At 71.8% G+C, this 55963-nt stretch carries 50 protein-coding genes and 1 tRNA gene (1 of these 51 cut by a window edge); 24 read left to right on the top strand and 27 right to left on the bottom strand.

The window, feature by feature from the left end; translation table 11 throughout:
• The 5 genes from ACLBXO_RS13110 to rpsF form a co-directional block, all read right to left on the bottom strand.
• Window positions 1–363, bottom strand: partial view of a replicative DNA helicase gene (locus tag ACLBXO_RS13110; protein ID WP_020090635.1) — the start only. The gene continues 1125 nt to the left of window position 1, outside the view; only the first 363 of its 1488 coding nucleotides appear in the window; the start codon lies at window positions 361–363; its stop codon lies off the left edge, out of view.
• 312 nt (window positions 364–675) lie between these two features.
• On the bottom strand, window positions 676–1248 hold the full coding sequence (gene rplI, locus ACLBXO_RS13105; RefSeq protein ID WP_012322309.1) for a 50S ribosomal protein L9: 573 nt from the start codon (window positions 1246–1248) through the stop codon (window positions 676–678).
• 41 nt (window positions 1249–1289) lie between these two features.
• Window positions 1290–2324 carry a hypothetical protein gene (locus ACLBXO_RS13100; protein WP_331312839.1) on the bottom strand — a complete coding sequence of 345 codons (1035 nt, stop codon included), beginning with the start codon at window positions 2322–2324 and terminating at the stop codon, window positions 1290–1292.
• A 129-nt stretch (window positions 2325–2453) separates the two neighbouring features.
• Window positions 2454–2705, bottom strand: a complete 252-nt coding sequence (gene rpsR, locus ACLBXO_RS13095) for a 30S ribosomal protein S18 (RefSeq protein WP_007561044.1) — start codon at window positions 2703–2705, stop codon at window positions 2454–2456.
• A gap of 3 nt (window positions 2706–2708) precedes the next feature.
• A complete protein-coding gene (gene rpsF, locus ACLBXO_RS13090; RefSeq protein ID WP_020090632.1) occupies window positions 2709–3170 on the bottom strand; it encodes a 30S ribosomal protein S6 in 462 nt (153 codons plus the stop codon).
• A gap of 494 nt (window positions 3171–3664) precedes the next feature.
• On the opposite strand from rpsF, the gene hpnA reads away from it, so the two are divergent.
• The 6 genes from hpnA to ACLBXO_RS13060 all read left to right on the top strand — a co-directional run bounded on the left by hpnA (window position 3665) and on the right by ACLBXO_RS13060 (window position 10707).
• The gene (hpnA, locus tag ACLBXO_RS13085; RefSeq protein ID WP_331312838.1) at window positions 3665–4693 is read left to right on the top strand and encodes a hopanoid-associated sugar epimerase; all 1029 of its coding nucleotides are present in this window, start codon (window positions 3665–3667) and stop codon (window positions 4691–4693) included.
• Window positions 4690–5586 (top strand): squalene synthase HpnC, encoded by an 897-nt coding sequence (gene hpnC, locus ACLBXO_RS13080; RefSeq protein WP_331312837.1) that lies wholly within the window; start codon window positions 4690–4692, stop codon window positions 5584–5586. Before hpnA ends, hpnC begins: the two co-directional genes overlap by 4 nt.
• Entirely contained in the window at window positions 5583–6434 is an 852-nt protein-coding gene (gene hpnD, locus ACLBXO_RS13075) for a presqualene diphosphate synthase HpnD (protein WP_331312836.1), read from the top strand. Before hpnC ends, hpnD begins: the two co-directional genes overlap by 4 nt.
• Complete coding sequence (gene hpnE, locus ACLBXO_RS13070; protein ID WP_447685631.1) at window positions 6434–7735, top strand: hydroxysqualene dehydroxylase HpnE; 1302 nt, start codon at window positions 6434–6436, stop codon at window positions 7733–7735. The genes hpnD and hpnE overlap by 1 nt, the downstream gene beginning before the upstream one ends.
• 42 nt (window positions 7736–7777) lie before the next feature.
• Window positions 7778–9775 (top strand): squalene--hopene cyclase, encoded by a 1998-nt coding sequence (shc, locus tag ACLBXO_RS13065; protein WP_447685630.1) that lies wholly within the window; start codon window positions 7778–7780, stop codon window positions 9773–9775.
• Between the two features lie 233 nt (window positions 9776–10008).
• Window positions 10009–10707, top strand: a complete 699-nt coding sequence (locus ACLBXO_RS13060) for a phosphorylase (protein WP_447685629.1) — start codon at window positions 10009–10011, stop codon at window positions 10705–10707.
• 114 nt (window positions 10708–10821) lie between these two features.
• Here the strand turns inward: ACLBXO_RS13060 and ACLBXO_RS13055 are convergent, their stop codons facing one another.
• Window positions 10822–12348, bottom strand: coding sequence for a Do family serine endopeptidase (locus ACLBXO_RS13055; RefSeq protein ID WP_331312833.1), 1527 nt, complete (start codon window positions 12346–12348; stop codon window positions 10822–10824).
• Window positions 12349–12674: 326 nt separating this feature from the next.
• Between ACLBXO_RS13055 and ACLBXO_RS13050 the strand changes: the two genes are divergently transcribed.
• Entirely contained in the window at window positions 12675–13040 is a 366-nt protein-coding gene (locus ACLBXO_RS13050) for a hypothetical protein (protein ID WP_331312832.1), read from the top strand.
• 78 nt (window positions 13041–13118) lie between these two features.
• On the opposite strand, the gene ACLBXO_RS13045 is transcribed toward ACLBXO_RS13050, so the two are convergent.
• The 4 genes from ACLBXO_RS13045 to ACLBXO_RS13030 form a co-directional block, all read right to left on the bottom strand.
• Window positions 13119–15836, bottom strand: coding sequence for a valine--tRNA ligase (locus ACLBXO_RS13045; protein ID WP_447685628.1), 2718 nt, complete (start codon window positions 15834–15836; stop codon window positions 13119–13121).
• Between the two features lie 114 nt (window positions 15837–15950).
• Entirely contained in the window at window positions 15951–16490 is a 540-nt protein-coding gene (locus ACLBXO_RS13040) for a PopZ family protein (protein ID WP_447685627.1), read from the bottom strand.
• Between the two features lie 197 nt (window positions 16491–16687).
• Window positions 16688–18277, bottom strand: a complete 1590-nt coding sequence (locus ACLBXO_RS13035; protein ID WP_331312829.1) for a TolC family outer membrane protein — start codon at window positions 18275–18277, stop codon at window positions 16688–16690.
• Window positions 18278–18691: 414 nt separating this feature from the next.
• Window positions 18692–19447 carry a collagen-like protein gene (locus ACLBXO_RS13030; RefSeq protein WP_447685626.1) on the bottom strand — a complete coding sequence of 252 codons (756 nt, stop codon included), beginning with the start codon at window positions 19445–19447 and terminating at the stop codon, window positions 18692–18694.
• 282 nt (window positions 19448–19729) lie between these two features.
• Here ACLBXO_RS13030 and ACLBXO_RS13025 point away from each other — a divergent pair, with 282 nt between their 5' ends.
• Window positions 19730–19954 (top strand): hypothetical protein, encoded by a 225-nt coding sequence (locus tag ACLBXO_RS13025; RefSeq protein ID WP_331312827.1) that lies wholly within the window; start codon window positions 19730–19732, stop codon window positions 19952–19954.
• Between the two features lie 35 nt (window positions 19955–19989).
• On the opposite strand, the gene ACLBXO_RS13020 is transcribed toward ACLBXO_RS13025, so the two are convergent.
• Complete coding sequence (locus ACLBXO_RS13020) at window positions 19990–21903, bottom strand: putative bifunctional diguanylate cyclase/phosphodiesterase (protein ID WP_447685625.1); 1914 nt, start codon at window positions 21901–21903, stop codon at window positions 19990–19992.
• Between the two features lie 306 nt (window positions 21904–22209).
• Here ACLBXO_RS13020 and ACLBXO_RS13015 point away from each other — a divergent pair, with 306 nt between their 5' ends.
• Complete coding sequence (locus ACLBXO_RS13015; protein ID WP_447685624.1) at window positions 22210–23277, top strand: spore photoproduct lyase family protein; 1068 nt, start codon at window positions 22210–22212, stop codon at window positions 23275–23277.
• A gap of 63 nt (window positions 23278–23340) precedes the next feature.
• Window positions 23341–23799 (top strand): nucleoside deaminase, encoded by a 459-nt coding sequence (locus ACLBXO_RS13010; protein ID WP_447685623.1) that lies wholly within the window; start codon window positions 23341–23343, stop codon window positions 23797–23799.
• Window positions 23800–23815: 16 nt separating this feature from the next.
• Here ACLBXO_RS13010 and ACLBXO_RS13005 read toward each other — a convergent pair whose 3' ends face one another.
• Both ACLBXO_RS13005 and ACLBXO_RS13000 read right to left on the bottom strand, forming a co-directional pair.
• Window positions 23816–24127, bottom strand: a complete 312-nt coding sequence (locus ACLBXO_RS13005) for an ETC complex I subunit (RefSeq protein ID WP_331293510.1) — start codon at window positions 24125–24127, stop codon at window positions 23816–23818.
• Between the two features lie 25 nt (window positions 24128–24152).
• A tRNA-Pro gene (locus ACLBXO_RS13000) sits at window positions 24153–24229 on the bottom strand.
• Window positions 24230–24568: 339 nt separating this feature from the next.
• Here ACLBXO_RS13000 and ACLBXO_RS12995 point away from each other — a divergent pair.
• The 4 genes from ACLBXO_RS12995 to ACLBXO_RS12980 all read left to right on the top strand — a co-directional run bounded on the left by ACLBXO_RS12995 (window position 24569) and on the right by ACLBXO_RS12980 (window position 27794).
• The gene (locus ACLBXO_RS12995; RefSeq protein WP_447685622.1) at window positions 24569–25507 is read left to right on the top strand and encodes an SMP-30/gluconolactonase/LRE family protein; all 939 of its coding nucleotides are present in this window, start codon (window positions 24569–24571) and stop codon (window positions 25505–25507) included.
• 103 nt (window positions 25508–25610) lie between these two features.
• The gene (locus ACLBXO_RS12990; protein WP_447685621.1) at window positions 25611–26318 is read left to right on the top strand and encodes a glutathione S-transferase N-terminal domain-containing protein; all 708 of its coding nucleotides are present in this window, start codon (window positions 25611–25613) and stop codon (window positions 26316–26318) included.
• Between the two features lie 7 nt (window positions 26319–26325).
• Entirely contained in the window at window positions 26326–26901 is a 576-nt protein-coding gene (locus ACLBXO_RS12985; RefSeq protein ID WP_331312821.1) for an NUDIX hydrolase, read from the top strand.
• Complete coding sequence (locus ACLBXO_RS12980) at window positions 26898–27794, top strand: inositol monophosphatase family protein (protein WP_447685620.1); 897 nt, start codon at window positions 26898–26900, stop codon at window positions 27792–27794. Before ACLBXO_RS12985 ends, ACLBXO_RS12980 begins: the two co-directional genes overlap by 4 nt.
• 63 nt (window positions 27795–27857) lie before the next feature.
• Here ACLBXO_RS12980 and ACLBXO_RS12975 read toward each other — a convergent pair whose 3' ends face one another.
• Window positions 27858–29849, bottom strand: a complete 1992-nt coding sequence (locus tag ACLBXO_RS12975) for a DUF4139 domain-containing protein (protein WP_447685619.1) — start codon at window positions 29847–29849, stop codon at window positions 27858–27860.
• 292 nt (window positions 29850–30141) lie between these two features.
• On the bottom strand, window positions 30142–32766 hold the full coding sequence (gene clpB, locus ACLBXO_RS12970; protein ID WP_447685618.1) for an ATP-dependent chaperone ClpB: 2625 nt from the start codon (window positions 32764–32766) through the stop codon (window positions 30142–30144).
• A 198-nt stretch (window positions 32767–32964) separates the two neighbouring features.
• Between clpB and ACLBXO_RS12965 the strand changes: the two genes are divergently transcribed.
• On the top strand, window positions 32965–33735 hold the full coding sequence (locus tag ACLBXO_RS12965; protein WP_331312817.1) for an MOSC domain-containing protein: 771 nt from the start codon (window positions 32965–32967) through the stop codon (window positions 33733–33735).
• Window positions 33736–33878: 143 nt separating this feature from the next.
• Here the strand turns inward: ACLBXO_RS12965 and ACLBXO_RS12960 are convergent, their stop codons facing one another.
• Window positions 33879–34469: a c-type cytochrome gene (locus ACLBXO_RS12960; RefSeq protein ID WP_331312816.1), complete on the bottom strand. Its 591-nt coding sequence runs from the start codon at window positions 34467–34469 to the stop codon at window positions 33879–33881.
• Entirely contained in the window at window positions 34469–35740 is a 1272-nt protein-coding gene (locus ACLBXO_RS12955) for a PQQ-dependent sugar dehydrogenase (protein WP_331312815.1), read from the bottom strand. Before ACLBXO_RS12955 ends, ACLBXO_RS12960 begins: the two co-directional genes overlap by 1 nt.
• Window positions 35741–36057: 317 nt before the next feature.
• On the opposite strand from ACLBXO_RS12955, the gene ACLBXO_RS12950 reads away from it, so the two are divergent.
• On the top strand, window positions 36058–36711 hold the full coding sequence (locus ACLBXO_RS12950; protein WP_331312814.1) for a protein-L-isoaspartate O-methyltransferase family protein: 654 nt from the start codon (window positions 36058–36060) through the stop codon (window positions 36709–36711).
• 70 nt (window positions 36712–36781) lie between these two features.
• Here the strand turns inward: ACLBXO_RS12950 and ACLBXO_RS12945 are convergent, their stop codons facing one another.
• The 3 genes from ACLBXO_RS12945 to ACLBXO_RS12935 are packed head-to-tail and all read right to left on the bottom strand — an operon-like array spanning window position 36782 to window position 39997.
• Window positions 36782–38248 carry a flavin-containing monooxygenase gene (locus ACLBXO_RS12945; protein WP_447685617.1) on the bottom strand — a complete coding sequence of 489 codons (1467 nt, stop codon included), beginning with the start codon at window positions 38246–38248 and terminating at the stop codon, window positions 36782–36784.
• Complete coding sequence (locus ACLBXO_RS12940) at window positions 38245–39150, bottom strand: alpha/beta hydrolase (protein ID WP_447685616.1); 906 nt, start codon at window positions 39148–39150, stop codon at window positions 38245–38247. Before ACLBXO_RS12940 ends, ACLBXO_RS12945 begins: the two co-directional genes overlap by 4 nt.
• A 1-nt stretch (window position 39151) precedes the next feature.
• A complete protein-coding gene (locus ACLBXO_RS12935) occupies window positions 39152–39997 on the bottom strand; it encodes an SDR family NAD(P)-dependent oxidoreductase (RefSeq protein WP_331312811.1) in 846 nt (281 codons plus the stop codon).
• Between the two features lie 75 nt (window positions 39998–40072).
• Between ACLBXO_RS12935 and ACLBXO_RS12930 the strand changes: the two genes are divergently transcribed.
• Together ACLBXO_RS12930 and ACLBXO_RS12925 are read left to right on the top strand one after the other, a co-directional pair.
• Window positions 40073–40786, top strand: coding sequence for a TetR/AcrR family transcriptional regulator (locus ACLBXO_RS12930; RefSeq protein WP_447685615.1), 714 nt, complete (start codon window positions 40073–40075; stop codon window positions 40784–40786).
• A gap of 57 nt (window positions 40787–40843) precedes the next feature.
• Window positions 40844–42091: a NupC/NupG family nucleoside CNT transporter gene (locus ACLBXO_RS12925; RefSeq protein WP_447685614.1), complete on the top strand. Its 1248-nt coding sequence runs from the start codon at window positions 40844–40846 to the stop codon at window positions 42089–42091.
• Window positions 42092–42095: 4 nt separating this feature from the next.
• On the opposite strand, the gene ACLBXO_RS12920 is transcribed toward ACLBXO_RS12925, so the two are convergent.
• The 3 genes from ACLBXO_RS12920 to pqqA (ACLBXO_RS12910) form a co-directional block, all read right to left on the bottom strand.
• Window positions 42096–43049: a class I SAM-dependent methyltransferase gene (locus tag ACLBXO_RS12920; protein ID WP_447685613.1), complete on the bottom strand. Its 954-nt coding sequence runs from the start codon at window positions 43047–43049 to the stop codon at window positions 42096–42098.
• Between the two features lie 159 nt (window positions 43050–43208).
• The gene (gene pqqA / locus ACLBXO_RS12915) at window positions 43209–43298 is read right to left on the bottom strand and encodes a pyrroloquinoline quinone precursor peptide PqqA (protein WP_020090597.1); all 90 of its coding nucleotides are present in this window, start codon (window positions 43296–43298) and stop codon (window positions 43209–43211) included.
• A gap of 78 nt (window positions 43299–43376) precedes the next feature.
• Window positions 43377–43466 (bottom strand): pyrroloquinoline quinone precursor peptide PqqA, encoded by a 90-nt coding sequence (pqqA, locus tag ACLBXO_RS12910; RefSeq protein ID WP_041372433.1) that lies wholly within the window; start codon window positions 43464–43466, stop codon window positions 43377–43379.
• 457 nt (window positions 43467–43923) lie between these two features.
• Between pqqA (ACLBXO_RS12910) and mgtE the strand changes: the two genes are divergently transcribed.
• Complete coding sequence (mgtE, locus tag ACLBXO_RS12905; protein ID WP_447685612.1) at window positions 43924–45294, top strand: magnesium transporter; 1371 nt, start codon at window positions 43924–43926, stop codon at window positions 45292–45294.
• Between the two features lie 16 nt (window positions 45295–45310).
• On the opposite strand, the gene ACLBXO_RS12900 is transcribed toward mgtE, so the two are convergent.
• The 4 genes from ACLBXO_RS12900 to paoA form a co-directional block, all read right to left on the bottom strand.
• Window positions 45311–46852 carry an acyl-CoA synthetase gene (locus tag ACLBXO_RS12900; RefSeq protein WP_447685611.1) on the bottom strand — a complete coding sequence of 514 codons (1542 nt, stop codon included), beginning with the start codon at window positions 46850–46852 and terminating at the stop codon, window positions 45311–45313.
• A gap of 108 nt (window positions 46853–46960) precedes the next feature.
• Window positions 46961–49183, bottom strand: a complete 2223-nt coding sequence (locus ACLBXO_RS12895; protein WP_447685610.1) for a molybdopterin cofactor-binding domain-containing protein — start codon at window positions 49181–49183, stop codon at window positions 46961–46963.
• 21 nt (window positions 49184–49204) lie between these two features.
• Window positions 49205–50179: an FAD binding domain-containing protein gene (locus ACLBXO_RS12890; protein WP_331312804.1), complete on the bottom strand. Its 975-nt coding sequence runs from the start codon at window positions 50177–50179 to the stop codon at window positions 49205–49207.
• A gap of 10 nt (window positions 50180–50189) precedes the next feature.
• Complete coding sequence (gene paoA / locus ACLBXO_RS12885) at window positions 50190–50846, bottom strand: aldehyde dehydrogenase iron-sulfur subunit PaoA (RefSeq protein ID WP_447685609.1); 657 nt, start codon at window positions 50844–50846, stop codon at window positions 50190–50192.
• Window positions 50847–51164: 318 nt separating this feature from the next.
• Here paoA and ACLBXO_RS12880 point away from each other — a divergent pair, with 318 nt between their 5' ends.
• From ACLBXO_RS12880 to ACLBXO_RS12860, 5 genes are all read left to right on the top strand, one after another.
• The gene (locus tag ACLBXO_RS12880; protein WP_447685608.1) at window positions 51165–51989 is read left to right on the top strand and encodes an aldo/keto reductase; all 825 of its coding nucleotides are present in this window, start codon (window positions 51165–51167) and stop codon (window positions 51987–51989) included.
• A 138-nt stretch (window positions 51990–52127) separates the two neighbouring features.
• Window positions 52128–53144 carry a quinolinate synthase NadA gene (gene nadA / locus ACLBXO_RS12875; protein WP_447685607.1) on the top strand — a complete coding sequence of 339 codons (1017 nt, stop codon included), beginning with the start codon at window positions 52128–52130 and terminating at the stop codon, window positions 53142–53144.
• Complete coding sequence (locus ACLBXO_RS12870; RefSeq protein ID WP_447685606.1) at window positions 53141–54664, top strand: L-aspartate oxidase; 1524 nt, start codon at window positions 53141–53143, stop codon at window positions 54662–54664. The genes nadA and ACLBXO_RS12870 overlap by 4 nt, the downstream gene beginning before the upstream one ends.
• The gene (gene nadC / locus ACLBXO_RS12865) at window positions 54661–55533 is read left to right on the top strand and encodes a carboxylating nicotinate-nucleotide diphosphorylase (protein ID WP_447685605.1); all 873 of its coding nucleotides are present in this window, start codon (window positions 54661–54663) and stop codon (window positions 55531–55533) included. The genes ACLBXO_RS12870 and nadC overlap by 4 nt, the downstream gene beginning before the upstream one ends.
• A 174-nt stretch (window positions 55534–55707) precedes the next feature.
• Window positions 55708–55963: KUP/HAK/KT family potassium transporter (locus tag ACLBXO_RS12860; RefSeq protein WP_447685604.1), on the top strand; the 256-nt coding region annotated here is incomplete at its 3' end.

Genomic DNA, 55963 nt, shown 5'->3' with positions numbered 1-55963 from the left:
GTCGTAGATCGTGCGGCCGTACTCGCCGGCGTTGATCACCGTCGTCGCGTCGGCGGCGAGGCGGGCGAGGTACTGCATCACCGTCTGGCCGCCGAAATCGGCGTCGCCCAGGTAGGTCTTCATGGTGATGGGCGTGGCGAGCTTGCCGGCCTTGATCAGGGAGGCCGCCACCGTGAAGATCTGCTGGTGGGCATCCTCCATGAAGTGCTCGGCCAGCAGGAAATCGGACACCCGGTAATAGGCGTCGTTGTTCACCAGGATCGCGCCCAGCAGCGCCTGCTCCGCGTCGATGTTGTGCGGGGCGACGCGGTACTCGGCCTGGACCGCTTCGAGCTTGGCCGTGAGCGCATTGGGCAGGGCCATCGGCGGACGACTCCGTATCAGGCGCCGCGGCGGGCGCGCCAGGATCACACCGCACGACCTTGGCGCCGGTATGGTTACCGAAGCCTAGCCGACGGCCGGTTCTCCCGGGCCGGGGCGCGGAAAAGCGGACGCCCGCCGACTCTCGCGAGGGGCGGGCGTCCATGCTGGAACAAAACTGGAACGTGTCAAGTCTCGGGGGCGATCATCCCCGATGTTCACCGGTATACACGTCCGGGTGGACCCCGCCGCCCGGCGTTGCCGCCGCGGGCCCGACCGGCCGAACGGCCGACCGGTCGGGCGTGCGAGCGGGGATCAGCCGCGGTCGTCGGCACCCTCGCCGGCATCGGCCAGCGCCTGACCGACCTCGAGGCCGAGGTCGTCGAGGTTGAACGCCTCGCGCTCGGTGACCGACTCGCCGCGGGCCTGACGCTCGGCCTCCTCGGGGCTGCGGGCGACGTTGACGGTGATCTCCACCTCGACCTCGGGGTGCAGAACCACCGGGACCGTGTGCAGGCCCAGCGTCTTGATCGGCTGGTTCAGGGTGAACTGGCCGCGATCGACCGTGAAGCCCTCCTTCGAGACGACCTCGGCGAGGTCGCGGGTCGAGACCGAGCCGTAGAGCACGCCGGTCTCGCCGGACTGGCGGATCAGGATGAAGCTCTGGCCGTTCAGCTTCTCGGCGACGACCTCGGCGTCCTTCTTGCGGTCGAGGTTGCGGGCCTCGAGCTGGGCGCGCTGGGCCTCGAAGTGCTTCTTGTTGGCTTCCGTCGCGCGCAGGGCCTTGCCGCGGGCGAGCAGGAAGTTGCGGGCGAAGCCCGGGCGGACGTTCACGGTCTCGCCCATCTGGCCCAGCTTGGCCACGCGCTCGAGCAGGATCACTTCCATGGTCTTTCTCCTTCAGGTGTTCGGCCGCGCGGGCCGGGGTCTCACGGCGCCGGATCGCCCTTGGGACGTCGGCGGTCGAGGGCTGTGTCGGCGAGGCCGAACAGGGTGAGGGCGACCAGGGCGATGCCCTGGGTCACGAACAGGATCAGGTACATGCCGAACAGCATGAGCCCGCGCCCCGGCCGGCCGCGGGAGCGGTCGTGGAAGGCGGCGAGCCCCTGGAGGGCGAAGGCCGCGCTGAACGCGCCGAGGAGGGCGACCCCGAACACGCCGACATAGCCGGGGGCGAAGCACATCGCGACGGCCGCCGCGACCGCCACGAGCGTGCTGCGCGGCATGGCGGTGGACGGGATGTCGGGCCAGGGCCGCGGCAGGCGGCCGGAGATCTTCACGATCCGGGCCGAGGCCCAGAGGTAGAAGGCCAGGAGCAGGGCGAGGCCGTTCGCCGCGAAGGCCGGCACGACGCGGGCGAGGGCGTCCGCCACCTCGGCCCGCGTGACGTCCGCAGGATCGGCGTCGGCCTGCGGCGCCGGATCGGGTTCGGCCGTTCCGTCCTTTCCGGCCACATCGCTGCCGGTCGAGGGCCCGTCCGCGCGCCGTGTCTCGGCGGGTGGGCGGTTGGCGGGAAGCCGCGTCTGGACCAGAGTCTGGGCGAGCCCGCGCAGCTGCGCGTCGAAGGCGGCGTGGTTCGGTGAGGACAGGACCGCGATGGCGATGAACGCGAGGGCGGCCGTGGCGGCGATCCAGCCGAGCAGGCGGCCGGTCGGGTACCATTCGAGGCCGGCTTGCGTCTCGCGCCCGAGGAGCGCGAGGTAGGCGAGCCACCAGGCGGGCAGGGCGATGTAGGCCGCGAAGGCCAGCCCCAGGAACGGCGCGATCACCAGGACCAGCGCGAGGCTGCCGGCGGCGGCCGCGGCGAGCGCGGCCTTGTGGCTCCAGCCCAGGCCGACGATCAGGATCGGCAGAGGCGCCACGAGGTAGAGCAGGATCGCGAGCGGCGTCGCCTTCAGCAGCACCCCGAACAGGAGTGCGGAGACGAGGCCCGCGCCGATACCGATGCCGATGTGCTGTGCCATGAAGTCCGCTGTCCCGCTGCCGGCGCGGCAGGGTTAGAGGCGGCAACGCGCCCCAACGATCGGGCGGCGCGAGCCGCCCTCTGGGAGGACCGGCCCGGGCAGAGGCCCGGGCCGGCGGGTTCCGATGGCCTACTTGATCACGTAGGGCAGCAGGCCGAGGAAGCGGGCGCGCTTGATCGCCTGGGCGAGCTCGCGCTGCTTCTTGGCCGAGACCGCGGTGATCCGCGACGGCACGATCTTGCCGCGCTCGGACACGTAGCGGGACAGGAGCTTGACGTCCTTGTAGTCGATCTTCGGCGCGTTCGCGCCGGAGAACGGGCAGGTCTTGCGACGACGGAAGAAGGGACGGCGTCCGCCGCCCGCACCAGCACCGAATGCCATGGGTTAGCCCTCCCCGCCGAAGCTGCGCTCGCCGCGGTCACCGCGATCGCCGCGGTCACCCCGGTCGCCGCCGAAGCCGCCACCGCCGAAGCCCTCGTCATCGCGACGACGGCCGCGCTCGCGATCCTTGCGGTCGTCGCGGTCGCGCTTCTGCATCATGGCGGACGGCTCGGAATCGAGCTCCTCGACCCGGATGGTCATGAAGCGCAGCACGTCCTCGGAGATCTGCATCTGGCGCTCCATCTCGGCGATGGCGGCCGGCGGGGCGTCGATGTTGAGGAGCGCGAAATGCGCCTTGCGGTTCTTCTTGATCCGGTAGGCGAGGGACTTCACGCCCCACATCTCGATCTTCTCGAGACGGCCACCGTTCTGCTCGATCACACCCTTGTAGGTGTCGATCATTGTCTCGACCTGCTGGGACGTCACGTCCTGGCGGGCCAAGAGCACATGCTCGTAGAGAGGCATTGTCGGGCCTTTCATCGTCAATAGGAGCCCGGCCGCCGGAGGGCAGCTGATTCGGGCCGGTTCATCTCGCGCTACGCTCGGCGCCAAGCCCTTCGAGCCGATTTTCAGGCCCGAGCGGTTGATCGAAGGCGGAGACACCGGACGACGGGATCTGGGAGAGCCCTGTGCCGCGAGCGGCACCGTCCGTTCAGCCCCCGGCCGGAGCGAACGCGAGGGGCGGCGCATAGTCGGTTTTTCGCGACCTGGCAAGGTCGCGGCTCGGATCGCGGGCCCGGATCCGCGCGCGGCGGCGTGGATCAGGACATGCGCCCCGAGCCGGGCCCTTCCGGCGCGGCCCTGTCTGTGCGTCACACATCCAGCGGGGCGTGCCGCGCCGCGGCGCTGCCCTGTCCGGCACCGCCTAAGCTTGCCGCTCGGGCGGTTCGATGACACAAGCGCGCCGCGGCCCGGGATCCCCGGCCGCGCTGGTTTCTCGGTAATCCTCCAGATCCGCGATGGCAGAGGCCCCATCTTCCGGCCCTTCCGAGGTCGGTCCCGTGCTGATCACCGGCGCGAGCGGCTTCCTCGGTTCAGCCCTGGTCGACGTGTTCCGCCGGGCCGGCTTCCCGGTGCGCATCCTCGTGCGCGCGTCGAGCCCCCGCCGGAACCTCACCTGGACCGACGTCGAGATCGCCGAGGGCGACATGCGCGACCCGGCCGCCGTGGCGGCGGCGATGCGCGGCCAGCGCTACCTGATCCACGCCGCGGCCGATTACCGGCTCTGGGCGCCGGACATGGAGGAGATCGTCCGCACCAACCGCGACGGCACGCGCCTGATGATGCGCGCGGCCCTCGAGGCCGGGGTGGAGCGGGTGGTCTACACGTCGAGCGTCGCGACGATCAAACCGCCGGCCGACGGCGTCACGCCCTCCGACGAGACCATGCCGCTCACGCCCGAGACCGCGATCGGCGCCTACAAGCGCAGCAAGGTCGTGGCCGAGCGGGTGGTCGAGGAGATGGTTGCCCGGGACGGGCTCAAGGCGGTGATCGTCAACCCGTCGACGCCGATCGGCCCCCGCGACGTCAAGCCGACGCCGACCGGCCGGATCATCCAGGAGGCGGCGCTCGGCAAGATGCCGGCCTTCGTCGATACCGGGCTCAACCTCGCCCATGTCGACGACGTGGCCCAGGGCCACCTGCTGGCGCTGCGCAAGGGCCGCATCGGCGAGCGCTACATCCTCGGCGGCGAGGACGTCTTCCTCTCGCAGATGCTCGCCGACATCGCCGGCATGGTCGGGCGCAAGCCGCCGACCGTGAACCTGCCCCGGGCCGCCGTCTACCCGGTGGCGTTCTTCGCGCAGCTCGCAGCGCGGGTCACCGGCAGGCAGCCCTTCGCGACGATCGACGGGATCCGCATGTCGCGCTACCGGATGTTCTTCTCGGACAGGAAGGCGCGCGCCGAACTCGGCTACACGGCCCGGCCGTACCGCGAGGGCCTGTCGGACGCGATCACGTGGTTCCGGGAGGCGGGCTACCTCGCATGAGCACCCTCGATTCCGCCACCGCGACGCGCTCCGGCAAGGGGCACCGCGACGAGAACTTCCCCGTCGCCTCGCACCTGATCCATCCCCGCCACCGGGGCGCGATCCTGGCGTTCTACAACTTCGTCCGCGCCGGCGACGACGTGGCCGATCACGCCGCCCTGTCGCCCGAGCGCAAGATCGAGCTGCTCGATCGCCTCGCCGACGCGCTCACCGGCGCCGGGCCGTCCGATCCCGAGGCCGCGCCGCTGAAGCGCGAGCTCGCGGCCCGCGGCCTGCCGCCCCGGCACGCCCTGGAGCTCCTCGACGCGTTCCGCATGGACGCGCGCAAGAATCGCTACGCGGATTGGGACGAGCTGATCCACTATTGCCGCTACTCGGCCATGCCGGTGGGGCGCTACGTCCTCGACGTGCACGGCGAGGACCCGGCCCGGGTCTACCGCGCCTCCGACGCCATCTGCGCGGCGCTCCAGGTGATCAACCACCTCCAGGATTGCGGCAAGGATTTCGCCGCGCTCGACCGCGTCTACCTCCCGCAGGATTGCCTCGACCGTCACGGCGCCACCGTGGCGATGCTCGGCGAGCCGAAGGCGCCGCCGCAGCTCCGGGCCGCGATCCGCGAGCTGGCGCAGCGCTGCCTCGACCTCCTCGACGAGGGCGCGGTCCTGCCGGACCTGATCGACGACCTGCGCCTGTCGCTGGAGATCGCCGCCATCCACCGGCTCGCCGTCGTGCTGAGCCGGGGCCTGCTGGAGCGCGACCCGCTCTCGGAGAAAGTCCATCACGGCAAGGCCGCCTTCGCGCTGACGGCGCTGGGCGGCGTCGCCGCCACCCTGGCGCGCCGGCCGTTCCGCGGCCGGACCGTCCGGGCCGCGGCTCAGGGAATCCGCTCGTGACCGCCACCGCCACGCCCGCCCAGGACCCGGAGAGCGCCGCCCCGGCGCTGCCCGCCGCCGGCTCGTCCTTCTACACGGCGATGCGCCTGCTGCCGAAGGAGCGGCGGGAGGCGATGTACGCCGTCTACGCCTTCTGCCGCGCCGTCGACGACGTCGCCGACGACGGCGGCACCCGGGCCGTCCGGCAGGTCGAGCTCGACCGCTGGCGGGCCGACATCGACGCGCTCTACGCCGGCCGGCCGGCCGCGCGCGTGCGCGACCTCGTGGAGCCCGTGCGCCGCTTCGGCCTGAAGCGCGAGGATTTCCAGGCGGTCATCGACGGCATGGCGATGGACGCCGTCGCGGACATCGTCGCCCCCGACGCCGAGACCCTCGACCTCTACTGCGACCGGGTCGCGAGCGCGGTCGGCCGGCTGTCGGTGCGGATCTTCGGCATGCCCGAGGCGGACGGCATCCGGCTGGCGTGGCACCAGGGCCGCGCGCTCCAGCTCACCAACATCCTGCGCGACATCGACGAGGACGCCGAGCGCGGCCGCCTCTACCTGCCGCGCGAGAAACTCCGGGCGATCGGCCTCACCGACCCCACGCCGGCAGAGGCGATCGGCCATCCCCGCATCGGTGAGGTCTGCATCTCCCTCGCCCGCGAGGCCGAGGACCATTACCAAGCGACCTGGGAGATCATCCGGCGCAGCCCCCGCAAGGCGACCAAGGCGGCCCGGCTGATGGCCGCCGCCTATCACCTCTACCTGAAGGCGGTCCTCGCGCGCGGCTGGGCGATGCCCCGCGCCCGAGTGAAGCCCGGCAAGCTCGCGCTGCTGGGCGTCGCCGTCCGGCACGGCCTGATCTGATGGGCACGGTCCACGTCGTCGGCGCCGGCCTCGCCGGCCTCTCCGCGGCCGTCGCGCTCGCCGAGACCGGCGCCCGGGTGGTCGTGCACGAGGCCGCCAAACAGGCCGGCGGCCGCTGCCGCTCGTACTACGACCCGGCCCTCGGCCTGACCATCGACAACGGCAACCACCTGCTCCTGTCCGGCAACGCCGATTCCCTCGGGTTCCTCCGGACGATCGGCGCGCCGGCCGACGCCCTGGTCGGCCCGGACGTGGCGGAGTTCGACTTCGCCGACCTGAAGACCGGCGAGCGCTGGCGGCTGCGGCCCAATGCCGGGCGGCTGCCCTGGTGGGTCATGAGCCCGGCCCGCCGCGTCCCCGGCACGCGGGCGCTGGACTACCTCGCGCCCCTCGGGATCCTGCGTGCGGCTTCCGGCAAGGCGGAGGGTGCGGGCGGGACGATCGGCGCGCACATGGCCTGCGAGGGCACGCTCTACCGGCGCCTCTGGCACCCGGTGCTGCTCGCGGCCCTCAACACCGAGCCCCGCGACAGCGATGTCGGCCTGGCGGCGCGGATCCTGCGCGAGACCCTGGGCGCGGGCGGCAAGGCCTGCCGCCCCCTCGTCGCCGTCGAGGGCCTGTCCTACGCCTTCGTCGATCCGGCGATCCGCTACCTGACGGAGCGCGGCTGCGAGATCCGCCTCGGCCGGCGCCTGCGCGGGCTGGAGATCGCGGACGGCCGGGTCGGGCAGCTCGTGTTCTCGGACGGCCCGGAGAGCCTCGGCCCGGAGGACGGCGTCGTGCTGGCGCTGCCGCCGTGGGTGGCCCGGGAGGTGTTGCCCGGTCTCCTCGCCCCGACGGAATTCCGCTCCATCGTGAACGCGCATTTCGCGCTGGTGCCGAAGCCCGGCAGCCCCCTCGTCCTCGGCGTCGTCAACAGCCTGACGGAGTGGCTTTTCGCCTATCCGGACCGGTATTCGGTCACGATCAGCGGTGCCGACCGGCTCCTCGACGTGCCCCGCGAAGACCTCGCGCGGCAGATCTGGGCCGAGATCGCGCAGCTGTGCAACCTTGCACCCGACCTGCCCAGCTGGCAGATCGTAAAGGAGAAGCGTGCGACCTTCGCGGCGACGCCGGCCGAGGCCGCGCGGCGCCCGAAAGCCGAAACCGCCTACGACAATCTCGTCCTGGCAGGCGATTGGACCGCCACCGGCCTGCCGTCGACGATCGAGGGAGCGATCCGCTCGGGCCAGACGGCCGCACGTTCCTTGCGTGCGGGATCTGTCGTGCGCGCTGGAACCCAGGTGCGCGGCGCAGCTTGAGGCATGGCGTCCGCCGCGAGGCGGTCGTTCGAGGCGAGGACTATGAGAGAGGCCGTAAGCAAAGTCGAGGCGCTGCAGCGCTCCAAGACTCAGGGGATCTCGCTCGAGGACGTCGAGCGCGGCGTGGCGCAGGCGACGCGCGCGCTGACCGCCCTGGCGCACGACGACGGGCACATCTGCTTCGAGCTCGAGGCGGATGCCACGATCCCGTCCGAGTACATCCTGTTCCACCATTTCCGCGGCACGCAGGTCCCAGGCGACCTCGAGGCCAAGATCGGCAACTATCTCCGCCGCACCCAGGGGCGGCACGGCGGATGGGCCCTCGTCCACGAGGGTCCGTTCGACATGAGCTGCACGGTCAAGGCGTACTTCGCCCTCAAGATGATCGGCGACGACATCGAGGCGCCGCACATGCGCCGGGCGCGCGAGGGCATCCTGTCCCGCGGCGGCGCGGCCAACGCCAACGTGTTCACCCGCTTCATGCTGGCCCTCTACGGCGAGGTGCCGTGGCGCGCCGTGCCGGTGATGCCCGTGGAGGTGATGTTCCTGCCGAAGTGGTTCCCGTTCCACCTCGACAAGATCAGCTACTGGGCCCGCACCACCGTGGTGCCGCTGTTCGTGCTCCAGGCGACCAAGCCGCGGGCGCGCAACCTGCGCGGCATCAGCGTGCAGGAGCTGTTCGTCACGCCACCGGAGAGCGTCCGCTCCTGGCCGGGCTCGCCCCACGCCACGTGGCCGTGGACGCCGATCTTCGGCTTCATCGACCGGGTTCTGCAGCGGGTCGAGAATCACCTGCCGCGCAAGAGCCGGCAGCGCGCCATGGAGATGGCCCGCGCCTGGGTGAGCGAGCGCCTCAACGGCGAGGACGGCCTCGGCGCCATCTTCCCCGCCATGGTCAACTCGGTGCTGATGTACGAGGTGATGGGCTACCGGCCCGATCACCCGCAGGTCCGCGTGGCCTGCGACGCGATCGAGAAGCTCGTGGTCGAGAAGGCGGACGAGGCCTACGTGCAGCCCTGCGTCTCGCCGGTCTGGGACACGGCGCTCGCGAGCCACGCGCTGCTCGAGGCCGGCGGCCCCGAGGCCGAGGCCCAGGCCCGCGCCGGCCTCGACTGGCTGAAGCCCCGCCAGGTGCTCGACATCGTCGGCGACTGGGCGGCGCGCAAGCCGAAGGTCCGGCCGGGCGGCTGGGCGTTCCAGTACGCCAACGCGCACTATCCCGACCTCGACGACACCGCCGTGGTGGTGATGGCGATGGACCGGGCCATGCACCAGCACGGCCTCGTCGCCGGCATGCCGGACTACAAGGCCTCGATCGCCCGCGCCCGCGAATGGGTCGAGGGGCTGCAGTCCGAGGACGGTGGCTGGGCGGCGTTCGACGCCGACAACAACCACATGTATCTCAACCACATCCCGTTCTCGGATCACGGCGCGCTGCTCGACCCGCCGACCGCGGACGTGACCGCCCGCGTGGTCGGGATGCTGTCCCAGCTCGGCGAGACCCGCGAGACCTCCCGCGCCCTCGACCGCGGCGTGAACTACCTCCTGAACGACCAGGAGGAGGACGGCTCGTGGTACGGCCGCTGGGGCATGAACTTCATCTACGGCACGTGGTCGGTGCTCTGCGCCCTCAACGCCGCCGGGGTGGACCCGGCCGATCCGCGCATCCAGAAGGCCGTGTCCTGGCTGATCCGGATCCAGAATCCGGATGGCGGCTGGGGCGAGGACGCCTCCTCGTACAAGATCGACCCGGCCTTCGAGCCCGGCTCGTCCACCGCCTCGCAGACCGCCTGGGCGCTGCTCGCCCTGATGGCGGCCGGCGCGGTCGACGACCCGGCCGTGACCCGCGGCATCAACTTCCTGACCCGCACGCAGGGCGCGGACGGGTTCTGGAAGGAGGAGCGCTACACCGCCACGGGCTTCCCGCGGGTGTTCTACCTGCGCTACCATGGATACCCGAAGTTCTTCCCGCTCTGGGCGATGGCGCGGTTCCGCAACCTCAAGCGTGGCAACAGCCGGCGCGTCCAGTTCGGCATGTGACGTCCACCGACGTCCTGGGACCGGCCCGACGGGCCGGTCCCGCTCCGCCGGATCGCAGCGCGCTCGACCCTCTCGACAGCCGATCCGCGAGCCCCGGTACCCGACACGTGGCCTCCTCAGACAGCGATCCCGCGGGACCGGACGAGCCGCCCCCCGCGCCGGATCCGGCCCGGACTCCGCCCCGGCGCTCGCGCCTGCTTGCGGACCTCGCCGGACTCGTCCACCAGCGCGCCATGATCGAGCCCACCGCACCCGTCCTGGCCGTCACAGGCCTCGCCCGCGAGCGCCGCATGGCGGCGGGGGAGGGGGTCGAAGCCGTGGGGGCCGGCGGCAACCCGCACCGGCTCCGCCAGCTGCTCGAGGCCCGCGGCCAGCCCGGCTGCCGGGCGGTTGTCAGCTTCGGCATCGCCGGCGGCCTCGACCCGTCGCTCCGGCCCGGCGACGTCGTGGTCGGCACCGGCGTGGTCAGCGAGGAGGGGCGGCGCGCCGCCGATCTCGACCTCTCGGCCACGCTCCTCAACCTCCTGTCCGGCGTCGGAGCGCGGGTGATCCCGGCGGATCTGGCGGGGGTCGACACCGCGGTTCTCGCGGTCGACGGCAAGACCGATCTGCGGACCACCACCGGCGCCGCGGCCGTCGACATGGAATCGCACGTGGCCGCGTCCTTCGCGGGCCGGCACGGCCTGCCCTTCGCGGCCGTGCGGGTGATCTGCGATCCGGCCGATCAGGCCCTGCCGGCCTTCGCGGCCTCGGCGCTCACGCCGGACGGCGAACCCGACATCGCCGCCGTGTTCTTCGCCTTCGCGCGCGGCCGGGCACGCCTGGGAGACCTGATGCGCCTCGCCCGGGACTCGAACGCCGCCTTCGCGGCGCTGGGACGGTGCCGGGCGCGGCTCGGGCCGGGCCTCGGCATCCCGGTCCCGGGGCGCTGAGACGCGCAGACGCGGTGAGGCGGCCACGAAAAAGCGCCGGCCTGCACGGCCGGCGCGAGTCGGAGGTCACCACGAGACGGCGCGGGGCGGACCCCGCGCCGGGACAGACCGGCCTCAACCGGCCTTCTTGTTGAGCGAGACCGCCACGAACCGGGTCTGGCCCTTGCCGCTCTTCACCCGCATCAGCACGGCCTTGCGTCCGCTCGACTCGGCCGCCCGGATCTGCGTCGCCACGTCCGCCGGACGGGACACGCTCTGGCCGCCGACATCGAGGATCACGTCGCCCGCCTCGATACCCTTGGCGGCCGCCGGGCCGTCGGGATCGACCTGGACCACCGCGACGCCCTGATCCGACAGGCCGACATCGCCGGCCGGGGCGAGCTGCAGGCCGAGCCGCGGCTGGCCGTTGCCCGAGTCGTCGTCGCGGCTCGCCATCTTGGTGCCGTCGGTCGGCATCGTGCCCAGCGTCACCGTGGCGGTGTCGGTCTTGCCGCCGCGCAGGTAGCTCAGCTCGACCTTGGCGCCCGGCTTCAGGCCGGCGATCTTGCGCGACAGCTCGCGGGCGCTGTCCACCGTGTCGCCGTTGACCTTCTCGATCACGTCGCCCGCCTTCAGGCCGGCCTTGGCCGCCGGCGTACCGTTCTCGGCGTGGTCGACCAGGGCGCCCTTGGCCTTGTCGAGGCCCAGACCCTCGGCGATGTCCTGCGTCACGGGCTGGATCTGGACGCCCAGGTAGCCGCGGGCGACCTTGCCGTCGGTCCGGAGCTGGTCGACCACCGCCTGAACGGTCTCGGCCGGGATCGCGAAGGCGAGGCCGACGCTGCCGCCCGACGGGGACGCGATGGCGGTGTTCATGCCGACCACCTCGCCGTTGACGTTGAAGGTCGGGCCGCCCGAGTTGCCCTTGTTGATGGGCGCGTCGATCTGCAGGAAGTCGTCGTAGGGACCGGCGCCGATGTCGCGGCCGCGGGCCGAGACGATGCCGGCGGTCACGGTTCCGCCGAGGCCGAACGGGTTACCGATCGCCACCACCCAGTCGCCGACCTGCGGCGCGGCCTTGCCGAACTGGACGTACGGGAAGTTCGAGCCCTCGGTGATCTTCAGCAGAGCGACGTCCGTCTTGGAATCCTTGCCGATGACCTTCGCGTCGAGGGTGCGACCGTCGTCCAGCGTCACCTGCACGGTCTTGGCATGGTCGACCACGTGGTTGTTGGTGACCACGTAGCCGTCGGCCGAGATGATGAAGCCGGAACCGACCGCGCCGCGCGGGCCCTGATGCTGGGGCTGCATGCCGCCGGGACCGTTCTGGCCGAAGCGCTTGAAGAACTCGCGCAGCTGCGGCGGCACGTTCTGGAGGTTGCGGCCCTGGCTCGGGCCATCGTCGTCGTCGCTGCTCGCCGAGTCGTCGAGCTTCACCTTCACCGAGACCACGCCCGGCTTCACCTTGTTGACGATGCCGGCGAACGAACCCGGCGGGTGCTCGGGCGCCTCGATCGGCGACTTGGGCAGGGCCTGCGCGTAGGCCGGGGTCGCGGCCGGCAGATAGCCGCTGCCGATGGCACCGCCGGCGATCAGCGCGGCGGCCGCCACGGAGGCGAGGGCGCGGCGCGAGGTGCGGCCAGTGGGACGGGTCTCGGTCATGGGGGGGCTCAACCTCTCGGGACTGATCGGGACGACGCCGGCGGTCGCGGCCGTCGATGGGATCTGTCTAAGGGGCGGCGCCTGACCCGGGCGTGGCGATCAAATTACCGTTTGGACAGGTGGGCGAGCGGTCGCGGAGCCCCAGCGCGATCGCGGCGAGCGACCGAGATCGGAGAACCGACGCTCCGGCGCGGGCCGGGCCGGATCCAGGCTCGTGCTAACCAGCACCGCAGTTTCCGGGAGCCGATCTAAAATACCGCTGAGTTAGGCAGGCCGGCGTAAACTTGGCGCTGCTAGACCCGAGTGTGTAGGCAGAGGAATTGACGATGAAGGTGCTGTTAGCGGCCGCCATGATTTTCGGCTCGACTGTCGGCGCGCTGGCGGTCGAGTCGTACGCGGATTACCGTGATTACTTCGACGCGAAGCCTGTCGTCAGAAGTCGCGCGCCGTGCAGCGTTTCCGACAGGACGTACGGCGTCGACACGCGCCGCCCCGGCGACGAACGCGCCGCGAAATCGGCGGCCAACTTCCGGCCCGGCTACTGGAACCAGTCGGGCGGTTACGTGCCGCCGGACTATTCCCTGCATCCGCGGGGCGCGTCGCAGGACGGCTTCTGGACCCCGAACGACGCCGCTGCCGCCAGTTGGGGCGGGCCGCGGGCGTTCACCGGCACTCTCGGGACCCGCCGCTGAAGCGCGGCGGTTCCGTCCGGCGCCCGGGCGAGGCCCGGACGCGGCCTTGACGGACCGGGGCGCGCCCCGGACGGGCCCTCAGTCCCCGCTGAGCCGGACCAGAGCTTCCTCGATCTTCGCCAGCCGCGCCGACTCGGTCTCGCGACGCTCGCGGTTCTCCTCGATGATCTCTTCCGGCGCCCGGGCCACGAAGTCGGCGTTGCCGAGCTTCGCGTCGATCTTCTTGATCTCGCCCTGCGCCTTGCCCTGCTCCTTCTTCAGGCGCGCGACCTCGGCCGCGAGGTCGACCACGCCTACCAGCGGCAGCGCGGCGACGCTGCCGCGCACCAGGAGCTGGACCGAGTTCTTCGGTGGCGTCTCCGAGAAGGTGATCTCCGACAGCCGGGCGAGGCGCAGGAGCGTGTCGCGCCACGCCTCCACCCGCGCCCGGACCTCCGGCGCCGCGCCGACCATGACCAGCGGGATCTGCGCGCCGGCCGGGACATTGGTCTCGGACCGCGCCGAGCGGATCTGGCTGACGAGATCGACCACGAACCCGACCTCGGCTTCCGCGGCCGCGTCGGCGAGGCCGCCGAGGTCCGGCCAGGAGGCGAGGGTCAGCAGGCCGCGCTCCGGCAGGTCGGCGCCCTTGATCGCCCACAGCTCCTCCGTGAGGAACGGCATGAACGGGTGCAGCAGCTTGGCCACCTGATCGATCAGGAACGCCACGCTCGCCTGCGTCTCGGCCCGGATCGCGGGATCGACGCCCTCGCCCTGGAGCACCGGCTTGGCGAGCTCGAGATACCAGTCGCAGAAGATGTTCCAGACGAAGCGGTAGGCGGCCGCCGCCGCGTCGTTGAAGCGGAAGGCCTCGAGGGCGCCCGCGACCTCGTCGACCGCGCGGGCCGCCTCGGTGAGCGCCCAGCGGTTGATGGCGCCGGTGGCGGATCGCGGGTCGAAGGCCGGATCCAGGCGGCAGCCGTTCAGCTCGGCGAAGCGGGCGGCGTTCCAGAGCTTGGTCGCGAAGTTGCGGTAGCTCTGGACCCGGTCGGTGGACAGCTTGATGTCGCGGCCCTGGACGGCCAGGGCGCAGAGAGTGAAGCGCAGGACGTCGGCGCCGACCTGATCGATCAGCTCCAGCGGGTCGACGACGTTGCCCTTCGACTTCGACATCTTCGCGCCCGACGCGTCCCGCACCAGGGTGTGCAGGTAGACCGTGTCGAAGGGCGCCCGGTCGGTCAGGTGCAGGCCCATCATCATCATCCGGGCGACCCAGAAGAACAGGATGTCCTTGCCGGTCACCAGGGTGTTGGTCGGGTAGTAGCGGGCGAGTTCCGGGGTCGTGTCGGGCCAGCCCAGCGTCGAGAACGGCCAGAGCGCCGAGGAGAACCACGTGTCGAGGACGTCCTCGTCGCGGGTGAGCGCGACCCGTCGGCCGTGCTGCGCGCCGGCCGCGGCCTGCGCCTCGGCCTCGCTCTCGGCGACGAAGATGCCGCCCTCGTCGTCGTACCAGACCGGGATCTGGTGCCCCCACCAGAGCTGGCGCGAGATGCACCACGGCTCGATGTTGGTGAGCCACTGGAAGAAGATCTTCTCGTAATTCTCCGGCACGAACTTGGTCTGCCCGTCGCGCACCGCCTGCAGGGCGCGCTCCGCGAGCGGCTTGACGTTCACGTACCACTGGTCGGTCAGGTACGGCTCGATGACCACGCCCGAGCGGTCGCCGTGCGGGACCGCGTGGGTGTTCGGCTCGATCGCGCGCAGGCGCCCGCGCGCCTCCATCAGCGCCACCACCTCCTTGCGGGCCTGCGCCCGGTCCAGGCCGTGGAGCGCCAGGGCCTCCGGCTCGGGCGCGACGCCGTCGAGGAAGTCGGCGTTGCCGGCGAGCAGCATCCGGCCCTCGGGGTCGAGGACGTTGATCAGGCCGAGCCCGTGGCGGCGTCCGACGTCGAAGTCGTTGAAGTCGTGGGCGGGCGTGATCTTGACCGCGCCCGTGCCCTTCTCGGGATCCGAGTAGGTGTCGGCCACGATCGGGATCAGCCGCCCGACCAGCGGCAGGCGCACGCGCTGGCCGACGAGCGCGGTGTAGCGCGCGTCCTCGGGGTGGACCGCGATGCCGGTATCGCCCAGCATCGTCTCGGGCCGCGTGGTCGCCACCGTGACGACGGCGCCGGTCTCGTTGCCGGCCTCGTCCACCACCGGGTAGTCGAAGTGCCAGAGGTGGCCCCGGGTCTCGATCTGCTGGACCTCCAGGTCCGAGATCGCGGTCTGGAACTTCGGGTCCCAGTTCACCAGCCGCTTGTCGCGGTAGATCAGGCCCTGCCGGTGGAGGTCGACGAAGGTCTTGAGGACGGCCCGGCTCAGGCCCTCGTCCATGGTGAAGCGCTCGCGCGACCAGTCGCACGAGGCGCCCAGCCGCTTCAGCTGGTTGACGATCGCGCCGCCGGATTCCGCCTTCCAGGCCCAGACCTTCTCGACGAAGGCCGCGCGGCCGATCTCGCGGCGGCCGGGCTCCTGACGCTCCATCATCCGCCGCTCGACCACCATCTGGGTGGCGATACCGGCGTGGTCCGTCCCCGGCTGCCAGAGCACGTCCTTGCCGCGCATGCGCTCGAAGCGGCAGAGGATGTCCTGCAGCGTGTTGTTGAGGGCGTGGCCCATGTGCAGCGAGCCCGTCACGTTCGGCGGCGGGATCACGATGCAGTACGGCGGGGCCCCGGCGCGCTCGGGCCGGCCGGCACGGAAGGCGTCCGCATCGGCCCAGGCGGCGGAGATCCGCGCCTCGACGGAGGTGGGCTCGAAGGTCTTGTCCATCATCGCGGGTACGGGCCGGCGCTTGTCCAAACGGGGGGGTGCCCCGCTTTCGACCGTCACGCCGCTCCCGTCAACACGCGGACAGGCCCCCGCGGCCACCGCACCCCGGCCGCCGGCTCACCGGCCGCGCGAGACCCGCTCGATCTCGGCGCGCACGAGGCGCTCGACCACGGCCGGGAGGTTGTCGTCGAGCCACGACTTCAGCATCGGTCGGAGCATCTCCTTGACGAGATCCTCCAGGGTCCGGGCGTTCTGCGTCAGCACCGTATGGGCCAGCAGGTTGAACGCGCCGCTGACGCTGGCGTCGGTGGCGGGCGAGACCAGGGCCTCGGGCTCCGGCTCGGGCGCGCGGGCCGCCTGGAGCACGGGCTGCGGGGGCGGTGGGGGCGGCGGCTCCGGGACCGGTTCGGGCTCCGGCTCCGGTTCGGGCGCGGCCGTGACCGGGGCCTCGAAATCGATCGCGTCGAAGTCGAGCAGGTCGGGGGCCGGCTCGGGTTCCGGCTCCGGCTCGACGACGCGCGGGCGCGTCACCGGCTCGGCGACCTCCGCGAGGTCGAGCACGTCGTCGGGCTCCGGCGCGGGCGCGGGGACGTCGGCCGGCTTGGCGGCCTGATCGTCGGCGATGATCCTCCGGATCGACGCGAGGATCTCTTCCATCGAAGGCTCGTGCGCCTTATCGGCAGCCTTGTCCTGGAATTTCGAGTCCGGGATCTTGGGGCTTGCTGCACTCATCGGCAGGCGCACTCGGGCATGGGAGACTGGAAAGCGACCCGAACGGATCGATGTTCAATCAGTATTCCATGCCGTTTCATGGCGGCAAGCGCGCCCGCAACACACTCCCCGTGGAAAAGCCGTCAGCGGCCGTCCGGCGTGCGCAGACCGAACCAGAGATCCTTGACCTGATCGTAGTGGACCTTGGCGCTGTAGTATTCGACCGGCAGCGCCGTGAAGCGCGCGGTCAACTGTCCGATCGCCTGGACCACCCCGTAGGAGAAGATCACCCGGTCGCGCTGGGCGACGATGAGGCTCACGCGGGAGTTCAGCAGTTCCTGCTGCGCGTTGAGCACGTCGAGGGTCGTGCGCTGGCCGACGCGCGCTTCCTCGCGCACGCCGTTCAGCGCCACCTCGTTGGCCTGGACCTGGGCCTGGGCGGCGATCACCTGCGCCTTGGCGGCCTCGAGGCGACCCCAGAAATCGACGATCTGGGCGCGGACCTGGTCGCGGATCTGATCGACCTGGATCCGGGCCTGGCCGACCGTCTCCTTGGCCTGCCGGATCTGCGCGTAGGTCTGGCCGCCCTCGTAGATCGGGATCGAGAGCCGGCCGCCGACGAAGCCCACGAAGAAGCTCTGATTCGGGCCGTTCTGGTCGTAGAGCTGGCTGAGCGAGCCCTGCAGGCTGAGCTGCGGCGCGAGCTGACCCTCGAGGATCTTCACCTGGGCTTCGGACACATCGACGTTGTGGATGGCCGAGACAACCTGCGGATGTTCGCGCAGGCCGATGGCGATCGCCGAGTCGAGATTGCGGGGCACGAACCGGTCCAGCGGCCGACCCGGCGCGAGCTGGCGCGGTTCGACGCCGATATTCTGCCGGTAGACGCCGATGCTCGTGCGCAGGGTGGATTCGGCGGCGCTGACCTGAGAGCGCGCGCCGGCCAGCCGGGCCTCGGCCTGCGCGACGTCGGTCCGGGTCACCTCGCCGACGTTGAACCGGTCACGGGTCTGGCGGAGCTGCTCCTCCAGGACCTCGACGTTGTTCCGGTTCAGCTCGAGCGTCGCCGTGTTGCTGAGCACGTTCATGTACGCCTGGACGGCGTTGTAGAGGACGGTCAGCTCGGTGAAGCGCAGGGTCTCGCGCTGGCTGTAGACCTGCGACTCGGCGCGGCGGACCGTGTTGTCGGTCTGGAAGCCGTTGAAGATCGTCTGCGTGACGTTCAGGCTGGCGGAGCTCGGCAGGTACGTCGTGCGCGTTGTCCGGCTCGAGGTGATGACCTGGCTCGCGATGTCGGCCGTCGCGCCCGAGGACAGACCGCCGGCGCCCGTCGCGGCCCCGGTCGCGCTGGTGCCGGTGGTTCCGACGCCCGTGGTCGCGACACCGGTCGTCCCGACACCCGTGGTCGCGACGCCGGTGGTGCCGACGCCCGTCGTCGTTCCGGCGCCGGTACCCGCCGTCCCGAGGGAGGAGGCGGCGCTGGTTCCGGTCGTGCCGGCGGAGGCGACGGTGCTCGAGGAGCGCGTCTGCAGGTACTGGACGCCGATGGAGCCGTTGACGGTCACGGTCGGCCGGTAGCCGGACTGCGCGATCGCCACGCCCTCGTCGATGGCGCGCACCCCCGCGCGGCCGGCATTCAGGGTTGGATTGCCCTGATAGGCCTTCGACAGAGCGCTCTCCAGGGTCTCGGCGGACGCCGGCATGGCAGCCAGCATCGCCAGTCCGGACACCATCCCGGCCAGGCGGAATGTCGAGCAACTCGCTGGTGGACGTCGTGTCACGATGAACAAGCCCTTGCGGTCTCTTTCGGTCCGGATGTCCGAGACGAAAACGGCCAAGGTACGGCGTTTCGCTCGTCTCCGATCAAGCCCGCCCCACCGTCACGCTTAGCGCAAACCGGACGCTTTGGCTCGCCTCGACGCGGGCTCGGCGGCGGAATGTGCGGCGTTGGGGCTTTAAGGTGACACACCCCGCATACTCAGCGCGGCGCGCAGGCGTATTGAGTTGTCTAGTTTCATAATACGCTCCCCACAGAGACTATTGCCGACTTGCCGGGACGTGAGAATTCAGAGCTGGCGGATCGCCTCCGGCAGGGGAGGGCGGACCCGACAGCGACTTCCCGACGCCTCGGCGGCGCCGATCCTAACCTAGTACCGGTCCATCCCGCCGCCGCCGGCGTCGGGCTCCAGATCCAGCGGTCCCTCGGGAGCCGACTCGGGCTCGGGCGCGCGCCGGGCGCGCGCCGGCGGGCGCGGCTTGGGGACCGACCCGGTCATCGCGGCCGAGGGCTTCGGCTTCGATGCCGCGCTCGGGGGAGACGGCCTCTCGCGGGAGCCGGCAGGACCGGGTGGTCCGGCCGGGCCGGCCGGGCCCATGGCGCCCATCAGCCCCGGTGCTCCGGCGATGCCGGGGGGACCGCGCTCGCCCGGCGGACCCGGCGGTCCGGCGACGCCCTGTGCGCCGGCTGGACCCTGCGGGCCGGGCGGCCCCATCGCGCCCCGCTCGCCGGCAGGCCCGGCTTCGCCACGCGGGCCCGTCTCGCCGCGCGGTCCGGCCGGTCCGGCGAGCCCGGGCGCCTGCGGCCCCTGCTGGCCGCACTCGCCGACCACGATGCTGCGGGTCTGCTTCGGTGTCCGGAGCGTCGCGATGCAGGTGGCCGGATGGTAGACGACGCGGAACTCGAAATAGCCGCGGCTGTCGGTCCGGTGCGGGAACTGGCCGTCGAGCGTGATCTCCACCCCCGGATCGTCGGCGTAGCCGATGATCCAGAGATCGCCGCCGGTGATCTTGGCGGCCTCGATGCGCATGTCCCCGGCGTGAGCCGGCACAGCGCAGGCGGCCGAAAGGGCCAGCATCGAACACAGCGCCCAGCGCTCGCGCCCCAGGCGCTTGGCAGATCTCATGGCAGGTCACACAGTCTTTTCGACGGTCAGAATGCCATAGCCCGCAAACTAAGCAATAAATTGCGGAGAAAGTTGGATGTGGAAAAACGCGGCCGGTCGACCGCCGTAATCCGAAATGGGTATTCGAAGGGCGCGCGGCGGGGCCTGTAGCGTGGCCCGGGCGGGACCGGATCGGGCGTGCGTGGACCGGGCCGGCTCGAGGCGTGGTGCGCGTCGATACGCCGGCCGGCGCCTCGCGAGCGCACCGGGTCCGCAGTCGGACACGGGGTGGAGGGTTCAGCCGTGGACGACAACGACCCGCCCTGGGACACGGACCCACTCTGGTACGACCGGACGGAGTCGGTGACGCCGCCGGGGGCCATCCTCGAGGCCCTCGCTTGGCTGTTCCTGCTGGCGATCGCCGGCTGCGCGGCGCTGGTGTGGCTCTACGGGATGCCCGACCGGCTGTGGCGCGCGGCGGCGCGCCGCCTCATGCGCCGCAATCCGGCGGATGCCGAGCGCTTCTGAGCGCGGGCCCGGCCTCTCCGCGTGCCGGCTCCGGTTCAGGCCGCGGCGACGCGCGTGCCGAGAAGGGTGGCTTCCAGAGCCTCAACCGGCATCGGGCGGCCGAGATGGTAGCCCTGCAGGAACGGGCAGCCCATCGCCTGCAGGATGTTGAGGTCCTCGGCCGACTCGACACCCTCCGCCACGACGTCGAGGCCGAGCAGACGGCCGAGGCCGAGGACGGCGAGGACGAGACCGCGCTTGTCGTCGCTCGCACCGAGGCCGGTGACGAAGCTCCGGTCGATCTTGATCCGGTCCGCTTTGAGCTGCCGCAGCGAGGAGAGCGACGAGTAGCCGATCCCGAAATCGTCGAGGGCGACCCGGATGCCGGCGCGGGACAGCGCCTGCAGCTTTCCCTGCACGGCGCCGATGTCGAGGGCCGTCTCCTCGGTGATCTCGATCTCCAGCATGGTGGGCGGCAGGCCGAGGAGGCCCAGGCGCTCGATGACGATCTCGTCGACCGGCACCTGCGCCATCTCCCGGGGTGAGACGTTCATCGCCACGCGCACGCCGCCCAGGCCGCGGCGATGCAGGATCTCCAGCATCGCGCAGACCTGCTCCAGGATGTATCGGAGCAGCGATTCGGTCAGGCCGGCCATCGCGGCGGCGGCGATCAGGTCCGGGGGTGCGATCCAGCCGAGCCGCGGGTGCTGCCAGCGGATCAGGGCTTCCAGACCGACCAGGGTCCGGCCGTCGGCCGCGTAGATCGGCTGGAACCAGACCTTCGGTGCGTTCTCGACCAGGGCCTGGGAGAGGTCGCGCTCCAGGTCCCGCCGCATCTGAAGCCCTTCGCGCAGGCCCGAATCGAACACCCGGTAGCGGTTCCGCCCGGCGGCCTTCGCGGCGTACAGCGCCTCGTCGGCGCAGCTCAGCATCTCGGTCAGACTGGGTTCCGCGCTGGCGTGGACGCCGATGCTGACCCCGAGGCGGCCCGCGTCGAAGCCGTCGAACGGCTGCGACACCGCGGTGATCAGATTCGCCGCCATGACGTCGTCGGGCACGCCCGATGTCACGGGATCGTACAGCACGGCGAACTCGTCGCCGCCCAGCCGGGCCGCGAGCCCGTTCTCCGGTAGCGCGTCCTTCAGCCGGCGCGCCACCTCGACGAGGACCCGATCCCCCGCCTTGTGGCCGTAGACGTCGTTGACGAACTTGAACCCGTCGAGGTCGAGCATCAGCAGGCTGAGATGACCGGTGCGCGGTCGGTTCTCCGTGGCCTGGAGGAAGCCCGCGCGGTTCAGCAGGCCGGTGAGGTCGTCGTGCGTGGCGCGCCACCGCATCTCGTCGACGAGGGCGCTGGCGCTGGCATGGGCCTCGGCGCGGGACCGGGCGAGGGCGTGGGCCTCGTTCTTGAGCCGGCTCGCCTCGCGAAACACCGCCTCGCTCCGGAACGCCGTGTGGGTCAGGGCGAGGAAGTAGAGCAGGACGCAGGCCGCGAGGCAGTTCCGGTCGAAGTCGCCGGCATAGGCGAGGCAGGCGACGACGGACAGCAGCGGCAGGGCGATGAAGGCGAGGGGAATGCGCGCGTACGCGATGCCGTGCGTCACCGCCCCCGCGGTCACGCCGCAGGTGATCGTGAGATAGAACAGGGTCTCGGCGGTGGTGTAACCGTCGCACAGGAGCGGCTGGAAGGCCCAGACCAGTCCGGAGAGGAACGCCGCGACCGTGCAGGTGCGCAGGTGCCGGTCGACGGAGCGCGCGGCGGCCGTGGCCAGGCTCGGCGTCACGTCGGCGGTCAGCGCGAGGCCGAGGCAGGGGATACGGCAGAGCGCGATTCGCAGGAGATTGACGCTGGTCGAGGCCGCGAACCAGACGGCGCCGACGGTGCCGTGTCCACTCCGGTAGGCGACCAGGACGCTCGCGAGGCCGAGCAGCATGTTGACCGGGATCGCCGCCAGCACGCTCCCGCGCATGGCTTCCAGCTGGTCCCGCCGGATCAGCGCGTTCCACCTCGGATCCGCAGGATGGAGAGAATCACCGGAGCCGGGTGAACCCGGCTCGGATCTCTCCTGCTCCCAAACGATCATCGCATGTCCACTCGAAGGTGAGGGACTCATGGCACCGAATCGTAAGATATCGTTGAACGATCAATGCTCGCCGCGCACGATCCCGCGCTTTTCGCGCGCCGCGCGGGCAGGGACGACGGGTCGCAAGGCATTCCGGCCGCGCCCGCGCGCACCATATCGGGGCCCGGGCCGCTGCCGGGCCCCGGATCGTCCATGGCCCTGACCCGCGACCTGCTCGATATCCGGACGATCTATCACGAGCCCGCCGTCGGCGACTTCCCGCTGGGCCGGGACATCCTGGCGCGCTTCCCCGACGCCGCGCGCATCGTCGTGCCGTCGCACTGGAACATCCCGGAACTCCACGGCAATGCGGGCTCGGTGGAGGATTGGGTGCGGATCAAGCGCTCGACGCTGGTCCTCGGCGTGAAGAAGGGCCTCGCCATGCGCCCCAACGGCCGCAGCGCCCACTTCATCGCGCCCTCGACCTCCAACGGCTGCGCGATGGCCTGCGCCTACTGCTACGTGCCGCGCCGCAAGGGCTTCTCCAACCCGATCTCGCTGTTCGTGAACGTCGAGCAGGCCTGCGCGGCGATCGCCCGGCATGCCGGGCGCCAGGGGCGCCTGCCGGAGCCGGATTCGATCGACCCGGAGCACTGGGTCTACGATATCGGCGAGAACGGCGACCTCTCGGTGGACGCCGCGGTGAGCGACGGTGCGCGCGCCCTGGTCGCGCTGTTCCGCACCCTGCACAACGCCAAGGCCTCCTTCGCCACCAAGGCCGTCAACCGCGACCTCCTCGCCTACGATCCGCAGGGCAAGACGCGCATCCGCTTCTCGCTCATGCCGGCGCGGATCGCCCGGATCGTCGACGTGCGCACCGCCCCGATCGCCGAGCGGATCGCCGCCATCGACGAGTTCGTGGCCGCCGGCTACGAGGTCCACGCCAATTTCTCGCCCGTGATCCTCTACGAGGGCTGGGAGGCGGACTGGCGGGCGCTGTTCGCCGAGATCGACGCGACGCTGTCCGACGCCGCCAAGGCGCAGCTCAAGTGCGAGATCATCATGCTGACCCACAACGCGGATCTCCATGCGGTCAATCTCGGCTGGCACCCGAAGGCCGAGGACCTGCTCTGGCGGCCGGACATCCAGGAGGCCAAGGTCTCGGAGGGCGGGGGCGCCAACCTGCGCTACCGGTCCGGCTGGAAGGGCCGGTGGCTCGCCCGGTTCAAGGCCCTGCTCGCCGAGACGATGCCCTACTGCACGGTGCGCTACGCGTTCTGAGCGCGGAGGGCTGAACTTCCGGCCACCCGCGGCGTTGGCGCGCCAGCGCAGGAGAGTTCAGCCATGCCGACGCACGAGGACCATATCCGCGAGGCGGTCGACCTCGCCGCGGCGAATGTCGAGGCGGGCGGCGCCCCATACGGCGCGGTGATCGTGCGGGACGGTGCCGTCCTGGTCCGCGCCGCCAACACCGTGCACGCGACCAACGATCCGAGCGCCCACGCCGAGATGGTGGCGCTGCGCGAGGCCAGCCGGGTGCTCGGCCGCCGCGACCTCGGTGACTGCGTGATGTACGCGAGCGGCCGCCCGTGCCCGATGTGCCACGCAGCGATGCGGCTCGCCGGCTTCCGGGAGGGCTATTTCGCCTACTCGGCCGAGGAGGCCGAGACATACAGCGCCGGCGGCGCGACGATCTACGCCGAGCTCTGCCAGCCCCTCGACGCGCAGCCCATGCGGGTCACGCAGCTCCGGCCCCCGGGCGATTCGCCCTACCCGGCGTGGAAGGCGCGCCGCGAGGCCTGACGCGGCGGCGACGGCCTCAATGGGTCCAGGGGGCGGTGCGGTTGAATTTGAAATTGTCCGAATACGACAGGCCCTTGCGCTGAACGGGCTTGGCCGGCTGCTCGACGCGGAACGCGATCCCCTCGCGCTTCGCGTAGGCCACGGCCTCCTCCTCGGTGTCGAATTCCAGGCGCACCTGCTGGAGCATGTCCGAGGATCCGTTCCACCCCATCAGCGGATCGATCTCGCGCGGGCTGGTCCGGTCGAACTCCAGGATCCACTGCTTGGTCCGGGCGAGGCCCGACTGCGTGGCATCCCGAGACGGACGGAAGATGCGGGCGCTCGGCATCTGACTCGACAAGCTCCTGATCGAATGGTCGGGGCGATAGGATTCGAACCTACGACCCCCTGGTCCCAAACCAGGTGCGCTACCAGACTGCGCCACACCCCGACTGCCACACGGCCTCAATGCCGTAGCGGTTCCGCCGTTTCCCCGCAAGGCGCGGCGCGGGCTGGCCCTGCCGGGAGCCGCTGTCCGCGCGAAGGGCGCGGCCCGCCGAACTTGTCAGACAAATTCCGGGGCGTTAGCGTCCGTGGGGGGCGAGGGCCGGCCCTCCCCGCCGTCGAACCGGCGCCTGCCATCACTGGGGGGTGGAGGATGGTGCGCTCGGATCGCCGTGCCGGGCGGCTCCGGTCCTCGTCGCCGCGGCGCTGGACCGTGCCGGCGCGGCGGGCCTTGCCGGTCCGCGTCGAAACGGTGACGATCGCCGCGAGTGACAGGGATTTGCCCGTGTGGACACCGAGCCCGCGCTACCCCGACCCGGCGGTCGAGATCCTCGACGCCGCCTTCGCCCGCTACCGGGTGTTCAACGCGGCCGTCGAGCGGCTGGCAACCGGCTTCCGCTGGTGCGAGGGGCCGGTCTGGTTCGGCGACGGGCGCTACCTGCTCTGGAGCGACATCCCGAACGACCGCATCCTGCGCTGGGACGAGGAGAGCGGGGCGGTCGGCCTCTACCGGAGGCCGTCGGGCTTCGCCAACGGCAACACCCGCGACCGGCAGGGTCGGCTCGTCACCTGCGAGCACGGGGGCCGTCGGGTCACCCGGACCGAGCATGACGGCGCGATCACCGTCCTGGCGGACACGTTCGAGGGCCGCCGGCTCAACTCCCCCAACGACGTGGTGACCGCCGCCGACGGCGCGGTCTGGTTCACCGATCCCCCCTTCGGCATCGGCGGCTTCTACGAGGGCGTGCGCGCCGAGCCCGAACTGCCGCAGAACGTCTACCGGCTCGACCCGGTCACCGGCGCGCTCGAGGCCGTGGCCACCGACCTCGCAGGCCCCAACGGCCTGTGCTTCTCGCCCGACGGCCGCGTGCTCTATCTCGTGGAATCGCGCGGGCAGCCGACCCGGCGGATCGTCGCCTACGACGTGGTCGCCGGCCGCGCGCTCCGGGACCGGCGGGTCCTGATCGATGCCGGGCCGGGCACGCCGGACGGTCTGCGCTGCGACGTCGACGGCAATCTCTGGTGCGGGTGGGGCATGGGCGACGACGCCCTGGACGGCGTCATGGTGTTCAACCCCGACGGCCGGCCGATCGGCCGCATCCGCCTGCCGGAGCGCTGCGCCAACCTCTGCTTCGGCGGCCGACACCGCAACCGGCTGTTCATGGCGGCGAGCCAGTCGCTCTACGCCGTCCACGTCGACGTCCAGGGCTGCGCGGGCGGATGAGGCCGGGATGCCCGGCGCATGGTGCGCCGCCGGCGTCGTGCTTGACCGGAGCGGCGCGCCGACCCACTTCCCGTCCGCCGGGGGCATTGCGGGACACCAGCCGATGATCGAACTCCACTACTGGCCGACGCCGAACGGCCATAAGGTCACGATGTTTCTCGAAGAAGCGGGCGTTCCCTACCGCATTCATCCTGTCAATATTGGCAAGGGTGAGCAGTTCAACCCGGATTTCCTCAAGATCGCGCCCAACAACCGGATGCCGGCGATCGTGGACGACGAGCCGGCGGGCGGCGGCGCGCCGGTCACGCTGTTCGAGTCGGGGGCGATCCTGCTCTACCTCGCCGAGAAGACGGGGCGCTTCATCCCGAGCGACCCGCGCGGCCGGGCCGAGGTGCTGCAGTGGCTGTTCTGGCAGATGGGCGGCCTCGGCCCGATGCTCGGTCAGAACCACCACTTCTCGCAGTACGCGCCGGAGAAGATCGACTACGCGATCAAGCGCTACGTCAACGAGACCAACCGCCTCTACGGCGTCCTCGACCGGCGGCTGGCCGACCGCGCCTACGTCGCGGGGCCGGACTACTCAATCGCCGACATGGCCTGCTATCCCTGGATCGTGCCGTGGGAGAAGCAGGGGCAGGATCTCGACGAACACCCGCACCTGAAGCGCTGGTTCACGGCGATCGCCGAGCGGCCTGCCACCAAGGTGGCCTATGCCCGCGCCCCGGAGGTCAATCCCGACTACGGCAAGACCATGAGCGAGGACGCCAAGAAGGTGATGTTCGGCCAGACCGCCTCCAATACCAAGCGCTGACCGGACCATGACCGAGAGCCTGCCCGCCCTGCCGCTGGAGGTGATCCACCGCGGCTGGAACACCTTCGGCATCGCCACGCTGACGCTTCAGGATGGCAGCACCGTGCGGCGGGCGCTGGAGGATCACGGGCAGGCGACCTGCGTGCTGCCCTACGATCCCGAGCGGCGCGTGGCGCTGCTCGTCCGGCAGGCCCGGGTCGGGCCCGCCTTCTGGGGCGAGTCCGCCGAGTTCGACGAGGCTCCGGCGGGCGGCCTCGACGGGGACGCGCCCGAGGCGACTGCGATCCGCGAGGCGATGGAGGAGGCCGGCGTCCGGCTCACCCGGCTGGAGCCGGTCGCCCACGCCTACAGCATGCCGAGCGTGTCCTCCGAGCGCCTCTGGCTCTACCTCGCGCCCTACGGTGCGGCCGACCGGGTCGGCCCCGGCGGCGGCCTGCACGCGGAGGGCGAGCAGGTGCTGGTGATGGAGGTGCCGCTGGCCGCTCTGGCGGATCAGGCCCGGGCCGGACGCCTGCCCGACCTCAAGACCCTGGTCCTCGTCCAGGCCCTGATGCTCCGAAGCCCCGAGCTGTTCGCCGCATGACCCTCTCGCCCACCGCACCCGCGCCGGATGTCCTCGCGGCGATGCTCGCCTTCGCCGAGGAGGCGGCCCCGCTGGCCCTCGCCCTGCGGGCGGGCGGCCTCGCGATGAGCAACAAGGGTCCGGATCTCGGCCAGGCCCTGACCGAGGCCGACCTCGCCGTCAGCCGGCTGATGCACGCGCGGCTGGGCCCCGACCTGATCGAGGAGGAGACCGCCGAGGATCTCGGACAGGCGTCGGCCCGGGCGCTGCTCGCCCGCGACGCCTGGACCTTCGTGGGCGACCCGATCGACGGGACCCGGCCTTTCGCGGGCGGCCTGTCGGGCTGGGGCGTGATGGTGGCGGCCTGCCGCGGTGGCTGGCCCCGCGCCTGCGTCATGAGCCTGCCGGCCTGGAACGAAGACCGCTCCGCACCGGCCGGGAGCGTGCCGGCGGAGGCCACGGAGGGTCTGCTGCTGGCGGCGAGCGAGGGCCGCGCCTACTGGGCCCCGACCCGCGGCGGCCGCATGACGGCGGCGCTGCGCCCGCTCGAGCGCCCGGAGCGCCGGACCGGCCATGTCGGCTGGCTGTCGGTCACGGCGCAGCGCTACACCTTGGATTACGGCCGCGGCTGGTTCCCCTGGAGCGAGGGCGGAGCGATCTCGGACGCCGCGCTCCTGGCCACCGGGCGCCTCGACGCGACCCTGAGCAACAACCGATTGTGGGACCTGGGCCCGATCCTCCCGCTGTTCGAGGCGCTGGGCTTCCGCCTGTTCCTCTGGCCCGACCTCGGGGATCCGCCGGCGGCCTTCGTGGACCTGTTCGACGCCGAGCTGTCGGCCCACGACGATCTCTGGCTGGTGTGCCGGGACCGCGCGCAGGCCGCCGATCTGGCGACGGCCATCCGCCGTGCCTAGGACAGCGTGGGGGATGGCCGTCGATCGGGCGGTCCCGGATCGCGGGACGGTCCGGGCCCGGTCTCAGAGCGTCGCGATCAGCGACCGGATCCGTGCCTGCGATGCCTTGAGCCCATCCTCCGCCTGGGCCCTCGCAGCATCCAGCTTCGCCAGCTCGTCCTCCTGCGCACCCATGCGGGTGAGGTAGCGCCGCGCCAGCTCGCTGTCCTTCGGAACGGCGCCGAGATTGCTGCGGATGCGCTCCTGCTCCGCCTGAACCTTCGCCGCGCGCTCGCCGATCTCCTCGACGGTCCGGGTCGCCGCGCCGACCTCGGCGCGGGCCTGGGAGAGGGTCTTGAGCTTGCCGCCCAGCTCCGGGTCGGTCGCCAGGGAGGCCCACCGGACGAGCAGCGCCGCGTCGGCGTCGACGAGGTCGTAGGAGTCGATCCGGACGCGCTCGAGCACGGCCCGGGTCTCGGCCGTCCCGCCGGCCGGAACCGCGACCTTGAGGCGATAGGCCGTGGGGGTCTCGCTGTCGCGGGCGGACGCGGTGAGGGTCCAGCCATCCCGTCGGGGATGCTCGATGATGACCGAGCGGGCGGCGTCCGGCGCGCCCTTGATCGTGTAGGTCGTGACCTCCCGGGCGATCACCGTCGCGCGCGCCACGCCGTCGACCACCGTGATCTTGGTCAGGGCCTCGCTCGGCGCGGTCTCCGCCTGGACGGCGACCTTGCGGTCCAGGGCGAAGCTGGCGAGCCGCTGCTCGCCGACGGGCGTCGCGGGCAGGCGGGCGTCTCCCAGGTAGCCGGCCCTGCGGTCGTAGAGGGTGATGAGGCCCGCCGGAAGGGTCGCGCCGGAGCTGTTGCGGATCCGGAGGGCCGCGATCGGATGGACCCCCTGGCCCGGCTTCCAGAGGGCGACCCGCTCGGCCTCGATCTCGGTGTCGAGGAACGGCACCGACAGCGTGCCGCCGGCGCGCAGATCGACCGGATGCGGCAGCGTGAAGTTCGCCGCGACATCCCCCTCGCTGGCGGCGGCGCCCACGGTGGCGGCCGCGGCGTCGTAGCTCGGTTCCGCGGCCTCCATGCGGCTGTCGTGGGTGTCCATCCGCGCCATCGGTGCCGGAAGCGGCGCGGCGGCGGCGGCCGGGGCGCGCAGGCGCGCGACCGACTTCGGCGCGACCGTGCCCGGGTCGAGGTCCGGCATGCCGACATCCTCGACCATCACCGGCGCCTCCGGCCTCTTGCGCCAGTAGCGCCGGTGCAGGCGCTGGAGGAGCGCCACCGGCGACCCCGACGAGAGCGTGACGTCGACGCCCGTCCAGTCGGTGCCGAGGGCATTCTCGATGATGGCCCAGGCCTGAAGGTTCGCGCGTCCGCCGCCGCCGTCCACGATGCGGTAGCTCGTCTTCCAGACGGGCGCGGCGACGACGTAGGTCAACCGGACCTCGCGCTGGCCACGCCCCGAGACGTCGACCTCGACCCGGTGGGCGTCGCCGGCCTTGGCCCTGCCGGATGCCGCGACCGCCTCGGCGATCTTGGCCGCCACGGCCGGGTCCTGGATCGTCACGGAGGCGCCGTCCTCGATCGGCACGGATTCGAGCGTGCCCGCCCCGGTCAGCACGGTCAGGATCGCGACCTCGCCGGTCTCGGTCCCGGCATTCCGCTCGGACACGCCGAGCACTCGCCCCTCGAGCGCGCGCCCGCCGCTCTGCACCCGGACCGGGACGCCCTGCAGCTTGCCCACGAGGCGTGCCGGCGCGGACAGGTCGTCCGCGGTGAACGGCATCGTCCGCAGGGTCTCGTCCGCCTGATCCACCCCGTCCAGACGCAGGGCGCCGACGGTCCCGACGGGATCGCGCACGACGAGGCTCTTGAGGATGTCGTCGATCTGCTCGGGCCGGACGCTGAGCCCGATCGTCGCGTCGCCGTCCACCGGATGGAGCTGGGTGACCTCGGCGAGGCCGCCGCTCGACAGGGTGACGGCGCGGATACCCCCCGGGGACGCCGCCATCAGGGGCGGCGCGGCCGCGATCATGCACAGCAGAACACCGGCCCACACGACATGAGACGTCACCAAATCGTCTGCCTCCCGTTCGAGCGCCGTTCGCCGCGGCCTGCGCGGACGTAATGGCGGATTCGGGCCGCCGGCCGCGACCCGGCAGCGCGAGCGCCTCGCCTGAGCCGCCCGGGGCGGTGGATCGCCTCGGGCCGCGATGGCGCGACGCCAGGATTCTCCGTCGCGTCGGCCCTGTCCAGTCGACTAGCTCATCGCCCGCTCACACCGCCGGCCCGACCCCGGGCGCGGAAAAAAAGGGGCGGCGCGCCGTCGCGTGGCGCGCCGCCCCGGCCGTGGGCCTCAGGAGCGATCAGTTCAGCGTCGCGTTGACCGGCCTGCGCTCGGCCCCGACCGTCACGTCGCCGATCATCAGGCCCATCGGGCCGAGCCGGACCGGCACCGTCTCGCCGTCGTGGACCTTGCCGGAGAGCACCAGCTCGGCCAGCGGATCCTGGACGTTCTTCTGGATCACCCGCTTGAGCGGCCGCGCCCCGTAGGCCGGGTCGTAGCCCTTGTCGGCGAGCCAGTTCTTGGCCTCCTCGTCGACCTCCAGGGTGATCTTGCGATCGTCCAGGAGCTTCTGCAGGCGCCCGAGCTGGATCTCGACGATCGCGCCCATCTCCGACCGCGCGAGGCGGTGGAACAGGATGATCTCGTCGACTCGGTTCAGGAATTCCGGCCGGAAGTGACCCCGGACCACGCCCATCACCTCCTCGCGGACCGCGTCGGTGTCCTGGCCCGCGGGCTGGTTCACCAAGTACTCGGCCCCGAGGTTCGAGGTCATGATCAGAAGCGTGTTGCGGAAGTCGACCGTCCGCCCCTGGCCGTCGGTGAGCCGCCCGTCGTCGAGAACCTGCAGCAGGACGTTGAACACGTCCGGATGCGCCTTCTCGACCTCGTCGAACAGCACGACCTGATAGGGCCGCCGCCGCACGGCCTCGGTGAGGGCGCCGCCCTCCTCGTAGCCGACATAGCCCGGAGGCGCGCCGATCAGCCGGGCGACCGCGTGCTTCTCCATGTACTCGGACATGTCGATGCGCACGAGCGCCGTGTCGTCGTCGAACAGGAAGCCGGCGAGGGCCTTGGTCAGCTCGGTCTTGCCGACGCCCGTCGGGCCCAGGAACATGAACGAGCCGATCGGCCGGTTCGGATCCTGCAGCCCGGCGCGGGCGCGCCGGACCGCGGTCGAGACCGCCTCCACCGCCTCGCGCTGGCCGACGACGCGCTTGGCGAGCGCGTCCTCCATGGCCAGCAGCTTCTCGCGCTCGCCCTCCAGCATCTTGTCGACCGGCACGCCGGTCCAGCGGGAGACGACGCCCGCGACGTGGGCGGGCGTGACCGCCTCCTCCATCATCGCGTCGCGGCCGTTCTCGGCCTTCGCCTCGATCTCGGCGAGCTGCTTCTCGAGGCCCGGGATCACCCCGTAGGCGAGCTCGCCCGCACGCTGGTACTGGCCCTGGCGCTGCGCCGCGGCGAGGTCGTTGCGGGCCTCGTCGAGCTTCTTCTTGAGGCCGGCGGCCGTCCCGAGCTTGTCCTTCTCGGCCTTCCAGCGGGCGGTGATCGCCGCCGAGCGCTCCTCCAGGTCGCCGAGCTCCTTCTCAAGCCGGACCAGCCGGTCGCGGGAGGCGGAATCGGTCTCCTTCTTGAGCGCCTCGCCCTCGATCTTCAGCCGCACGATCTCGCGGTCGATGTTGTCGAGCTCCTCGGGCTTCGAATCGACCTGCATGCGCAGGCGCGAGCCGGCCTCGTCGACGAGGTCGATCGCCTTGTCGGGCAGGAAGCGGTCGGTGATGTAGCGGTTCGAGAGCATCGCGGCCGCGACCAGGGCGGAATCCTGGATGCGCACGCCGTGGTGCTGCTCGTACTTCTCCTTGAGGCCGCGCAGGATCGAGACCGTGTCCTCCACGGTCGGCTCCGACACGAAGACCGGCTGGAAGCGCCGGGCGAGCGCCGCGTCCTTCTCGACGTGCTTGCGGTACTCGTCGAGCGTGGTCGCGCCGACGCAGTGCAGCTCGCCGCGGGCGAGGGCGGGCTTGAGCAGGTTCGAGGCGTCCATGGCCCCGTCCGCCTTCCCGGCGCCGACGAGCGTGTGCATCTCGTCGATGAACAGGATGATGCCGCCCTCGGCCGCTGTGACCTCGGAGAGCACGCCCTTCAGCCGCTCCTCGAACTCGCCACGGTACTTCGCACCGGCGATCAGCGCGCCCATGTCGAGAGCCAGCAGGCTCTTGTCCCGCAGGGACTCGGGCACGTCGCCGTTGACGATGCGCAGGGCCAGACCCTCGACGATCGCGGTCTTGCCGACGCCGGGCTCGCCGATGAGGACCGGGTTGTTCTTGGTCCGCCGGGACAGGACCTGGATGGTCCGCCGGATCTCCTCGTCGCGGCCGATGACCGGGTCGAGCTTGCCGTCCCGGGCGGCCTCGGTGAGGTCGCGGGCATACTTCTTCAGCGCGTCGTAGGCGTTCTCGGCCGAGGCGTTGTCGGCGGTGCGGCCCTTGCGCAGCGCGTTGATCGCGGCGTTGAGCGAGGCCGGGGTGACACCCGCCGCCTGGAGCGCGCGGCCGGCCTCGGAATCTTTCTCGACGGCGAGGGCAAGGAGCAGCCGCTCCACCGTCACGTAGGAATCGCCCGCCTTCTCGGCGGCCTTCTCGGCGGTGTCGAACAGGCGCATCAGCTCGCGCGTCGCCTGCGGGGCGGACGCGTTGCCGGACACCTTCGGCTGCTTGGCGAGCCACTGCTCGGTCTGAGCGAGCGCCACCCGGGACTGGCCGCCCGCGCGGTCGATCAGGCCGGCGCAGAGGCCCTCCGGATCGTCGAGCAGCACCTTGAGCAGGTGGCCCGGCTGAAGCTGGGGATGTCCCTCGCGCATCGCGAGGTTCTGAGCCGCCTGCACGAAGCCGCGGGCGCGCTCGGTGTACTTTTCGAAGTTCATGCACAACCCTCCCGTACCGGCATCCGCCGCCCGATGAGAGGCGCGGCGCCACCGAAACGTCGCCCTCCGGCTATCCGCCGCGCGAGGGCCCCGGCGCCGTGGTGGCCGCCGGTAGACCCGATGTGGTGTTGCAATTGAGCACCACAAGGGGCGGCGAAGCTCTTGCGTGCCGGATCATTTCAGGGCCACGCTCCGCGCATGACCGCATTGATTCATGTCAGCGCCCTGTACCGCTATCCGGTGAAGGGCCTGAGCCCCGAACCGGTCGACCGGGCGGAGCTCGAGACCAGCGGCTACTTCCCGGGCGACCGGCTCTACGCCATCGAGAACGGGCCCTCGGGCTTCAACGCGGTCGCGCCCCGCCACCAGCCCAAGACCAAGTACCTGATGCTCATGCGCGACGAGGCGCTCGCCCGCCTGCGCACCCGCTACGACGATGCCACGGCGACGCTGACCGTCGAGGGGCACGGCGAACCGCAGGCCTTCCGGCTCGACACCGAGGCGGGCCGCGAGGGGCTCGCGGAGCTGATGCGGCGCTACGTCCCCGAGAGCCTCCGGGGCGAGCCGAAGGTCCTCGCCGCGCCGCCGCAGTACCGATTCACCGACTCCCCGACCGGCTACGTATCGCTGATCAACCGGGCGAGCGTGGCCGCGGTCGAGGATTACCTCGGCGCGCCCGTCGATCCCCTGCGCTTCCGCGGCAACCTGCTGGTCGAGGGGCTCGCCCCCTTCGCCGAGCTGGAGATGGTCGGGCAGGTCGTCGAGGCGCCGAGCGGGCTGCGCCTCAAGATCACCAAGCGGACCGTGCGCTGCGCGGCGACCAACGTCGACCCGGTGAGCGGCATCCGCGACGGCGACATCCCCTGGACCCTCGACGCGCGGCTCGGCCACCGCGACCTCGGCGTCTACGCGGAGGTGATCGCCGGCGGGGCGCTGGCGAGGGGCGACGCGCTGCGCGTGGTGGGGTGACGCGCGACGGGTGTCCCAGCGCTGCCGTCGTTGCGAGCGCAGCGAAGCGATCCAGGCAGCGCTAGGCTGACAAGCCGCGCGCCGCCCCGGGTCACTTCGCTGCGCTCGTGATGACGGGTGGACGCGGTCCAGTGGACGTCGTGTCAGAGCCGCGACACGTAGGCCGCGAGATCCTGGATGTCGGCCTCGCTCAGCCCCTGCGCGACCTCGTTCATGGCGGGGTCGTAGCCGGGCCGGGCGTTCGACTTGTAGCCGGCGAGCGCCTTGGCGAGATACTCCTCCCGCTGCGCCCGGATCCGCGGGATCGCGTCCCGGCCCGCGAGATCCGGCCCGTGGCAGGAGTTGCACTGGTGCTTGGCGACGAGCGCCTGCGCGCGCGCCGTCACGGCCGCATCGGCCGGCGGCCCGGACCGGTCGGGCGGCGGCAGCGTCGCAACCGCGTCGGCGTAGGCGCGCAGGTCGTCGTCGGAGAAGCCCGCCGCGACCTCGTTCATCGGCGGCGCCTCCCGCTGCTTCTCGCGGAACTGGAAGAGCTGCGTCACGACGTAGTCCGGGAGCTGCCCCCCCAGCGAGGGCACGCCCTCCGTCGCCGAGGTACCGGCCCCGTGGCAGCCGATGCAGGGCGCGAGGCGCTCCTGCGTGGCCGCGTCCGGGGCGGCGAGCGCGCCGCCCGCGAGCAGCAGGCCGCCGAGGGCCGTGGCCGGTCCGCGGAGCGCGCGCAGGTGACGGCGCATCACTGGCCGTAGCTGACGCGGTAGATCGCGCCGTTGTAGTCGTCGGAGACGAGCAGCGATCCGTCCTTGGCGACCAGCACGTCGACGGGCCGGCCGACATACTTGTTGTCTTGGAGGAAGCCGGTCAGGAACGGCTCGACCGCGGCGATCTTGCCGTCAGCTCCGGGCTTGGCCACGACCACGTCACCGCCGAGCTTGGTCGTGCGGTTCCACGAGCCGTGCCGGGCGACGAACATCGCGTCGCGGTAGGCCTCCGGGAACTGCGTCCCTGTGTAGAACCGCAGACCGAGGGAGGCCGTGTGCGGGCCGAGGAGCGCCGCTGGCGCGGTGAATTCCGAGCAGGCATGGCCCCAGCCGTATTCCGGATCCGTGAACGTGCCCTGGTGGCAGTACGGATAGCCGAAATGCTGCTTGCCCGGTTCCGTGAGGACGTTCAGCTCGTCGTTCGGGATGTCCTCCGAGACCCAGTCGCGGCCGTTATCGGTGAACCAGAGCTGCTTGGTCTTCGGGTTCCAGTCGAACCCGACGGTGTTGCGCACGCCGCGGGCGATCACCTCGGCGTTCTTGCCGTCGAGGTCCATGCGCCGGATCTGCGCGTGCGTGTCCGGCGGCATCACGATGTTGCCCGGCGCGCCGACCGGGACGTAGAGCTTGTTGTCCGGGCCGATGGCGATGAACTTCCAGCCGTGGGCCTCGTCCTTCGGCAGGTCGTCGTAGACCAGGGTCGGCTTCGCCGCGCCGTCGAGATGGTTGGCGATGTCGTCGTAGCGCCAGATCTTCGAGAGTTCGGCCACGTAGAGCGCGCCGTCGTGGTACGCGACGCCGTTCGGCCGATGCAGCCCCGTCGCGATGGTCTTCACCGCGCGCTTCCCGTCGCCGTCCGCCTTCGGCAGCACCGCGTAGACCTTGCCCACCGTCCGGGTGCCCACGTAGAGCGTGCCGTCCGGTGCCTGGGTCATCTCGCGGGCGTTGGCGAGGCCGCTGGCGTAGACCTCGATCTTGAAGCCCTCCGGCACCTTCAGCTTGTCGAGCGGCAGCTTGGCGGCCGCGGTCGCCAGCGGCGGTCCGGCCACCGGTGCGAGCCTGGCCGCGGCGCCGCCCTCGGGCCGGCCGTAGAGGGCCGAGCCGCGATCGACCTGCACGCTGGGGGGCGGGGCTGCGGTCGCGGGCGTCTCCTGCGCGGCGACCGGGCCCGATCCCATCAGGCCGAGACCGAGTCCGGCGAGGGCGGCGAGGCTGCGGGTCAGGATCGGCTGGCTGATCGGCGTCATGGTGTCTCCCGGTGGGGGCGGCCTCGCGGACCGCCCGCCTGCTCTGCACTCTTTATTCAACGGTCGGCCGGGCAGCGCGACCGGGCAGGATGGCGCAGAGGCGACACTCCGCTGCCACCGTAACGGGGGACGGGACCGGGCGCGGCGCCGCGTCCACCGGGGCCATCGTCGGCTGTCGCGTCGGCTCACCTTGCGTTTTGGGCGACGATCTCCGAAAACGCCCCCCGTCCGGGAAGCTTAGGCTTGGCCGGGGCTGCCGGCCGTCCGCCGGGGCCCGGCCGACGCGGCGTTCCGATCCGGTTCGAGGACACGTATCGATGATCGATTACGCGCAGGCGCGGCGGATGATGGTCGACTGCCAGTTGCGGACCTTCGACGTGAACGACAACACGGTCCTCGACGCGTTCGACACCGTGCCGCGCGAGGCCTTCGTGCCGAAGGGCCGCGAGCCCTTCGCGTATATCGACCAGACCCTGACTCTCGGCGAGGCGGCCGGCGAGACCCGCTGCATGCCGGCCCCGATGGTCGTGGCCCGGATGATCCAGGCCCTGCGGGTCCGACCGGGCGTGGCCGCCCTCGACGTCGCCACCGGCTACGGCTACGCCGCCGCGATCATGGCGCAGCTCGGCGCGCAGGTCACGGCCCTGGAATCGGTGCCCGATCTCGCCGCGGCGGCGCGCACCCGGCTCGGCGCCTCCGCCCAGGTCGTCGAGGGCCCGATCGCCGATGGCGCCCCCAAGCACGGCCCGTTCGACGTCATCCTGATCAACGGGCGCGTCGAGGTCCGGCCGCAGGCGCTGCTGAACCAGCTCAAGGACGACGGCCGTCTGGTCTGCGTGTTCGGCCCGCACCGCAACGCCAAGGTGACGCTCTTCGTGCGCGCCGGCGACGCGTTCGGGGCCCGGCCGCTGTTCGACGCGTCGCTGCCCGGTCTCGAGGCCTTCGCGGCGGAAGCCGGCTTCGCGTTCTGACAGCGCGCCGCCGGATCGCTTCCGCTTCCGTCCGCGCGGGCGGCTCCGCGGCGGCGCGGGCAGGCTCCGATCAGCCCAGCCTGTAATCCCCCAGCCGGGCCCGACGGGCGCTCCGACGATAGGCCATGACCGAGTCGGGCCAGAGGGTGCTGTTGCGCCCGCTCGCGTCGAGGTACCAGCTGCGGCAGCCGCCGGCCTGCCAGATGCTGTCGGCCATGCGGCTGTGGATCCGGTCGACGAACCGGGCCTGGGCCTCCGGCCGGACCTCGACGGTGCTCGACCCGCGGCGCAGGGCCTTCAGGCAGTCGAGGACGTGCTGCACCTGGATCTCGATCATCGAGACGACCGAGTTGTGGCCCAGCCCGGTATTCGGCCCGAGCAGCATGAAGAAGTTGGGAAACCCCGCGACCGTGATGCCCTGGTAGGCACCCACGCCGTCGGCCCAGGCCTCGGTCAGGCTCCGGCCTTCGCGGCCGACGAGGTGCATCCGCGCGAAGGTCGCGGCCACGTCGAAGCCCGTGGCGTAGACGATCACGTCGAGCCCGTGATGCTGCCCGGCGTCGGTGGTCAGGCCGGTCTCGGTGATCCGGGCGATGCCGTCCGTCTCCAGGGTGACGTTCGGGCGCTGGAGCGCGGGGTAGTACTCGTCGGAGATCAGCACCCGCTTGCAGCCGAGCCGGTAGTTCGGCGTCAGCTTCGCCCTCAGGGCCTTGTCGGGGACAGCCTTGGCGAGATGGTGCCGCGCCAGGGATTCGGCCTGGCCGGTGAGCTTCGAGACCTTGGTGAAGCCGAGCAGCGCCCGCACCTCGTGCAGCCAGAACAGCCGCGCCCGCTCGAGCCGCCGGCTGAGCGGCAGGCGCCGGTAGCGCTCCCGGGCCCGTTCCGCGATGGCGTGGTCGTTCTTGGGCATGATCCAGGGCGGGGTCCGCTGGAACAGCGTCAGGTGCGACGCGACGGCCGCGAGTTCCGGCACCACCTGGATCGCGCTCGCACCGGTGCCGATCACCCCGACGCGCTTGCCCGCCAGTGACACGGAATGATCCCAGGCCGCGGTGTGGAAGGCGGGCCCGGCGAACGCGTCGCGGCCCGGGATGTCCGGGTAGGCCGGATGGTGCAGCCCGCCCATGCCCGCGACGATCGCGCGCGCCGTGATCGGGCCCCGGTCGGTCTCAACGTGCCACAGGGCGCGCGCCGCGTCCCAGGTGGCGCCGGTGAAGGTCGTCCCGAGCTGGATGAGGGGCATCAGCCCGTTCCGCTCGGCAGTGTCCTGGAGGTAGGCGAGGATCTCCGGCTGCGGCGCGTACATTCGGCTCCAGTCGGCCTTCGGGGCGAAGGACAGCGAGTAGAGATGCGAGGGGATATCGCAGGCCGCCCCCGGGTAGGTGTTGTCGTGCCACGTGCCGCCGATGCCGTCGGCCTTCTCGATCACCCGCAGCGGGCCGATGCCCGCCTGCCGGCAGCGGATCGCCATCGCGAGCCCCGAGAAGCCGGCGCCGACGATCAGGACGGCCAGGGTCTCGGGCGCGGGCTCGGTCATCGTGGGGGGCTCCCGGACGGGGCGTGGGGCGCGTGCGCCGTCAGGAAGGCCGCGGCCTCGTCGAGGGAGGTCCGCGCCTCCGGCAGCACGCCGGCGGCGAATTGCCAGGCGTGGGAGACGACCGGGAACAGCTTGAGCTCGGTCTCGACGCCGGCCGCGCGGGCGCGCTCCGCCATGCGCACGGAATCGTCGCGCAGGACCTCGCGGGCGCCGACATGGAAGAGCAGCGGCGGGAAGCCGGTCGGGTCCCCGTAGAGCGGCGAGACCCGCGGATCGGCCGGATCGGCGGTGGTGCCCAGATACATCGGCCGGATCGCCGCGAGCGCCTGCGGGTCGAACATGGCGTCGCGCCACGCATTGGTCACCCGCGACCCGTCCTCGGAGACGAAGTCCGTGGCCGGCGAGAACAGGGCGGCCGCCCAGGGCATCGGCAGGCCGCGGGCCCGGGCCTGGCCCATCAGCACGAGGGCGAGGTTGCCGCCGGCCGACTCGCCCGCCACGCAGGCGGCGCCCTCGGCGCTGAACGCCGCCCAGGCGGCCGTGACGTCGTCGACCGCCGCGGGGAACGGGTGCTCGGGGGCGAGGCGGTACTCGGGCGCGAAGATGGTGAAGCCCCGGTTCGCCAGCGCGCCGGTGACGGGACGGTGCGTGCGGGGCGAGCAGGCGATGAAGCCGCCGCCGTGGATGTAGAGCATCCGCCGGCCGGGGCCCGCCTTCGGCCGGACCCACTCGCCCTTCACGCCGCCGACGACGCCCGGCTCGTAGGTGACGCCCTTGGGATCGGGGAAGGTCGGCGCCTCGAAGATGCGGCGGAACGCGGCCGCATCCCGTGCCCGGGACAGGGGGCCGCGGACCCGGCTGCGGACCATGTAGGTGGCGAGATACGCGCGCAGGCTCGCCATCTCAGAGCGTCCCGCCGGACAGGCGCACGATCGTCTTCCAGTAGCCCACCGGCATCAGGCGCTGGATCAGCGCGGCGTTCTTGGCGTCCTTGCCGACGACGATCCGGGGCGCCCGGGCCTCGATGCCGCGGATGATGGCGGCGGCCGCGTCGGCGGGCGCCAGGGTCAGGAGCTTGCCGAAGGCCTCCCGCGCCTTCTCGTCCTCCACGGCCGCGCGCTTCGCCGCCTCCGGGTCGGTCGGCGGCCGCCGGCCGCGGGCGTTGCGGGAGATGGCGGTGGCGACGCCGCCCGGATGGACCACCGTCACCCCGAGGCCGGTGCCGGCGTACTCGTGCCGCAGGGCCTCGGAGAAGCCGCGCACCCCGAACTTGCTGGTGCAGTAGGCGACCTGCCCGGGCGGCGCGATCAGGCCGAACAGGCTCGACAGGTTGACGATCTGCGCCGCCGGCCGGGCGCGCAGCATCGGCAGGAAGGCGTGGCACATCCGCACGACGGCGCGCAGGTTGATGTCGAGCAGCCACTCGAAATCGTCGAGATGCGTCTCGTCGAACCGGCCGCCGAGGGCGACGCCGGCATTGTTGATCAGCAGGTCGAGGCGGCCGGACCGCTCGGCGACCCAGGCGGGCAGCGCGCGGATCCCCTCGGCATCCGTGAGGTCGAGGACGCGCGTCTCAACCGTGACGCCGCGGATCTGGGCGGCGACGGCCGCCAGGCCGGTCACGTCCCGGTCCACGAGGAGGAGGTTGCAGCCCTTCGCGGCGAGGCCCGCGGCCAGCGCCGCGCCGATGCCGCTCGCCGCGCCGGTGATCAGGGCCACCGCACCCGCGAGTTGGAACCGCTGTGCCAAACCGCGCCTCCCCGTGCCGCCGATCTGGATCGGGCGGTTCTCGGGGGATAGGCCCGGCCGGCGGGATTGTCTAGGGTGAACACCCTAGACGGGGACGGGGACATGTCGCGGGGCGAGGGTCGCAGGGGCGGGTGCGAGGCGGAGGTCGGCCCGGAGGTCGGCCCGGAGGTCGGCCCGGAGGCCGGTCCCGCCGCCGCGTCTGCCGACACGCGCACCCGGATCCTCGCCGTCAGCCTCGCGCTGTTCAATGCCCGCGGCCTCGGCCACGTCACGACGGCGGAGATCGCGGCCGCGGCGGGGATCCGCGAGGGCAATCTGCAGTACCATTTCCCGCGCAAGCGCGGGCTCGTCGAGGCTCTGTTCGCCGCCTTCGAGACCGAGGCCGTGGCGGTGGCGAGCCGCATGCCCGCCGACCCCGCGGCGCCGGAGGCGCTGCTCGCCTACCAGAGGTCTTGGTTCGACCTGATGTGGCGCTACCGCTGCGTCTATCGCGACGGCATCGCCATGGTGGAGATCGCGCCGGGCCTGCGCCCCCGGATCCACACGCTCCGGGCCGAGACCCAGGCGCTGGCCCGCGGCGTGTTCGAGGCGGCCGTGCGGGCGGGTCGGCTGCGCGTCGCCCCGGACGCCCTCGGGCGGCTCATCGACAACGCCTGGATCGTGTCGAGCCACTGGATGAGCCACCGCCTCCAGGGCGGCACCGCCCTGACGGAGGCGGACCGGGACTGGGGCTTCGCGCAGGTCCGCGACCTCTTCGCGCCCTATCTCGCGCCCGAGAGCCCCACTTGACGGCCACTGGCCCGATCCTTCCATGCGCTCCGGCCAAGCTCGGACCCGAAGGACGCGATGCTCGACCGCCTGACCCATGCCGGCCTCAGCCTGCTCGTGCTGCTCGCGGTCGCGTTCCTGTTCTCGACGAACCGGCGGGCGATCAGTCCCCGCGTGGTCCTCACGGGGCTGGCTTTGCAGGTCGGCCTCGGCGCGCTGGTCCTGTTCCTGCCCGCCGGGCAGGCCGCGCTGCGGACCGCCGCCGACGGGGTCGTCACCGTGCTGTCCTACGGTGACCGCGGCACGGCCTTCCTGTTCGGCGGGCTCGTCGAGCCCAAGATGTTCGAGCTGTTCGGCGGCTCGGGCTTCATCCTGGCCCTGCGGGTCCTGCCACAGATCCTCTACGTCTCCGCGCTGATCGGCGTGCTCTACCATCTCGGCGTGATGCAGGCGCTCGCCCGCGGGCTCGGCGCGGTGCTCCGGCGGATCCTCGGCACGTCGCCGATCGAGTCGTTCGCGGCGGTGATCACGATCGCCATCGGCCAGAGCGAGATCGCCGTCGCCCTGCGCCCGTTCCTCGCGCTGCTGACCGGTGCCGAACTGTTCGCCGTCATGTCGAGCGGCGCCGCGTCGACGGCGGGCTCGATCCTGGCCGGTTACGCGGCTCTCGGCGTGCCGATGACCTACCTGCTCGCGGCCTCCGTGATGGCGATTCCGGGGGGGCTCGTCTACGCCAAGATCCTCGTGCCCTCCACCGAACCGACCCGGATCGCCACCACCCGGGTGGAGTTCGGCGAGACGCGGGCGGCCAACATCATCGAGGCGGCGGCCGACGGCACCCAGAAGGGGCTCGCGGTGGCCGTGTCGGTGGGGGCCATGCTGATCGCCTTCGTGGGGCTGATCGCCCTGGCGGACGGCCTGTTCGGCTTCCTCGGGAGCTGGCTGGGCTACCCCTCCGCATCGTTCGAGGGCGTTCTCGGTCGGGCGCTCGCCCCGCTGGCTTGGCTCCTGGGCGTCCCCTGGGACCAGGCGACCCTCGTCGGCGGCGCGATCGGCCAGAAGCTCGCCTTCAACGAGTTCCTGGCCTACGCCAACCTGTCGCCGGTGCTGAAGGCCGGCACCCTGGAGCCGCGGGCGCAGGCGATCGCCTGCTTCGCCCTGTGCGGCTTCGCGAATTTCGCGTCGATCGCGATCCAGCTCGCGAGCTTCTCCAGCCTCGTCCCGGAGCGGCGCTCCGAGGTCGCCCGGTACGGCCTGCGGGCGATCCTCGCCGGGACGCTCTCGAACCTCACGAGCGCGGCGATCGCCGGGCTGTTCGTGGCGTGACCGATCAGGTGCCCTTGCGCGCCGCGAGCAGCAGCGCGTTCGGGCGCGTCCGCTTCGGCACCGGCAGGACGCGGTCGAGGACGGCGCCGACCCCGTACGCGAAGGCGAGCGCCGCCGCCCAGGACCACGTCCGCCGGAAGAAGCGGTCGCGGCAGCGCACGGGGCTGATCTTGGCCATCCAGTGGATCAGCGAATCGTGCCGGTCCATGCCGATGGCGTGGACGGCCTCGGGCGTGCAGCCGAGCGTCCCGGCCAGCGCCTCCAGGGCGTTGGGCGTCCACCATGTCAGGTGGTGGGGCGGCGCGTTGATGACGAAGTTCGGGATCGTGGTGTTGGGCGAGGGCCAGAGCGGGGTGCCGATCAGGACCGTGCCGCCCGGCTTGACGCAGGCCGCGAGCGCCCTGGCGAAACCCAGCGGGTCCGCCACGTGCTCGATCACCTGGAACGCGCAGGCGACGTCGTAGACCGGGCCGACGCGCGCCGCGTGCGCCTCCACGGTCTCGTCGAGGATCGCGCCGGTCGGGTCCTCGGCGGAGAAGTTCGGGTCGAGGCCGGTATAGGTGGCGTCCGGCACGTAGGCGCGGAACCCGCCGTGGCCGCAGCCGACATCGAGCACCCGGGCGCCCAACGGCACGTGCGCGGCGGCCTGCCGGAACTCCAGGCGCTCCGTCCCCGGTCCGGCGAGCTTATCGTGCGCCGCGATCCGGCCGTAGAACGCCCGGTAGAAGGCCGCGTCGCCGGCCACCGGCGGGTCGAAGAAGAGCAGCCCGGTCGGGGATTCCCAGAGCCGGAACGTGCCGGCGGGGCGCAGCAGCGGCCTGACATCGACGCGGCCGGAATAGTGCCACAGGAGGGTGAGGAAGGCGGCGTCCAGGCGCTCCACACAGCGCAGGGCGGGAGCGCCGGTGATCGGGCAGGGCGGTATCGCCTGATCGGCCGTGCGCGCGCTCTCCGCCAAACCGGTCCTCGCTCGTTCCGCAGACCCGGATGGTCCGGGATCGCCGCAGCGGCACAGGTTCGGCGCGGTCCGTCAAGCCGAGGCGCGCCTGCTGTCGAGCGCGCACAGAAAAGGCGCCGCTCCGGATGAAGCGGCGCCCGCGAACGTCGGAGCGACGTCTTAGTGGAAGGTGTCGATCTCAGCCGACTCGTAGCTGGTGACTTCCATGCCGACGCAGATCTCGGAGACGACGGGGGCGGACCAAGCCATGATTTCCTCCAGGTAAATTGAAGCGATGGATAGAGGGTCAACGGAGGCCGGAGCGACGCGCGCTCCAGGCCGCGCGACTTAGTGGAACGTGTCGATCTCGGCCGACTCGTAGCTGGTGACTTCCATGCCGACGCAGATCTCGGACACGATCGGGGCGGACCAGGCCATGGCGTTTCTCCTCGCTGTTGGTGAGACCCATATAGGCAATATCTTGGACGCAATACAAGCGAGCACAACACTTATATTTCTCATAGGGAGCCCGGCCGTGTGCCGCCCCGCGGCCGCCCCGTGACTGCGCATCGGCGCCCCGTGGCCGCGCGGCCACCCGCCCGAGCCCTGTTCGGCATCGGCTGCGGATGGGCGCGGTTTCGGCTTGACGGGCCCTGCGCGCGGGCGCACGACGCACCCGCGCGACGGTGTCCCCGACGGTGTCGCGCTCCCATTCCAGCAGCGACCCGCGAAGCGACGTGCCCGACCGATCGTGCCTGCCGTGCCCGGCCCCATGCCGTCGTCCCGCCTGAGCCGCTGAGAGGCCTGGCCGCGGGGCGACCGACGCGGCGGCCGGTCACGGCCCTGAACCCAGGATGACCGGCGCCGCGTCGCCTCGTAACCACGAGGCGAGGCCATGAACGAGATCGCCCCCTTCGACACGCGCGTCGATCCCTCCGTGTTGGCCGCACGCCTGTCGGACGAACGGGCGCCCGACATCGTCGAGGCCCTGAACGACGAGGCTCCCGAGGTCGCCGCCGCCATCCTGCTCGGCCTGCCGACGGAGCGGGCGATCGAGGTGCTGGACCAGCCTGAACTCGACTGCGCCGCCGACATCATCGAGATGCTGCCGCGGGACCGGGTCGCCGGCTACCTGTCGGGCATGTCGGCCGACCGGGTCACGGACGTGTTCCGCGAGATCGAGGAGCCGGGCCGCTCCGACCTGCGCGCCCGCCTCGACGCCGAGACCCGCGGTGCCGTCGACCGGCTCTCGGCGTACGGCGAGGAGACCGTGGGCTCGCTGATGACCACCGAGTTCGTCACCGTGCCGGGCACCTGGACGGTGGGCCAGACGCTGGAGCACATCCGCCACGTCGAGAAGACCCGCGAGACGATCTACGCGATCTTCGTGCTCGACCCGCGCACCCGCGCGCTCACCAAGGCGGTGCCCCTGCGGCGCCTGATCTCGGGGGACCCGAGCGACAACGTGCTCAGCGTCGCGCCGGGGCGCCGGCCGCTCGCGGTCTCACCGACGGCCAGCCGCGAGGAGGCGGCCCGGCTGATCTCCAAGTACGACCTCCTGGCGCTGCCGGTGGTCGACGCGGTCGGCCACGTGATCGGCATCGTCACCGTCGACGACATGATCGACGCGATGATCGAGAAGCAGACGCAGGACGTGCAGCGCTTCGGCGGCATGGAGGCGCTGCCCGAGCCCTACATGGATATCGGCTTCTTCACGATGATCCGGAAGCGCGCCGGCTGGCTGTGCGCGCTGTTCCTGTCGGAGATGCTCACGGCCTCGGCCATGCAGGGCTTCGAGGGCGAGCTGGAGAAGGCGATCGTCCTGACCCTGTTCATCCCGCTGATCATGAGCTCCGGCGGCAATTCCGGCTCGCAGGCGACCTCGCTGCTGATCCGGGCGCTGGCGCTGCACCAGATCCGCCTGCGCGACTGGTGGCGGGTGGCGCTGCGCGAGTTGCCCACCGGCATCGTCCTCGGCGCGATCCTCGGCGTGATCGCGGTGGTCCGGATCGTGGCGTGGCAGAAGCTCGGCCTCTACGATTACGGCACGCACTGGCCGCTGGTCGCCGCCACGGTCGGTGCGGCCCTCGTCGGGATCGTGACCTTCGGCTCCCTCGCGGGCTCGATGCTGCCGTTCCTGCTCCAGCGGATCGGCTTCGATCCGGCCACCGCCTCGGCGCCCTTCGTGGCGACGCTGGTCGATGTCACCGGCCTCGTCATCTACTTCTCGGTGGCGCTGCTGATCCTGCGCGGGACTCTGCTGTAGGGGAGGGGGCCGCGCCTCAGCGCGCCACCGCCTCGGCCAGGCGCTTGCGCTGCACCTTGCCGTTCGCGGTGCGCGGCAGGGCGTCGAGGAAGCGGATCTCCCGCGGGCGCTTGTAGGCGGCGAGCCGCTCGGCGCACCACGCCAGAAGACCCTCCGCGTCGGGCTCGGCGTCCGGCTGGAGCACCACGAAGCCGCAGATGACCGAGACGTCCGCCCGGACCGGCAGCTCGGCGACGCCCACCTCCGCCACGGACGGGTGGGTCGAGAGCACTGCCTCCACTTCATTGGGCGAGACCCGGTAGCCCATCGCCTTCATCAGGTCGTTGTTGCGGCCCTCGAACCAGAGGTAGCCGTCGGCGTCGAGGTGGGCGAGGTCGCCGCCGACGAACCAGTCGCCGCGCATCACCTCAGCCTCCTCCTCGGGGCGGTTCCAGTAGCCGAGCATCAGCGCAGGCTCGGTGCGGTGGACGGCGAGGAGACCGCTCTCGCCGGCCGGGAGCGGCGCCGGCTCGCCCGCCACGGGCAGGATCGCCACAAGCCGGCCGGGCTGCGGCTTGCCGGGCGAGCCGGGGCGCACCGGGACGGTCGGCCCGCTGGAGATGTAGGTCGAGATCTCGCTCATCCCGAGCGCCTCGTAGAGGGGCTTCCCGGTGGCCTGACCCCAGGCCTCCAGCAGCTCTACCGCCAGGGGCTCTCCGGCCGTGCAGCCGTGGCGCAGGCTCGACAGGTCGTGGGCGCCGAGGTCGCCGTACTTCAGGATCTGGCGGTAGAGCGTCGGGACGGCGGCGAACAGGGTCGCGCCGTAGGCGGCGATCAGGCGCGGCCAGACCCCGGGATCGCGCGGGCCGTTGTAGAGCACCGCGGTCGCGCCCACCGACCAAGGATCGCTCAGCCCGACGCCGAGCGTGTAGGTCCAGTTCATGGTGCCGGCGTGGAGCATCACGTCGGTCTCGGTGAGCCCGAGCCAGTGGTCGAGCATCGGGCGGCGTCCGTAGGCGGCGCGGTGGGCGTGCAGCACGCCCTTGGGTCGGCTCGTCGTGCCGGAGGTGTAGATCAGCATCGCCGGGTCGTCGGCGGCGGTGTCGGCGTAGTCGGGCAGGGGCGGGCCGGCCTTCATCCGCGCGACCGCGGCGGCGTCGAGGAGCAGGCGGCCGCCCAAAGCCTCGGGCGCGACGGTGCAGCCGCTGCCGATCACCACGGCGGCGGCGCCGGAATTCTCCATCAGGAACGCCGCCTCGGCCTCGGTCAGCTGCGGCGAGGACGGCAGCGCCACGAGGCCCGCCGCCAGGGCGCCGAAATAGACGAGGACGTAATCGGCCTCGTTGCCCATGCGGATCATCACCCGGTCGCCGGGCCTCAGGCCGAGGCCGAGGAGACCCGCCGCGATGCCGCGCACCGCCCGCTCGACCGCGCCGAAACTGAGGCGCTCGGCGGTGCCGTCGCCGACCATGATCAGGGCGGTCTTGTCCGGTCGCAGGCGCGCGTTCTCGGCCAGGCAGTACCGCGCCGCGTTGAAGCGGGCCGGCGGACGGCGATCATCGTGCTGGCTGTCGGACACCGGACGCTCCCCCCCGCGGGCTTATCGCCGCGTGTCCCGCCTGGGCGCGCCTGCGTCAACTGGGGCGGACGCCCCGCGAGCGCGCGCGGCCTCCGGGGAGGCCGTCGCTCACGTCCGCCGCTGCGCTTGGCCCTCCTGCTCCTCGAAGCCCTTGAGCATCTTGTCGAGGGTCATCGGGTAGTCGCGGACCCGGATCCCGGTGGCGTTGTAGATGGCGTTGGCGAGCGAGGCGCCGGCGCCGCAGATGCCGAGCTCGCCGAGCCCCTTGCTCTTCAACGGGTTCGCCTTGTCGTCGAGTTCCGGGAGGAACACCGCGTCGATCTCCGGGAGGTCGGCGTGGACCGGGACGTGGTACTCGGCCATGTCGTGGTTGACGAAGTAGCTGTAGCGCGGGTCGACCACGGCATCCTCCATCAGAGCGGCGCCGACGCCGAAGGTCATGCCGCCGATCGCCTGGCTGCGCGCGGTCTTAGCGTTCAGGATGCGCCCGCCGGTGAACACCCCGAGCATCCGCCGCAGCCGGATCTCGCCGGTATCGACGTCGACCCCGACCTCGGCGAAGTGGGCGCCGTAGGAGTACTGCGAGAATTTCTGCTTCATCTCGCCGGGCTTGATCTCGCCGGAGGCCTCCAGCCCGGACTTGGCGAGGTCGGTGAGCGACTCCGTGCGGTTGCCGGACGTGACCGCGCCGTCGCGGAAGACGGCGCCGTCCGGGTTCAGGTCGCCGGCCTTGAGCAGGGCCTGTCGGAGGTTGTCGCAGGCGACGTAGAGCGCCGAGCCCGCCGAGCCGGCGCCGAAGGATCCCCCGGAGCCGGCCGCGAACGGGAAGTCGGTGTCGCCCATCTCGACCCGCACGCGCTCGGGCGGGAGCCCCAGCATCTCGCCGGCGATCTGGGTCAGGATCGTGTAGGTGCCGGTGCCGGGATCCGTCATCGCCATCCGCACCACCAGCACGCCGTCCGGCCCGAGCCTGACCTTCGCGGCGGACGGCATCAGCGGGTTGAGGCGCGCGGCGGCCGACATGCCCATGCCGACGAGCCAGCTGCCCTCGCGCCGGGAGCCCGCGGCCTGCCGCTTGTCCCAGCCGAACAGGCGCGCGCCCTCGCGCATGCACGGAACCAGCTTGCGGGTCGAGAACGGGACCTTCTTCTCGGGATCCTCGGCCGGCTCGTTGCGCACCCGGAGCTCGATCGGGTCGATCTTCAACTGCTCGGCGAGCTCGTCCATGGCGCACTCGAAGGCGAGCTGGCCCACGGCCTCGCCGGGCGCGCGCATCGCCGAGGCGATCGGCATGTTGAGGTTCACCAGCCTGTGGCGCGTCACGCGGTTCTGCGCGGCGTACAGGGAGCGGGTGACGTTGGCCGAGGTCTCGAAGAACCCGTCGCCCTCCGCGGTGTCGGACCACGATTCGTGGCTGATGGCCGAGAGCCGGCCGTCCTGGTCGGCGCCGAGGCGGATCCGCTGGATCGTGTCGGTCCGGTGGGTCGCGACGTGGAACTCCTGCTGCCGGGTGAGCGCCACCTTCACGGGGCGCTGGATCACCTTCGAGGCCAGGATCGCGAGCGTCGCCTCCGGCTGGGCCTGCAGCTTCGAGCCGAAGCCGCCGCCGATATACGGGCTGACGATCCGCACCTTCTCGGGGGGCAGCTTGAGCACCGAGCCGAGGGATTTCTGGCCGCGATTCGGCATCTGGTTGGCCGTGTGAAGCACGACGCCGTCGCCTTCCCAGGACGCGATGGTCGCGTGCGGCTCCATCTGCGCGTGGATCTGGTTCGGGGTGACGTACTCCACGTCGAGCTTCACCGGCGCGGCCGCGAAGGCAGCGTCGAAGTCGCCGAGCTTCGAATCCGGCGGCGAGTTGACCGGCTTCGGCTCGTAGGCCGCCGCCAGGCTGTCCCTGAGCAGCCCCTTGGGCTTGGCCGCGTCGTACCGGACCTCGACCAGCATCGCGGCGGCGCGGGCCTGCTCGAAGGTCTCGGCGACCACGAAGGCAACCGGCTGCCCGTAGAACCGGACCTCCGTCCCCTGGAGCTGCGGCCAGACCTGCTCCTTCTTCTCGCCCTGCTCCGGAACGTTCTCGTGGGTCAGCACCAGGATCGCGCCCGGCGCCTTGCGGGCGGCCTCAGCGTCGATCGACCGGATCGTGCCGGCCGCGATCGTAGCCGGCACGATGAAGCCGTAGGCGGGGTTCTGCAGCGCCCGGGTCTCGTACGCGTAGGGCGCGTGGCCCGTGACCTTGAGCTTGCCCTCGACCCGGTCGAGGGGCTTGCCGACGAGGCCGTCGGGCCGGTCGTCGAGGGGCGTCCGGCCGATCGGCTGGTTCATCTCCATGGGAACGGTCCTTGCCGGGATCTACGCGCGGGTCGCCTGCGCCACGACGGCCCGGAGGGTCCGGCGCGTCAGCGGGATCTTGAAGTCATTGCTGCCGTAGCCGCGGGCGCCCTTGAGCACTGCGTCGGCGGCGGCGTCGGCGGAGCCGGTCTGGACCAGCGCCGCCTCGGCCTCGGCCACGCGCCAGGGCTTGTGCGCGAGGCCGCCGAAGGCGAGTCGCGCCGCCTGAGGCTTGCCGCCCTCGGCGCCCGCGATCACGGCGGCCACCGACACGGTCGCGAACGCGTAGGACGCCCGGTCGCGGACCTTCCTGTAGATGTGCGTGCCGGACACCGGCTTCGGCAGCGTCACGGCCGTGATGATCTCGCCCTTGCGCAGCTCGGTCTCGATGTGCGGCGTGTCGCCGGGCAGCCGGTGGAAGTCGGCGATCGGGATGCGGCGCGTCTGCCCGTCCGGGTTGACGGTCTCCACCGTCGCGTCGAGGGCCCGCATGGCGACGTTCATGTCGGACGGGTTGGTGGCGATGCAGGCCTCGCTCGCGCCGACCACAGCCATGATGCGGTTGAACCCGCCGATCGCCGAGCAGCCCGAGCCGGGCTCGCGCTTATTGCAGGGCATGGCCGTGTCGTAGAAGTAGTAGCAGCGGGTCCGCTGGAGCAGGTTGCCGGCGGTGGTCGCCTTGTTGCGCAGCTGCCCCGAGGCGCCGGCCAGAAGCGCCTTCGCCAGCACGGCGTAGTCCTTCCGGACCCGCGGGTCGGCGGCGAGGTCGGCGTTGCGCACGAGCGCGCCGATGCGCAGGCCGCCATCCTGCGTGGCCTCGACCTTGTCGAGCGGCAGCCGGTTGACGTCGATCAGCGTGGCCGGGGTCTCGATCTGGAGCTTCATCAGGTCGAGCAGGTTGGTGCCGCCGGCGATGAACTTGGCGTTCGGCCGCTCGGCCGCGAGCTTGGCGGCGTCCTGCACGGTGGCGGGGCGCTCGTAGGCAAAGGCCTTCATCTCCGCCTCCTCAGAGGTTGCTGGCGGCGGTGTCGCGGATCGCCGCGACGATGTTCGGATAGGCGCTGCAGCGACAGATGTTGCCGCTCATCCGCTCGCGGATCTCGGCGTCGGAGAGGGTCGGCGTGGCGGCAACGTCCTCGGTGACGTGGCTCGGCCACCCGGCCTTGGCCTCGCTCAGCATGCCGACCGACGAGCAGATCTGGCCCGGCGTGCAGTAGCCGCACTGGAAGCCGTCATGCGCCAGGAACGCCGCCTGCATCGGGTGGAGCTTGTCCCCGTCCGCCAAGCCCTCGATCGTGGTGATCGGGTCGCCGTCGTGCATCGCCGCGAGCGTCAGGCAGGAATTGATGCGCCGGCCGTCGACCAGCACCGTGCAGGCGCCGCACTGGCCGTGGTCGCAGCCCTTCTTGGTGCCGGTGAGCGCCAGGTGCTCGCGCAGGGCGTCGAGGAGCGTCGTGCGGGTGTCGAGGACGAGGTCGTGCGCCTGCCCGTTGATGGTGAGCCGCACCGGCAGGGTCTGGGGAGCCGGGTCGCCGGGGGCCGCCGCGGCGACCGCGGGGGCTGGCCGGAACCCGAATGCGCCCAGGGCGCCGGCTACCGCGCAGCCCTCCACGATGGCCCGCCGCGTCAGAGCGAACGGCTTCGTCGGAGTCGCGTCTGTCATGCTGCCATCCCGCCCGCTCACCGCGCGTCGAACGCCGCGCAGCTTGGAATCTGGTCCGCCAACGTGCGGCCTGCCGGATTAGATCCGGTCCAGACTGCGCCCGTTCAGCGCGGCTCAGCGGCTCCGAGCGCTGGCCTCTGGTCGCGACCCGATCGGTCCGTCTTTCCGACCGCGGGGAAACGATCCGGGGCACCGCGACAGCGGCGACCGTAGCGCCCGCTGAGTTGCCTTGCCGCGCCCGTGAGGACGGGGGCGCCGCGGAACGCGTCCCGCTGCGAGCGTTTGGGTTGATCGACAACGACACCGGAGTCTCGTCTCATGCCTATCCCGACCTTGCCGCTTAACGACGGGCGCCGCATCCCGCAGATCGGCTACGGCTGCTGGCAGCTCTCGGACGCGCAGGCGCCGGATCTCGTCGGACAGGCCCTCCGCGCCGGCTATCGGCTGATCGACACGGCCGCCGCCTACGGCAACGAGGCGGGCGTCGGGCGCGGCATCCGGGACGCCGAGATCCCCCGCGAGGAGATCTTCCTCACCACGAAGCTCTGGAACGACCGCCAGGGCCGCGACGAGGCCCGGCGCGCCTTCGACGAGAGCCTGCGGCAACTCGGTCTGCCGTATGTCGACCTGTACCTGATCCACTGGCCGTGCCCGCAGCGGCGCCTGTTCGTCGAGACCTGGAAGACGCTGATCGAGCTCCGACAGGAGGGCCGCGCCAGATCCATCGGCGTGTCGAACTTCGCGCCCGAGCACCTCGCCACGCTGATCGGCGAGACCGGCGTGGCCCCGGCCGTCAATCAGATCGAGCTGCACCCCTATTTCCAGCGCGCGGAGCCGCGCGCGGAGGACGCTCGTCACGGAATCGTGACCGAGTCGTGGAGCCCGCTGGGCCGCGGCAAGGAGCTGAACGATCCGGTCATTCTCGCGATCGCGAAGGCCCGCGGGAAGACGCCGGCACAGGTGGTGCTGCGCTGGCAGATCCAGGCCGGCTGCGTGGCGATCCCCAAGACCGCCACACCGCGGCGCATCGCCGAGAACATCGCGCTGTTCGACTTCGAGCTCGGCGCCGACGAGATGGCCCGGATCGCCGGCCTCGACCGGCCCGACGGCCGCATCGGGCCCGACCCGGCGACCTTCTGCTAAGCGCACCAGCCTTCGGCGGCGCAGCGTAACATCGCAGCGCAAAAGATTTATGCTCACAGCTAGCATATCTGGACAGGGACGCGCGGCCCCCATAAGTTAGACGGCACAATGCTCAAACTGAGCATAATGGAGGACGCCATGGCGGCGACCGTTGCACCCGTCTCCCGCACGACGATTCCGGGCCTGCCCCTTCCGGATCTCTACGCCCGTGTCAGCCGGCACGTCCCCGCGATCGAGTGGCCGGCGCTCGCGCCGGACATCGAGGCGATCCTGCGCCTGAAGCGGGAGCGCAACGCCGTGATCCTGGCGCACAACTACCAGGCACCGGAGATCTTCCACACGGTGGCGGACATCGTCGGCGACAGCCTCGCGCTGGCCCGCGAGGCGGTGACCGTCGATGCCGACCTGATCGTGCTGGCGGGCGTCCACTTCATGGCCGAGACCGCCAAGCTCCTGAACCCGAGCAAGACCGTGCTCATCCCCGATATGGGCGCCGGCTGCTCGCTGGCCGATTCGATCACCGCCGCCGACGTGCGCGGCCTGCGGGCGAAGTACCCGGGCGTGCCGATCGTGACTTACGTGAACACCTCGGCGGCCGTGAAGGCCGAGTCCGACCTATGCTGCACTTCCGGCAATGCCGTCGCGGTGGTGAAGTCGCTGAACGCCCCCCGCGTTTTGATGATCCCCGACGAGTTCCTCGCGCAGAACGTCCAGGCCGAGATCCCGGAGGTCGAGATCCTGACCTGGGCCGGCCACTGCGAGGTGCACGAGCGCTTCACCCCGGCCGACATCCGCGACGTCCGCGACAGCTATCCCGGCGTGACGGTGATCGCGCATCCGGAATGCCCGCCCGACGTGGTGGCCGAGTCGGACTTCTCCGGCTCCACCGCGATGATGATGGACTTCGTCGTCGAGAAGCGGCCGAAGCAGGTGGTGCTCGTCACCGAGTGCTCGATGGCCGACAACATCGCGGCGCAGAACCCCGACATCGAGTTCATCAAGCCCTGCAACATGTGCCCGCACATGAAGCGGATGAGCCTGAAGAACATCCGTCGCTCGCTCGAGACGATGACCCACGAGGTCACGGTCGATCCGGCGCTCGCCGACCGCGCCCGGGCGGCGGTGGAACGCATGCTTGAGGTGCGCACGCGATGAACGCGATCTCACCCGTCAATGCCGACCGCGTCGTCGTGGTCGGCGGCGGCGTCGCGGGCCTCAGCGTCGCGCTGCGCCTCGCCCCCCGCCCGGTGACGCTGGTCACGGCCTCGGCCCTCGGCTTCGGCACCGCCACCGGCTGGGCCCAGGGCGGCATCGCCGCCGCGGTGGGCGCCGACGACGCGGCTGAACTCCACGCCGCCGATACGGAGGCGGCAGGCGCCGGGCTGACCGAGCCCGACGTAGCGCTCCGCGTCGCCCAGGAAGGGCCGGCCTTGATCGACTGGCTGGTGCGGATCGGCGTCCCGTTCGACCGGGCCGACGATGGCGCGCTGGCCCTTGGGCTTGAGGCCGCGCATGGCCGCCGGCGGATCGTCCGCTCGGGTGGCGATGCCACGGGGGCCCGCGTCCTCGAAGGGCTGGTGCGCGCCTTGCTGGAGGCGCCCTCCGTCGAAATCGTCACTGCGCGCGCCTGTGACCTCCTGCGGGACACAAACGGGGCCGTGGCCGGCATCGTGGCCGAGCGCGACGGCGCCTTGTTCCGGATTCCGGCCCGCGCGGTGGTGCTCGCGACCGGCGGAGTCGGCGCTCTGTACGCGGCGACGACGAACCCGCCGGGCGCCGTCGGCCGCGGCCTGGCGCTCGCCGCCCGGGCCGGCGCGGTGATGCGCGACATGGAGTTCGTGCAGTTCCACCCGACCGCCATCGCGGCCGGCGCCGACCCGATGCCGCTCGCGACCGAGGCCCTTCGCGGGGAGGGCGCCCGGCTGATCGACGAGACCGGCGCGGCCGTGATGGCCGGCATCGCGGGGGGCGATCTCGCGCCGCGCGACGTAGTCGCCCGCGGCATCTTCCAGGCGCTGCAGCGGGGCCGCACGGTCTTTCTCGACGCCCGGGGCGCGCTCGGCGCCGCGATGCCGACGCGCTTCCCGACCGTGGCGGGGCTCTGCGCCGCCGCCGGCATCGATCCGGCCGCGCAGCCGATCCCGGTGCGCCCGGCGGCGCACTACCACATGGGCGGGGTGAAGGTGGACGCGCACGGCGCCACCTCGGTCCCGGGCCTCTACGCCTGCGGCGAGGTCGCCTCGACGGGGCTGCACGGCGCAAACCGGCTCGCCAGCAATTCCCTGCTCGAAGGCCTCGCCTACGCGCGGTTCATCGCCGACGGGCTCGACGCGCCGCCGCCCGCCGCCATCGTGCCCGAGGCCGTGTCGGCGCGCGCCGCCGGCGATCTGCCGGCGATCCGGGCGCTGATGGAGTGCAGGGTCGGCGTCGTGCGCGACGCCGCAGGCCTCGCCGGGGCCGTCGCCACCCTGGAGCCCGAGGCGCAGTCCTGCGACGCTGCCCTCGTGGCGCTGCTCATCGCCCGCGGCGCGCTCGCCCGCCAGGAGAGCCGCGGCGCTCACTGGCGCAGCGACTTCCCCCACCTTGCCCCGGCGGCCCACACCGAGACCACGCTGGCCGAGCTGACCGGCTCACCCCAAGCGATCCCGTCCGCCGAGGAGGCGCTGACGCCATGACCCAGTCGGTTCTTTCGGACGAGATCCTGCCCCTGCCGCGGCTCCTCGTGGAGCCGGTGGTCCGCGCCGCCCTGCTGGAGGATCTCGGCCGGGCGGGCGACATCACCACCGACGCCATCGTGCCCCCGGGCGAGCGGATGCGCGGCGTGATCGCCTCCCGGCAGGACGGGGTCATCTCCGGCACCGACGCCGCCGCCATCGCGTTCGCGCTTGTGGACCCCGCCGTGACCGTCACGGTCGAGCGGGGCGACGGTGCCCGCGTGACGCCGGGCGACGTGGTGCTTCGCCTCGAGGGTCCGGCCCGGGCGATCCTCACCGCCGAGCGGGTCGCACTGAACCTGCTGTGCCGGATGTCGGGCGTGGCCACCGCCACCCATGGCCTCGTCGAGGCGGCGCGTCCGCACGGCAAGGCGTCGATCGTCTGCACCCGCAAGACTACGCCGGGCCTGCGCGCCCTGGAGAAGCACGCGGTCCGGGCCGGCGGCGGCTCGAACCACCGCTTCGGCCTCGACGATGCGGTGCTGATCAAGGACAACCACGTGGCGGTGGCCGGCGGCATCGTGCCGGCGATCGAGCGCGCCCGGTCGCGGGCCGGCCACCTCGTGAAGATCGAGTGCGAGGTCGACCGCTTGGAGCAGCTGGAGGAGGCGCTCTCTGTCGGGGTCGACGCCGTGCTCCTCGACAACATGAGCCCCGCTCAGCTGGCCCGTGCGGTGGCGATGATCGACGGCCGGGCGCTGTCCGAGGCGTCGGGCCGGATCACCCGCGAGACGGTGGGGGCGGTCGCGGCCTCGGGGGTCGACCTGATCTCCTGCGGCTGGATCACCCACTCGGCGGCGATCATCGACCTGGGCCTCGACGCCGCCTGACCGGCGGGCCCCGCTCGCCACCGGCGCGGCGGGGCCATCGCGGTCGTTCGACTGTCATCACGTTCGGGTGACAAGTCTTCGTCGGGGTCGCTCGGGAGATCTGCCGAGTCTATCGCCGCGCGGCCGACGCGCTAAGGTTTCGCCCAACCGCGACGCCATCGACCGGACCCGACCGTGAGCCACGCCCTGCCTCCCGCGGCTGCCTCGGCGGTCGATCTCCCGGCGGCGCCCGTCGCGCGCAAACCCGGCGCGACCCGGCACGGACCTGGCACCGCGCTCCTGCTGGGCGCGCTGGGCGTCGTGTACGGCGACATCGGCACGAGCCCGCTCTACGCGTTCAAGGAGGCCGTGAAGGCCGCGACCAGCGGCGGCGCCTCGGTGCCGGCCGCCGCCACCGGCGCGGTGTCGCTGATCCTGTGGTCGCTGATCC

The organism is Methylobacterium sp. C33D (assembly GCF_053345825.1).
Note: the sequence above shows the minus strand (reverse complement) of the source record. Positions and strands in the feature narration are given on the sequence as shown.

What these genes read in the sequence shown, in the direction of transcription:
- ACLBXO_RS12965 (WP_331312817.1), top strand. Translation starts at nt 32,965, where the DNA reads ATGACCGCATTGATTCATGTCAGCGCCCTGTACCGCTATCCGGTGAAG.
- rplI (WP_012322309.1), bottom strand. Translation starts at nt 1,248, where the DNA reads ATGGAAGTGATCCTGCTCGAGCGCGTGGCCAAGCTGGGCCAGATGGGC.
- ACLBXO_RS12925 (WP_447685614.1), top strand. Translation starts at nt 40,844, where the DNA reads ATGCTCGACCGCCTGACCCATGCCGGCCTCAGCCTGCTCGTGCTGCTC.
- pqqA (WP_041372433.1), bottom strand. Translation starts at nt 43,466, where the DNA reads ATGGCCTGGTCCGCCCCGATCGTGTCCGAGATCTGCGTCGGCATGGAA.
- ACLBXO_RS13015 (WP_447685624.1), top strand. Translation starts at nt 22,210, where the DNA reads ATGGCCCTGACCCGCGACCTGCTCGATATCCGGACGATCTATCACGAG.
- ACLBXO_RS12960 (WP_331312816.1), bottom strand. Translation starts at nt 34,469, where the DNA reads ATGCGCCGTCACCTGCGCGCGCTCCGCGGACCGGCCACGGCCCTCGGC.
- ACLBXO_RS12985 (WP_331312821.1), top strand. Translation starts at nt 26,326, where the DNA reads ATGACCGAGAGCCTGCCCGCCCTGCCGCTGGAGGTGATCCACCGCGGC.
- ACLBXO_RS12950 (WP_331312814.1), top strand. Translation starts at nt 36,058, where the DNA reads ATGATCGATTACGCGCAGGCGCGGCGGATGATGGTCGACTGCCAGTTG.
- hpnE (WP_447685631.1), top strand. Translation starts at nt 6,434, where the DNA reads ATGGGCACGGTCCACGTCGTCGGCGCCGGCCTCGCCGGCCTCTCCGCG.
- ACLBXO_RS12895 (WP_447685610.1), bottom strand. Translation starts at nt 49,183, where the DNA reads ATGGAGATGAACCAGCCGATCGGCCGGACGCCCCTCGACGACCGGCCC.
- ACLBXO_RS12955 (WP_331312815.1), bottom strand. Translation starts at nt 35,740, where the DNA reads ATGACGCCGATCAGCCAGCCGATCCTGACCCGCAGCCTCGCCGCCCTC.
- ACLBXO_RS13035 (WP_331312829.1), bottom strand. Translation starts at nt 18,277, where the DNA reads ATGGTGTCCGGACTGGCGATGCTGGCTGCCATGCCGGCGTCCGCCGAG.
- ACLBXO_RS13100 (WP_331312839.1), bottom strand. Translation starts at nt 2,324, where the DNA reads ATGGCACAGCACATCGGCATCGGTATCGGCGCGGGCCTCGTCTCCGCA.
- ACLBXO_RS13045 (WP_447685628.1), bottom strand. Translation starts at nt 15,836, where the DNA reads ATGATGGACAAGACCTTCGAGCCCACCTCCGTCGAGGCGCGGATCTCC.
- ACLBXO_RS13020 (WP_447685625.1), bottom strand. Translation starts at nt 21,903, where the DNA reads ATGCGCGGGAGCGTGCTGGCGGCGATCCCGGTCAACATGCTGCTCGGC.
- pqqA (WP_020090597.1), bottom strand. Translation starts at nt 43,298, where the DNA reads ATGGCTTGGTCCGCCCCCGTCGTCTCCGAGATCTGCGTCGGCATGGAA.
- ACLBXO_RS12870 (WP_447685606.1), top strand. Translation starts at nt 53,141, where the DNA reads ATGAACGCGATCTCACCCGTCAATGCCGACCGCGTCGTCGTGGTCGGC.
- mgtE (WP_447685612.1), top strand. Translation starts at nt 43,924, where the DNA reads ATGAACGAGATCGCCCCCTTCGACACGCGCGTCGATCCCTCCGTGTTG.
- ACLBXO_RS12980 (WP_447685620.1), top strand. Translation starts at nt 26,898, where the DNA reads ATGACCCTCTCGCCCACCGCACCCGCGCCGGATGTCCTCGCGGCGATG.
- ACLBXO_RS13040 (WP_447685627.1), bottom strand. Translation starts at nt 16,490, where the DNA reads ATGGAAGAGATCCTCGCGTCGATCCGGAGGATCATCGCCGACGATCAG.
- rpsR (WP_007561044.1), bottom strand. Translation starts at nt 2,705, where the DNA reads ATGGCATTCGGTGCTGGTGCGGGCGGCGGACGCCGTCCCTTCTTCCGT.
- ACLBXO_RS12945 (WP_447685617.1), bottom strand. Translation starts at nt 38,248, where the DNA reads ATGACCGAGCCCGCGCCCGAGACCCTGGCCGTCCTGATCGTCGGCGCC.
- ACLBXO_RS13050 (WP_331312832.1), top strand. Translation starts at nt 12,675, where the DNA reads ATGAAGGTGCTGTTAGCGGCCGCCATGATTTTCGGCTCGACTGTCGGC.
- ACLBXO_RS12890 (WP_331312804.1), bottom strand. Translation starts at nt 50,179, where the DNA reads ATGAAGGCCTTTGCCTACGAGCGCCCCGCCACCGTGCAGGACGCCGCC.
- ACLBXO_RS13005 (WP_331293510.1), bottom strand. Translation starts at nt 24,127, where the DNA reads ATGCCGAGCGCCCGCATCTTCCGTCCGTCTCGGGATGCCACGCAGTCG.
- ACLBXO_RS13055 (WP_331312833.1), bottom strand. Translation starts at nt 12,348, where the DNA reads ATGACCGAGACCCGTCCCACTGGCCGCACCTCGCGCCGCGCCCTCGCC.
- hpnC (WP_331312837.1), top strand. Translation starts at nt 4,690, where the DNA reads ATGAGCACCCTCGATTCCGCCACCGCGACGCGCTCCGGCAAGGGGCAC.
- shc (WP_447685630.1), top strand. Translation starts at nt 7,778, where the DNA reads ATGAGAGAGGCCGTAAGCAAAGTCGAGGCGCTGCAGCGCTCCAAGACT.
- ACLBXO_RS12940 (WP_447685616.1), bottom strand. Translation starts at nt 39,150, where the DNA reads ATGGCGAGCCTGCGCGCGTATCTCGCCACCTACATGGTCCGCAGCCGG.
- paoA (WP_447685609.1), bottom strand. Translation starts at nt 50,846, where the DNA reads ATGACAGACGCGACTCCGACGAAGCCGTTCGCTCTGACGCGGCGGGCC.
- ACLBXO_RS12990 (WP_447685621.1), top strand. Translation starts at nt 25,611, where the DNA reads ATGATCGAACTCCACTACTGGCCGACGCCGAACGGCCATAAGGTCACG.
- hpnA (WP_331312838.1), top strand. Translation starts at nt 3,665, where the DNA reads ATGGCAGAGGCCCCATCTTCCGGCCCTTCCGAGGTCGGTCCCGTGCTG.
- rpsF (WP_020090632.1), bottom strand. Translation starts at nt 3,170, where the DNA reads ATGCCTCTCTACGAGCATGTGCTCTTGGCCCGCCAGGACGTGACGTCC.
- ACLBXO_RS13030 (WP_447685626.1), bottom strand. Translation starts at nt 19,447, where the DNA reads ATGAGATCTGCCAAGCGCCTGGGGCGCGAGCGCTGGGCGCTGTGTTCG.
- nadA (WP_447685607.1), top strand. Translation starts at nt 52,128, where the DNA reads ATGGCGGCGACCGTTGCACCCGTCTCCCGCACGACGATTCCGGGCCTG.
- nadC (WP_447685605.1), top strand. Translation starts at nt 54,661, where the DNA reads ATGACCCAGTCGGTTCTTTCGGACGAGATCCTGCCCCTGCCGCGGCTC.
- ACLBXO_RS13060 (WP_447685629.1), top strand. Translation starts at nt 10,009, where the DNA reads ATGATCGAGCCCACCGCACCCGTCCTGGCCGTCACAGGCCTCGCCCGC.
- clpB (WP_447685618.1), bottom strand. Translation starts at nt 32,766, where the DNA reads ATGAACTTCGAAAAGTACACCGAGCGCGCCCGCGGCTTCGTGCAGGCG.
- ACLBXO_RS12880 (WP_447685608.1), top strand. Translation starts at nt 51,165, where the DNA reads ATGCCTATCCCGACCTTGCCGCTTAACGACGGGCGCCGCATCCCGCAG.
- ACLBXO_RS13010 (WP_447685623.1), top strand. Translation starts at nt 23,341, where the DNA reads ATGCCGACGCACGAGGACCATATCCGCGAGGCGGTCGACCTCGCCGCG.